This window comes from Caulobacter sp. SRI_008 (genome assembly GCF_057586355.1).
Genome location: NZ_JBYCZS010000016.1, coordinates 1 through 56,535, shown reverse-complemented (window position 1 = coordinate 56,535; position 56,535 = coordinate 1). Strand labels below are relative to the sequence as shown.

At 63.4% G+C, this 56,535-nt stretch carries 51 protein-coding genes and 2 pseudogenes (1 of these 53 only partly in view); 27 read left to right on the top strand and 26 right to left on the bottom strand.

The window, feature by feature from the left end; genetic code table 11:
• The 4 genes in view from hemW to AC2YHT_RS15330 are tightly spaced (at most 57 nt apart) and all read left to right on the top strand, a layout consistent with a single transcriptional unit that may run on beyond the window.
• Positions 1-707: the 3' portion of a radical SAM family heme chaperone HemW gene (hemW, locus tag AC2YHT_RS15345; protein WP_487290731.1), read on the top strand. 445 nt of this gene lie to the left of the window's left edge; the window shows 707 of its 1,152 coding nt (coding positions 446-1,152); its start codon lies beyond the left edge, outside the window; its stop codon occupies positions 705-707.
• Positions 708-764: 57 nt separating this feature from the next.
• On the top strand, positions 765-1,637 hold the full coding sequence (gene rsmI / locus AC2YHT_RS15340; RefSeq protein WP_487290655.1) for a 16S rRNA (cytidine(1402)-2'-O)-methyltransferase: 873 nt from the start codon (positions 765-767) through the stop codon (positions 1,635-1,637).
• Entirely contained in the window at positions 1,634-2,038 is a 405-nt protein-coding gene (locus tag AC2YHT_RS15335; RefSeq protein WP_110133211.1) for a YraN family protein, read from the top strand. The genes rsmI and AC2YHT_RS15335 overlap by 4 nt, the downstream gene beginning before the upstream one ends.
• Positions 2,035-2,850: a SirB1 family protein gene (locus AC2YHT_RS15330; protein WP_487290654.1), complete on the top strand. Its 816-nt coding sequence runs from the start codon at positions 2,035-2,037 to the stop codon at positions 2,848-2,850. Before AC2YHT_RS15335 ends, AC2YHT_RS15330 begins: the two co-directional genes overlap by 4 nt.
• A gap of 37 nt (positions 2,851-2,887) precedes the next feature.
• On the opposite strand, the gene AC2YHT_RS15325 is transcribed toward AC2YHT_RS15330, so the two are convergent.
• Positions 2,888-3,382, bottom strand: a complete 495-nt coding sequence (locus tag AC2YHT_RS15325) for a hypothetical protein (RefSeq protein WP_487290653.1) — start codon at positions 3,380-3,382, stop codon at positions 2,888-2,890.
• Between the two features lie 151 nt (positions 3,383-3,533).
• Between AC2YHT_RS15325 and gshB the strand changes: the two genes are divergently transcribed.
• Positions 3,534-4,487, top strand: coding sequence for a glutathione synthase (gene gshB, locus AC2YHT_RS15320; protein ID WP_487290652.1), 954 nt, complete (start codon positions 3,534-3,536; stop codon positions 4,485-4,487).
• 121 nt (positions 4,488-4,608) lie between these two features.
• A pseudogene (locus tag AC2YHT_RS15315) lies at positions 4,609-5,679 on the top strand (YifB family Mg chelatase-like AAA ATPase); the annotation flags it as partial.
• Here AC2YHT_RS15315 and AC2YHT_RS15310 read toward each other — a convergent pair.
• Both AC2YHT_RS15310 and AC2YHT_RS15305 read right to left on the bottom strand, forming a co-directional pair.
• Entirely contained in the window at positions 5,605-7,020 is a 1,416-nt protein-coding gene (locus AC2YHT_RS15310; RefSeq protein ID WP_487290651.1) for a recombinase family protein, read from the bottom strand. The pseudogene AC2YHT_RS15315 and the gene AC2YHT_RS15310 overlap by 75 nt on opposite strands.
• Positions 7,021-7,889: 869 nt before the next feature.
• A complete protein-coding gene (locus AC2YHT_RS15305) occupies positions 7,890-8,933 on the bottom strand; it encodes an IS1595 family transposase (RefSeq protein WP_487290650.1) in 1,044 nt (347 codons plus the stop codon).
• Positions 8,934-9,047: 114 nt separating this feature from the next.
• On the opposite strand from AC2YHT_RS15305, the gene AC2YHT_RS15300 reads away from it, so the two are divergent.
• Positions 9,048-9,365 carry a DUF6471 domain-containing protein gene (locus AC2YHT_RS15300; RefSeq protein ID WP_487290649.1) on the top strand — a complete coding sequence of 106 codons (318 nt, stop codon included), beginning with the start codon at positions 9,048-9,050 and terminating at the stop codon, positions 9,363-9,365.
• A gap of 61 nt (positions 9,366-9,426) precedes the next feature.
• The gene (locus AC2YHT_RS15295; RefSeq protein WP_487290648.1) at positions 9,427-9,642 is read left to right on the top strand and encodes a hypothetical protein; all 216 of its coding nucleotides are present in this window, start codon (positions 9,427-9,429) and stop codon (positions 9,640-9,642) included.
• On the opposite strand, the gene AC2YHT_RS15290 is transcribed toward AC2YHT_RS15295, so the two are convergent.
• Positions 9,633-9,815, bottom strand: a complete 183-nt coding sequence (locus AC2YHT_RS15290; RefSeq protein WP_487290647.1) for a helix-turn-helix domain-containing protein — start codon at positions 9,813-9,815, stop codon at positions 9,633-9,635. The genes AC2YHT_RS15295 and AC2YHT_RS15290 overlap by 10 nt on opposite strands.
• Positions 9,816-9,915: 100 nt before the next feature.
• On the opposite strand from AC2YHT_RS15290, the gene AC2YHT_RS15285 reads away from it, so the two are divergent.
• Complete coding sequence (locus tag AC2YHT_RS15285; RefSeq protein WP_487290646.1) at positions 9,916-10,302, top strand: hypothetical protein; 387 nt, start codon at positions 9,916-9,918, stop codon at positions 10,300-10,302.
• A gap of 30 nt (positions 10,303-10,332) precedes the next feature.
• On the opposite strand, the gene AC2YHT_RS15280 is transcribed toward AC2YHT_RS15285, so the two are convergent.
• From AC2YHT_RS15280 to AC2YHT_RS15270, 3 genes are all read right to left on the bottom strand, one after another.
• Positions 10,333-10,758 carry a hypothetical protein gene (locus AC2YHT_RS15280; protein WP_487290645.1) on the bottom strand — a complete coding sequence of 142 codons (426 nt, stop codon included), beginning with the start codon at positions 10,756-10,758 and terminating at the stop codon, positions 10,333-10,335.
• Positions 10,759-10,977: 219 nt separating this feature from the next.
• A complete protein-coding gene (locus AC2YHT_RS15275) occupies positions 10,978-11,232 on the bottom strand; it encodes a hypothetical protein (RefSeq protein ID WP_487290644.1) in 255 nt (84 codons plus the stop codon).
• Between the two features lie 431 nt (positions 11,233-11,663).
• Positions 11,664-12,125, bottom strand: coding sequence for a hypothetical protein (locus AC2YHT_RS15270; RefSeq protein WP_487290643.1), 462 nt, complete (start codon positions 12,123-12,125; stop codon positions 11,664-11,666).
• A gap of 61 nt (positions 12,126-12,186) precedes the next feature.
• Here AC2YHT_RS15270 and AC2YHT_RS15265 point away from each other — a divergent pair.
• Positions 12,187-12,318: pseudogene (locus AC2YHT_RS15265) on the top strand (ATP-binding protein); the annotation flags it as partial.
• Here the strand turns inward: AC2YHT_RS15265 and AC2YHT_RS15260 are convergent.
• The 3 genes from AC2YHT_RS15260 to AC2YHT_RS15250 form a co-directional block, all read right to left on the bottom strand.
• Positions 12,279-13,796, bottom strand: coding sequence for a recombinase family protein (locus AC2YHT_RS15260; protein ID WP_487290642.1), 1,518 nt, complete (start codon positions 13,794-13,796; stop codon positions 12,279-12,281). The pseudogene AC2YHT_RS15265 and the gene AC2YHT_RS15260 sit on opposite strands and share 40 nt — an antisense overlap.
• 134 nt (positions 13,797-13,930) lie before the next feature.
• Positions 13,931-14,977 carry an adenylosuccinate synthetase gene (locus tag AC2YHT_RS15255; RefSeq protein ID WP_487290641.1) on the bottom strand — a complete coding sequence of 349 codons (1,047 nt, stop codon included), beginning with the start codon at positions 14,975-14,977 and terminating at the stop codon, positions 13,931-13,933.
• A complete protein-coding gene (locus tag AC2YHT_RS15250) occupies positions 14,974-16,854 on the bottom strand; it encodes an HD domain-containing protein (protein WP_487290640.1) in 1,881 nt (626 codons plus the stop codon). The genes AC2YHT_RS15255 and AC2YHT_RS15250 overlap by 4 nt, the downstream gene beginning before the upstream one ends.
• Positions 16,855-17,035: 181 nt before the next feature.
• Between AC2YHT_RS15250 and AC2YHT_RS15245 the strand changes: the two genes are divergently transcribed.
• The 3 genes from AC2YHT_RS15245 to AC2YHT_RS15235 all read left to right on the top strand — a co-directional run bounded on the left by AC2YHT_RS15245 (position 17,036) and on the right by AC2YHT_RS15235 (position 21,969).
• Positions 17,036-17,416, top strand: a complete 381-nt coding sequence (locus tag AC2YHT_RS15245) for a hypothetical protein (protein WP_487290639.1) — start codon at positions 17,036-17,038, stop codon at positions 17,414-17,416.
• 3 nt (positions 17,417-17,419) lie between these two features.
• On the top strand, positions 17,420-20,173 hold the full coding sequence (locus AC2YHT_RS15240; protein WP_487290638.1) for a type IV secretion system DNA-binding domain-containing protein: 2,754 nt from the start codon (positions 17,420-17,422) through the stop codon (positions 20,171-20,173).
• Positions 20,174-20,274: 101 nt separating this feature from the next.
• Positions 20,275-21,969 carry a recombinase family protein gene (locus AC2YHT_RS15235; RefSeq protein WP_487290637.1) on the top strand — a complete coding sequence of 565 codons (1,695 nt, stop codon included), beginning with the start codon at positions 20,275-20,277 and terminating at the stop codon, positions 21,967-21,969.
• Here AC2YHT_RS15235 and AC2YHT_RS15230 read toward each other — a convergent pair.
• Both AC2YHT_RS15230 and AC2YHT_RS15225 read right to left on the bottom strand, forming a co-directional pair.
• Positions 21,955-22,521 carry a hypothetical protein gene (locus AC2YHT_RS15230; protein WP_487290636.1) on the bottom strand — a complete coding sequence of 189 codons (567 nt, stop codon included), beginning with the start codon at positions 22,519-22,521 and terminating at the stop codon, positions 21,955-21,957. The genes AC2YHT_RS15235 and AC2YHT_RS15230 overlap by 15 nt on opposite strands.
• 29 nt (positions 22,522-22,550) lie before the next feature.
• On the bottom strand, positions 22,551-22,898 hold the full coding sequence (locus AC2YHT_RS15225) for a helix-turn-helix transcriptional regulator (protein WP_487290635.1): 348 nt from the start codon (positions 22,896-22,898) through the stop codon (positions 22,551-22,553).
• A 351-nt stretch (positions 22,899-23,249) separates the two neighbouring features.
• On the opposite strand from AC2YHT_RS15225, the gene AC2YHT_RS15220 reads away from it, so the two are divergent.
• Complete coding sequence (locus tag AC2YHT_RS15220; RefSeq protein WP_487290634.1) at positions 23,250-24,479, top strand: hypothetical protein; 1,230 nt, start codon at positions 23,250-23,252, stop codon at positions 24,477-24,479.
• A gap of 18 nt (positions 24,480-24,497) precedes the next feature.
• Here the strand turns inward: AC2YHT_RS15220 and AC2YHT_RS15215 are convergent, their stop codons facing one another.
• Positions 24,498-25,457, bottom strand: coding sequence for a glucokinase (locus AC2YHT_RS15215; RefSeq protein WP_487290633.1), 960 nt, complete (start codon positions 25,455-25,457; stop codon positions 24,498-24,500).
• A gap of 369 nt (positions 25,458-25,826) precedes the next feature.
• Between AC2YHT_RS15215 and AC2YHT_RS15210 the strand changes: the two genes are divergently transcribed.
• Entirely contained in the window at positions 25,827-26,357 is a 531-nt protein-coding gene (locus AC2YHT_RS15210) for a TOL_0243 family YfiR-like periplasmic protein (protein WP_487290632.1), read from the top strand.
• Positions 26,354-28,102 (top strand): ATP-binding protein, encoded by a 1,749-nt coding sequence (locus AC2YHT_RS15205; RefSeq protein ID WP_487290631.1) that lies wholly within the window; start codon positions 26,354-26,356, stop codon positions 28,100-28,102. The genes AC2YHT_RS15210 and AC2YHT_RS15205 overlap by 4 nt, the downstream gene beginning before the upstream one ends.
• 12 nt (positions 28,103-28,114) lie before the next feature.
• On the opposite strand, the gene AC2YHT_RS15200 is transcribed toward AC2YHT_RS15205, so the two are convergent.
• From AC2YHT_RS15200 to AC2YHT_RS15180, 5 genes are all read right to left on the bottom strand, one after another.
• Positions 28,115-30,019: a TOL_0244 family TonB-dependent receptor gene (locus AC2YHT_RS15200; RefSeq protein ID WP_487290630.1), complete on the bottom strand. Its 1,905-nt coding sequence runs from the start codon at positions 30,017-30,019 to the stop codon at positions 28,115-28,117.
• Positions 30,020-30,156: 137 nt separating this feature from the next.
• On the bottom strand, positions 30,157-32,769 hold the full coding sequence (locus AC2YHT_RS15195) for an ATP-binding protein (RefSeq protein WP_487290629.1): 2,613 nt from the start codon (positions 32,767-32,769) through the stop codon (positions 30,157-30,159).
• Positions 32,770-32,929: 160 nt separating this feature from the next.
• Positions 32,930-33,721 carry a response regulator gene (locus AC2YHT_RS15190; RefSeq protein WP_487290628.1) on the bottom strand — a complete coding sequence of 264 codons (792 nt, stop codon included), beginning with the start codon at positions 33,719-33,721 and terminating at the stop codon, positions 32,930-32,932.
• A gap of 3 nt (positions 33,722-33,724) precedes the next feature.
• Complete coding sequence (locus AC2YHT_RS15185) at positions 33,725-35,839, bottom strand: putative bifunctional diguanylate cyclase/phosphodiesterase (protein WP_487290627.1); 2,115 nt, start codon at positions 35,837-35,839, stop codon at positions 33,725-33,727.
• A 307-nt stretch (positions 35,840-36,146) separates the two neighbouring features.
• On the bottom strand, positions 36,147-37,445 hold the full coding sequence (locus AC2YHT_RS15180; RefSeq protein WP_487290626.1) for a hypothetical protein: 1,299 nt from the start codon (positions 37,443-37,445) through the stop codon (positions 36,147-36,149).
• Between the two features lie 167 nt (positions 37,446-37,612).
• On the opposite strand from AC2YHT_RS15180, the gene AC2YHT_RS15175 reads away from it, so the two are divergent.
• Both AC2YHT_RS15175 and AC2YHT_RS15170 read left to right on the top strand, forming a co-directional pair.
• On the top strand, positions 37,613-39,370 hold the full coding sequence (locus AC2YHT_RS15175; protein WP_487290625.1) for a recombinase family protein: 1,758 nt from the start codon (positions 37,613-37,615) through the stop codon (positions 39,368-39,370).
• 288 nt (positions 39,371-39,658) lie between these two features.
• Entirely contained in the window at positions 39,659-40,762 is a 1,104-nt protein-coding gene (locus tag AC2YHT_RS15170) for a hypothetical protein (RefSeq protein WP_487290624.1), read from the top strand.
• Between the two features lie 78 nt (positions 40,763-40,840).
• Here the strand turns inward: AC2YHT_RS15170 and AC2YHT_RS15165 are convergent, their stop codons facing one another.
• The 6 genes from AC2YHT_RS15165 to AC2YHT_RS15140 form a co-directional block, all read right to left on the bottom strand.
• The gene (locus AC2YHT_RS15165; protein WP_487290623.1) at positions 40,841-41,092 is read right to left on the bottom strand and encodes a hypothetical protein; all 252 of its coding nucleotides are present in this window, start codon (positions 41,090-41,092) and stop codon (positions 40,841-40,843) included.
• A 117-nt stretch (positions 41,093-41,209) separates the two neighbouring features.
• Positions 41,210-43,351, bottom strand: coding sequence for a TonB-dependent receptor domain-containing protein (locus AC2YHT_RS15160; protein WP_487290622.1), 2,142 nt, complete (start codon positions 43,349-43,351; stop codon positions 41,210-41,212).
• 129 nt (positions 43,352-43,480) lie between these two features.
• On the bottom strand, positions 43,481-44,296 hold the full coding sequence (locus AC2YHT_RS15155; RefSeq protein ID WP_487290621.1) for a TauD/TfdA dioxygenase family protein: 816 nt from the start codon (positions 44,294-44,296) through the stop codon (positions 43,481-43,483).
• 46 nt (positions 44,297-44,342) lie between these two features.
• A complete protein-coding gene (locus AC2YHT_RS15150) occupies positions 44,343-45,176 on the bottom strand; it encodes a phytanoyl-CoA dioxygenase family protein (RefSeq protein WP_487290620.1) in 834 nt (277 codons plus the stop codon).
• A 52-nt stretch (positions 45,177-45,228) separates the two neighbouring features.
• Positions 45,229-46,389: an aromatic ring-hydroxylating oxygenase subunit alpha gene (locus AC2YHT_RS15145; RefSeq protein ID WP_487290619.1), complete on the bottom strand. Its 1,161-nt coding sequence runs from the start codon at positions 46,387-46,389 to the stop codon at positions 45,229-45,231.
• A 47-nt stretch (positions 46,390-46,436) separates the two neighbouring features.
• Entirely contained in the window at positions 46,437-48,251 is a 1,815-nt protein-coding gene (locus tag AC2YHT_RS15140; protein ID WP_487290618.1) for an ABC transporter ATP-binding protein, read from the bottom strand.
• A gap of 191 nt (positions 48,252-48,442) precedes the next feature.
• Here AC2YHT_RS15140 and AC2YHT_RS15135 point away from each other — a divergent pair, with 191 nt between their 5' ends.
• The 8 genes from AC2YHT_RS15135 (at position 48,443) to AC2YHT_RS15100 (ending at position 54,988) form a co-directional block, all read left to right on the top strand.
• A complete protein-coding gene (locus AC2YHT_RS15135) occupies positions 48,443-49,840 on the top strand; it encodes a radical SAM protein (RefSeq protein WP_487290617.1) in 1,398 nt (465 codons plus the stop codon).
• Between the two features lie 2 nt (positions 49,841-49,842).
• Entirely contained in the window at positions 49,843-50,004 is a 162-nt protein-coding gene (locus AC2YHT_RS15130; RefSeq protein ID WP_487290616.1) for a hypothetical protein, read from the top strand.
• Between the two features lie 60 nt (positions 50,005-50,064).
• A complete protein-coding gene (locus tag AC2YHT_RS15125; protein WP_487290615.1) occupies positions 50,065-51,111 on the top strand; it encodes a hypothetical protein in 1,047 nt (348 codons plus the stop codon).
• A gap of 181 nt (positions 51,112-51,292) precedes the next feature.
• A complete protein-coding gene (locus AC2YHT_RS15120) occupies positions 51,293-51,961 on the top strand; it encodes a hypothetical protein (protein ID WP_487290614.1) in 669 nt (222 codons plus the stop codon).
• Positions 51,962-52,023: 62 nt separating this feature from the next.
• The gene (locus AC2YHT_RS15115; protein ID WP_487290613.1) at positions 52,024-52,797 is read left to right on the top strand and encodes a hypothetical protein; all 774 of its coding nucleotides are present in this window, start codon (positions 52,024-52,026) and stop codon (positions 52,795-52,797) included.
• 160 nt (positions 52,798-52,957) lie between these two features.
• Positions 52,958-53,539: a hypothetical protein gene (locus AC2YHT_RS15110; RefSeq protein WP_487290612.1), complete on the top strand. Its 582-nt coding sequence runs from the start codon at positions 52,958-52,960 to the stop codon at positions 53,537-53,539.
• Complete coding sequence (locus tag AC2YHT_RS15105) at positions 53,523-54,647, top strand: ImmA/IrrE family metallo-endopeptidase (protein ID WP_487290611.1); 1,125 nt, start codon at positions 53,523-53,525, stop codon at positions 54,645-54,647. Before AC2YHT_RS15110 ends, AC2YHT_RS15105 begins: the two co-directional genes overlap by 17 nt.
• 158 nt (positions 54,648-54,805) lie before the next feature.
• Positions 54,806-54,988, top strand: a complete 183-nt coding sequence (locus AC2YHT_RS15100; RefSeq protein ID WP_487290610.1) for a hypothetical protein — start codon at positions 54,806-54,808, stop codon at positions 54,986-54,988.
• A 111-nt stretch (positions 54,989-55,099) separates the two neighbouring features.
• Here the strand turns inward: AC2YHT_RS15100 and AC2YHT_RS15095 are convergent, their stop codons facing one another.
• Together AC2YHT_RS15095 and AC2YHT_RS15090 are read right to left on the bottom strand one after the other, a co-directional pair.
• A complete protein-coding gene (locus tag AC2YHT_RS15095; RefSeq protein ID WP_487290609.1) occupies positions 55,100-55,360 on the bottom strand; it encodes a hypothetical protein in 261 nt (86 codons plus the stop codon).
• 37 nt (positions 55,361-55,397) lie between these two features.
• The gene (locus AC2YHT_RS15090; protein ID WP_487290608.1) at positions 55,398-55,556 is read right to left on the bottom strand and encodes a hypothetical protein; all 159 of its coding nucleotides are present in this window, start codon (positions 55,554-55,556) and stop codon (positions 55,398-55,400) included.
• A 594-nt stretch (positions 55,557-56,150) separates the two neighbouring features.
• Here AC2YHT_RS15090 and AC2YHT_RS15085 point away from each other — a divergent pair.
• On the top strand, positions 56,151-56,501 hold the full coding sequence (locus AC2YHT_RS15085) for a DUF3768 domain-containing protein (protein ID WP_487290607.1): 351 nt from the start codon (positions 56,151-56,153) through the stop codon (positions 56,499-56,501).
• Positions 56,502-56,535 lie beyond the last annotated feature (34 nt).

Below are 56,535 nucleotides of genomic sequence, written 5' to 3'. Positions count from 1 at the left end.
GCGCCGTCGCCACGGCCGCGCGCCTCTTCCCGCGCCTGTCGGTCGATTTGATCTACGCCCGTCCCGGCCAGACCGACGCCGCCTGGCGCGAGGAACTCGCCGAGATGCTGGCCTACGGTCCCGAGCACGTCTCGCCCTACCAGCTGACCATCGAGGCCGGCACCGCCTTCGACCGCGCCGTCGGCCGCGGCAAGATCGTCCCGCCCGACGAGGACCTGGCCGCCCAGCTGTTCGAAACGACGCAAGAGGTGCTGGAGGCCGCCGGCTTCGACGCCTACGAGGTCTCCAACCACGCCCGGGGCCCGGCCGCCCGCTCGCGCCACAACCTCGTCTACTGGCGCGGCGTCGACTATGTCGGCGTCGGCCCCGGCGCCCACGGCCGCCTCACCCTGCCTTCGGGCAAGCTCGCCACCACCGCCCAGGCGAAGATCAGCGACTACATCGCCGCCGTCGCCCGCGACGGGACCGGCTTCGAGCGCGAAGACCTTACCGCCGTCGAGGCCGCCGAGGAGCGCCTGCTGCTGGGCCTGCGCATCGACGACGGCGTAGCCTTTGCCGAGATGGCCGCCCTCGACCTTTCGGCGGACACGCCCAAGGTGAAATCGCTGGTCGAGTCCGGGCTTCTGGTCGATGACCCTGATCGTCTGCGCGCCACGCGTCAGGGCAGGCTCGTGCTCGACCGGCTTACGGGCATGCTGGCGACCTGATAACTGTTCGCGACACCTTCTCCGGGGCAGCGCCCCACACAAGGATAGTTCCGCGTCTTGAGCCGTCTGCTTCCCCCGCCCGTCCTGTCCGACGCCCCCCTCGCGCCCGGCCTCTATCTCGTGGCCACGCCGATCGGGAACCTGCGCGACATCACCCTGCGGGCGCTCGACGTGTTGGCCGCCTGCGACCTGCTGCTGGCCGAGGACACCCGCGTCACCGGCAAGCTGCTGTCGGCCTATTCCATCAAGACCAAACTCGAACGCCACGACGAGCACGTGGCCGAGCGCGCCATCCCCGCCATCCTGGAGCGGCTGGAGGCCGGCGAGCGCGTGGCCCTGGTCTCGGACGCCGGCACGCCGATGGTCTCCGACCCCGGCTACCGCCTGGCCCGCGAGGCGATCGCGGCCGGTCATCCGGTGTTCCCGATCCCCGGCGCTTCCGCCGCCCTTGCGGCGCTCACCCTGGCCGGCCTGCCCACCGACCGCTTCCTGTTCGCCGGCTTCCCGCCGCCCAAGAGCGGCGCGCGCAAGACCTTCCTCGAGGAATTCGCCAACGTCCGCGCCACCCTGATCTTCTTCGAAGGCGCCTCGCGGGTGGACGACACCCTGGCCGACATGGCCGCCGTGTTCGGCGCCGATCGTCCGGGCGCGGTGTGCCGTGAACTGACCAAGCTCTACGAGACCTGCGTGCGCGGCCCGCTGGGCGAGCTGGCCGTCGACCCCCGCTTCGAGGCCCCCAAGGGCGAGATCGTCATCCTGGTGGGTCCCGGCGAGGAGAAGGCCGCCAGCGCTGACGACGCCGAGGCCGCCCTGCGCGAGGCCATGACCCGCCTGCCTCTGGGCGAAGCCGCCTCCGAGGTCGCCAAGGCGCTGGGCCTGTCGCGCAAGGATCTCTACCGCCAGGCCCTGGCCCTGAAGGAGGCTGGATGACGGCCGGTCCCTTCCGCGACATCCGCAGCGCACGCGGCGCGGCCGCCCGACGCTCCGGCCGCCGGGCCGAAGCCATCGCCGCCGCCTGGCTGATGCTGAAGGGCTACCGCATTCTCGGCTTCCGCCTGGCCACCCGCGCGGGCGAGATCGACATCCTGGCGCAACGCGGACGCGTCTTGATCGTTGTCGAGGTCAAGAGCCGGACGAGCCTGGAGGCGGCGCTGGAGGCGGTGAGCTTCGAACAACGGATGCGCCTGCGTCGCGCGGGCGCGCTGGCCGCGGCCTCGCGCGCCGGGCTGAAGGGCATGGCCGTGCGCCTGGACCTGCTGGCGATGTCGCCCGGCCGCCCGCCTCGCCACGTCCCCGACGCCTGGCCCGATGACGGGAGGGGCTGGGCATGACGCGCGACGAAGCCGAGGAAATCCTCACCCGCGCCGGCGAGCACGACGACGACGGCTTCCCGCTGTTCGAGGCGGCCACGGCCTGCGCCGTGCACGACGATCCCGACCGCGACGAGCAGCCGGCCCTCGACCTGGCCCGCTCGGCCGTCGAGCGCCTGAAGAGCCGCCTGAAATCGGAGTCGCCCGAGGAGGCCATCGCCGAGACCATGGCCGGCGACCTGCGCCTGACCGGCGACCTGCTGACCTACGACCACCCCGACAACGCCGACGTCATCGCCATCGCCGAGCGCCGCAAGGGCCTGCCGGTGGCACTGGGCGTGTTCTACATCCACGCCGCCCGCGAGGCCGGGCTGGAGGTGTTCGGCGTCGACTTCCCCGGCCACTTCCTGCTGCGCATCGAGACCGACGAGGGGCCGCTGGCGCTGGATCCGTTCAGCGAGGGCCGGGTGGTGCTGCCGTCGGAACTGTCGCGCCGGGCCCTGCGCACCGGCCTGATGCCCGACGTCGCGGCAAGGCTCGACCAGCTGATGGCCCCGATCTCCGACCGCGCCGTGCTGATCCGCCTGCAGAACAACATCTTCGCCCGCGCCCAGCAGGCCCGCGACTGGGCCCGCGCCGAGCGCTCGGCCCTGCGCCGCGCCCTGCTCGACCCCACCGACCACCACCCCTGGCTCGACGTCGCCGCCGCCCGCGAAGGCCAGGGCGCCCTGGCCGGGGCGCTGCAGGCGCTATCGCGCGCCCAGACGCTGGATGGGGGAGCAACCATCGCGGCCAGAGCCGCACGCGAACGCGTGCGGCTCAGACTTAACTGAGAGAGGCGGCGCGGGAACGCGTGCGGCTGCGGCTCAGCTAATCGCCGGGCCTGTCGTACCAGGCATTGAGAGAGCGCCTCAGCTTGGCGGCGTTCCGGAGGCCGGGATAGGGCCAGATCGGCCGCTGCCCGTTGGAGCCGGGATAGTAGCGCCAGCCGGTCAGGCGCGGCGCCGGCCCCATCGAACGGATTTCGTCGCGACCGACGCTGCGCGGCACGATGACTTCGTATCCGGACGGATCCTCCGACGATCGGAAGAAGGCGTGCGCCTGAGCCGCCGTCATCTCGGTCAGTTCGTGGTTGTAGTGTCCGAGCAGCACCGCCTCGCCGTCGTCGATGACGAAGAACACGGCCGTGCAGGCCTTGCTGTTGCGGCGCAGCTCGCGCGCCCACTGGAAGGTGCGGGCGTGGTCGGGAACCACCGGCACGCAGAACACCCCGCGCGGTCCATGCCAGGATTGCGACGCCTTCAGGCCCGACCGCCGGATGGCGGCGACAGTCCGGCTGTCGGCGATGTGTACGAAACGGGCCACGGCGCCTCCGGTTGATCGCTCCGCCGCGCCTGTAGCCACTCCTGCGCGCCGAGGAAAGCTTCGACGCCCCGGGTTCTCCCCCTCGCATTCGTCGCCGGGCGGCCCTAACTAGGCAGTCGCCGGCCAGGGCCGCGCCAACACCGGAGTCGTCATGTCGCTGAGAGTCGCCGTCCAGATGGATCCCGTCCTGGGGATCAACATCGACACCGACACCACCTTCCTGATGATGATGGAGGCCAAGATCCGCGGCCATAAGCTGTGGTTCTACACGCCCGACAAGCTTTCCCTGGAGGACGGCCGCGTCTTCGCCCGCGCCCAGCCGCTGGAGGTGTTCGCCGATAAGGGCGCGCACGCCAAGCTCGGCGAGACCGTCGTGCTCGACATGAAGGACGACGTCGACGTGGTGCTGATGCGCCAGGATCCGCCGTTCGACATGGCCTACATCACCGCGACCTACTTCCTCGAGAAGGTCCACCCCCACACCCTGGTGGTGAACAACCCGGCCGAGGTGCGCAACGCGCCCGAAAAGCTGTTCGTCACCGACTTCCCCGGCGTGCAGCCGCCGACCCTGATCACCTCCGACCACGAGGCGATCTACGACTTCCGCGCCCGTCACGGCGACATCGTCCTGAAGCCCCTCTACGGCGGCGGCGGCTCGGGCGTGGCCCGTCTGCTGGCGGACGATCCCAATCTCGACGCCCTGCTCGAACTGCACGCCATGATCAGCCGCGAGCAGGTCATCGCCCAGAAGTTCGTCCCGGCCGTCAGCAAGGGCGACAAGCGCGTGCTGCTGGTCGACGGCGAGCCGGTCGGCGCCATCAACCGCGTGCCGGCCGCCGGCCAGGTGCGCTCGAACCTGCGCGTCGGCGGCCGCGCCGAGGCCGTCGAGCTGACCGCCCGCGACAAGGAACTGTGCGCCATCATCGGCCCAGAACTGAAGAAGCGCGGCCTGCTGTTCGTCGGCATCGACGTGATCGGCGACTACCTGACCGAGATCAACGTCACCTCGCCCACCGGCGCGCAGCAGTTGAAGCGGTTCAGCGGAATCGACGCCGCCGCGATCCTCTGGGATCGGATCGAAGTCATCCGATCAACCTCTGCTTGAACAAGTGTCGCTAGTATACTGAATCGTCACACTTTCTCAAAACGTTCGATTTTTGTTCTTGCTCCGAACCGGTCCCCATGCTGGACTTGTGGATAACTAGGACAAAAACCGGGGGATCGGGATGGCGGCCAAGGTCGTCACGGTGGCGTTCGAGGGCGTCGAGGCGCGTCGCGTCGACGTCGAGGTGCAGCTGACCGGCGGTCAGGTCGCCTTCGCCGTCGTCGGCCTGGCCGACAAGGCCGTGGCCGAAAGCCGCGAGCGCGTGCGGGGCGCCTTCGCCGGTCTCGGGCTGTCGATGCCGGGCAAGCGCATCGTCGCCAACCTGGCCCCCGCCGACCTGCCCAAGGAGGGCACGCACTACGACCTGCCGATCGCCCTGGCGGTGCTGGCGGTGATGGGCGTGGTCCCGGCCGACGCGCTGGACGGCTGGGCGGCCATGGGCGAGCTGTCGCTGGACGGCCGCATCGTCGCCTGCGCCGGCGCCCTGCCCGCGGCCATGGCGGCCGGAGCCATGGATCTGGGCCTCATCTGCCCCGAGGCCTGCGGGCCGGAAGCCGCCTGGGCCGGCGGCACGCGGATCCTGGCGCCGCGCTCTCTGGTGGCCTTGATCAACCACTTCCGGGGCAGCCAGATCCTCGGCGCGCCCTCCCCCGGCCCGGTGGTCGAGGGCGAGCGCGCGAAAGACCTGCGCGACGTCAAAGGCCAGGAGCAGGGCAAGCGGGCGCTGGAGATCGCCGCGGCCGGCGGCCACAATCTGCTGTTCGTCGGCCCGCCCGGCTCGGGCAAGTCGATGCTGGCCCAGCGCCTGCCAGGCCTGTTGCCGCCGCTGACCTCGGGCGAGCTGCTGGAGACCTCGATGGTCCATTCGGTGGCCGGGCTGATCGCCAAGGGCACGCTCACCCGCGCCCGCCCCTTCCGCAGCCCCCACCACAGCGCCAGCATGGCCGCCCTCACCGGCGGCGGGCTGAAGGCCAAGCCGGGCGAGGTCTCGCTGGCCCATAACGGCGTGCTGTTCCTCGATGAACTGCCCGAATTCGGCGCGATTATGGAGCAAACGCACCTAGCCAGAGGTTGCCCCTTTCCCGCTTTGCGCAGCAGGAAAGGAGCGGCAGAATCTTTAGCTGTCGCTCTCCGCTATAGTGTTCGCACGCCTCTCAGCGAGGGCTCGTTCCCTTCCTTTTGCGGCGCTGGTGATACGATCGGTGTAAGGGATGCCGGCGAGGCGATACGCGTCCGAGAGGCGCCCGAATATCTTCGTGTAGGTGTGTTCCGACGGGATGCAGGGGTCAGCATCGACAAGCTTGGCGCTGATCCGTCCGTTCGTTTCGTAGCAGTGGCGCAGGCCTGCAAGCAGCGTGCTCCGCTTTATGTGGATCGCAGGGCGCCGGATTCGAGTCCATTCCTCGCGGTTTAATCCGACCAAGCGATATGCAGCATCCAGGCTGCCAAAGTGCTTTCTGTAGGTATTCGGGTGAGCCATGTACGGCTCCCTCTTGATCAGGGCATACGTGATCCTGCCATGCTTTTCCTTGAGCCGGCGAAGGTCCCGGAGAAGCTTACGGTCATCCAGGATTGCCGCTTGGCCGTGCGGGCTGGTCGCACGCGCCGCCTTTACAATCTCCGGGTCGACGAGCGGCGGGAAGACCTGGACCTGAACCCACTCTTCGCGGGGGTTCTGCACCCAACGCTCCTTCAAACGCGTGGAGGTGCGATTGAAGGTCACCATTCCCAGGACCCAGTCGCGGTAGATCACCCCGTAGACGAGACCATAGGTCCAAGCCTTTCCGCGCACCGCCGGAATGCCCTCCCGGTTCAGCACGTCTGCAATCCGTTGGCAGCTTCGTTTCCGCAGATACAGGCGGAAGATGCGGTTGATGACGTCGATCTCATGCTTTGGACCCGGTACTGGCAGGATGCGGTCCGACCGCATTGGCTTCCATTGCCCTTGCTCCAAGATGCCCTTGGGATTTCCGGCCTCGTCCACCAGCATGCGGCGGACGCCATAAGGCACGATGCCGCCCTGGAGGAAGCCCATTGAGGCGTAGCGCATTTGCGCCGCTGCCACCTTCACTGATAGCTCGCGGCTGTACTCGGCCGCCATCACCCGTTTGAGCTGCTTGATGATGCTCGCCGTCGCGCTTCCATCCTGTTCGAATGGCTCCTGGACGTAGTGGACGGTGACGCCGGCAGACTTACAAAGCCACTCGTAGTGACTGCTCTGGTCGGTATCCTGGAACCGTCCCCATCGGCTGATGTCGAGAACCAAGATGGCGTTGAAGTTCGCGGTGCCCGACACAGCGTCTGCGAGCAGCCTTTTCAGGCCGTCACGACCCTTGAGCGTCAGGCCACTCTTGCCCGCGTCCACATAGGTCTCGACGATCTCGTAACCTCGCTCAGCGGCATATCGAGCAATAGCGTGGCGCTGGTTGTCGGGCGAGTAGCGCTGATGCTCGGTCGACATTCGAAGGTACTGCGCCGCGCGGAGGTATTGCGCCGCGCGGATAGGCGGGCTCGCTTTAGACGTCGATGACATGGGAACTCCGTCAAAAACGGAGGGTACGATCAGACCCGCGTCCAAATGGGAAGGTCGTGAAAAGTCATGTTTTTCGAAAACATATCTTCTGAAGATGTATCGACGATCAACTTGGCGTGAGAGAGTATGCGAGTTGTCTCGCGTGCCCATGGACGTCCACGCTGATTACGACCTGCTTGCAATTTCGTTTTCGACGGCGCGGAGATTTTCAGCCAGCAAATCGATTAGCTTCGCCCACTGGGGGCTCGGGTTGCTCCGGCTCTGCTGACCCACGAAGGCCTCCAAATCCTCAATATGTTGCTTTGCGCGCATCAAATCGGGGAGATCATAATTCGAGAGTTTCATTGAAAAGCTCACTAACCTTAGGGTGTGTGAACCATAGATTCTCGCTAAAGATTAAGTCTTCATTCTCATCATCGGTAGGATGAAGCACGCGCAATTCCTCCTTGCCGCCGAGCGCAAGTACGCCCTCGCCTTGGGGCATTATGAGATAGCCGAGCAAGCAGCCGAAGTGGTGGTGGGGCTGCGAGCGCTGGAGGCGGCCGATCACCGGATCACTGCCAAGAAGGCGAAACTCAAGGCCGAGATGGAGCGGATCGCTGGCTCGATCCGCCGGCTATGTGATCCCGAGTGGACCCCGTACCATATTCGCCCGCTCCGGCTTCGGAATAGGACGCGGCGTGTCGGCGATATTTCGAAGCGGGCTTACGCCGTGTTGCGTGAGGCGACCGCTCCGCTCAGTAGCCGGGAGATGGCGGATATCGTTGCGGAAGGGTTGGGCCTAATTGCTCCGCCGTTTCGGGAGGTCAATAAGCTCCAAGTCTCGATCCTGAACGCCATGCACGCACGGGAGAAGGCCGGGATGGTGATCAAGCACCCTGGGAAGCCGATGCGGTGGAGCGTTTCGCCCGCCTGGGCGGCGCGTCGGGGGCGCGGCGCCGCTGCCAGTAACCCTTCCAGTTCCGCGAGATCGGACAGCGCCCCGCCTGCCCGAGGATCATTCGGAATTGCTGGCCATTGCTGACCCGTCGAAAGTCGTCGCGCCACCCGAACTCGTTCGCATAGCTCTGGAGGTATCGGCCGACGATGTGGTGGTAGACCCCGCGCTCACCGCGCCGGATGCGCGAGTGATAGTTCTCCACGCCGTTGATGTGAACGCCATCAATTACGCTCCCCACGCTGTGGTTCACCTGCTTGGTGTCGCGGTAGCGGAGGAGGAGTTGGTTCCAATGCGCACCGGCGTCGGTGATGATCTCTGCCTCAGGGGCGACGTTCTCGAACACCGTGCGGATCGCATGAGCCTCTTGCCGGAAGACGTATGAGCGCGACCGACCGCCTAGACGGCGTTCGCGCATCGTCACTATCGAGACGCGCGTCTCCGAGTTCATCAGCCGCAGATCGTCTTTTTTGATCTTCTTGCGGTTCTCATCGAGCTTGATGTTCGGCGGGCGCACGTGGCCACCGATCCAGATGCCATCGATTTCTACCTCGCCCGTCAGGGGCTCGTCCGAACGCATCGACCCCATCACCTCGCGCAGTTTGTGCTGGAGGACGAACGCGGTCTTGTAGGAGACGTTGAGATCGCGTCCGAGACGGAGCGCGGCATGTCCCTGCACGCCGTTCACGAACAGTGCGATCGCCACGAGGATGTCGCGCAGCGAGAGCTTGCGGCTGGCGAAGATCGTTCCCGAGGTAAGCGAGAACTGACGCTCACACGCTTTGCACTTGAAAAGTCGTCGCGCGGTGTAGGTGTAGACGGCGTTGCAGCCGCAGTAAGGGCAATAGGCCTCTCCTCCGTTGTCCGCAAAACGGACCGCCTTGAACGCGGCGTAAGCGTCGGCGTCGCTCATTCGAGCGACCTCGATCACGCTTAGCGATCGCGCTTCGGCGCTGAGGAGGAAGTGTTGCTTCAAAGGCCTTTCGGGGTGTAAGTGTCATCGAATTCGATGACACTTGCCACGTCGCGCCCCGCCGAGTCAATGCGATATCATCGAATTCGATGACATATGACGCCCATGGAGGTGCGAATGCCGCGCTGGCCCGCCGAAGTTATCGACGACAAGGACGCCTCCGAGGTCGCGAAAAACCTACTCAAGGGGGAGATGGCGAAGCGCAATCTCACCTATGCCGGGCTCGTCGACGTACTGGGTCGCTACGGGATCGAGGAGAATGAGCGGAACCTTAGAAATAAAATCTCGAAAGGGGCTTTCTCCGCCTCCTTCTTCTTTCAGTGCGTACTCGCTATGGGGGCTCGAAGTCTTGAGCTAGAGACCTATTACGAGACTCTTGAGGAGAAGCTTGAAAATCTCAAAATAGTTATCAAGCAAATGGATGAAATGAAATAGCTTTAACAAAATACAAATTTATAGTAACCGCTTGAATGGCCCGTCGGCCTGGAGAGTTGTTATGATAACGCAGTATATGTTGAAGGAGTGGATATCACCCTCCGAAGCGCATGATCTCGCAGAGCTTCTGGCCGTCACGCCAGCGGCAGAAATCCCCGAAGGAAGTCGCGACGCCGTACTCGAATATCTTCGAGCCGCCATTCCGAACCAAGAGATGTACGCGGCAACGCGCGCGAAGCTCGAAGAGCTTGCCATTCAGCTTCGGGATTACGCTTGATGGGTGAGCAGGTGGAGCGGATCGACGCCGAGCACTTCGGCGAACCGCTCCACCACATCTAGGGTGGGATTCCTGAGCCCGCGCTCGATCTGGCCGACATAGGTCGGGGCGAGGCTGACCTCATCGGCGAGCGCCTCCTGGCTGAGCCCGCGCTCCTTGCGCAGCCTCCGCACGTTTCTCCCGAAAATTTGCCCCAAACGCATAGGGGCAGCGGCAATGAATCCTCAACCTCTAGCCAGTCACTATAGTGACGATTTTGAGGTGGAGGGCATCATGCGCTTGATGACGTCGTTCGTTCTTGGGGCGCTCTTCGTGGCGCCCGCAGTCGCCGCGCCGACCGGCAATCGCTTCGATCTAGCGTGCCGGATCGACACCATCGGCACGGCGCCGGTGCCGCAATTCAACCGCAGCGGCCCGGTGGCGCTCAAGGTGCGGGCCGACCTCACGTCGAAGAGTTTCTGCTTCGACGCATGCGACGATCTCCAGACACTCACTGAGGTGAGGCCGGAATACATCGAGGGGAAGATCGGAGATCAGCGCTTCCGCGTCATGCGCGGGGACGGGAAAATCCAGTACGAACGCTTAGGGCTCTACAGCGCGATCGGCGTCGGGACGTGCGACACGCGGCCGTTCTCGGGATTTCCGAAACGGGGTTTCTGACAGCGCTCCGCCGCGAGGGCTTGCCCTCTGTTAGGCGCTCGCTCCTTCACGCATTACCCCGGCCATCACTTCCAGATGATCGGCAATGTCGTCACCAGAAACTTCGAGATCAATGAAGCGGTGGCATACTTCTCGGATGACGGCTTTCATAATGGCGTCCCGGAAATAGGCATCTTCACTAAGTATAGCGAGTTGATCCATGGCGGTTTTGACGATCGTATCGACCTGCTTTTCCATAGGCACCTCATTTGCGGAGAGATTATCGCTATCCGTCCATTGCACGGTTGAAATTGCCCGCTCCAAATCATGACGAGAGACGACTAGAGACGCCAGTTTCCTGGAGTCACCCAATTCCCGCGTGTCATCAAAGCTCAATTTCATTACGTCGACGGCGACATACTCGCCGTCAGGAAGGCGGTCGGCTTTGTCGGCAAATCGCAGCCACCGATCGCTCACAAGGCATAGTACTCCTCGGGGGGCGAGGCGATTTTCGAGTCTCTTGCCGTAGCTTATCGGCAGGCGCCGTACATCCCCCACTAGACGCTCCTCAGCCTGGGTTCCGAAATCGAACTGCCGCCAAGGTCTAGCACGCGAACAGAGTTATGCGAGCGGGACGATAAAAGTGACTCACATCTGTCGCTCATCCTGTGGATGAAGCGCACCTTTCATTGGGGTTCAGTCGTCAAGCACCGGTGCGCGGTGAAACGCAAATGCGGGAAGGGTGATTTCGTCGATCTCGCCATCCCTGTTTTTGAATGCAGCTGTAATGACGCCATGCGCATCGACGTCCACGACGAGCATGCGAACGCCACCCCGATCCAACCTCACAACATCGCCCATACCCAACGGCGGCTCGCGCGGGTCGTGAAACTCTCCCTGGGGATTAATCTCCCAGAAATCGTCTTCGTTGTCTTTTTGGCGATCAGACACTTAAGGTTGCCTCATGGAAACAGCAAAATTCGCACAGGGGACAGCGGTTCACCTGAAATCGACCCCCGATGTAAAGATGAACATCGAGCATATTTTCCCAATGGATGCCGGAGATGTTGAATATATTTGCGTTTGGGTTGCGGGTCGGAAAGTACATAGAGAAAGGTACGCAGAGAATTTGCTTGAGGAACATAAAAGCAAGCGGCCGAGATTCGTCAAAATAGTCCGTTGATAGGCGGCTCATGCGTGATTAGAAATTGAAAATTCGTTCTTGTATTATTACGCATGCCTCTCAATTAGCGCTCGGACGATTTCGATACGGTCAGTGCATCGCACCACAATTCTTCCGTCGCGATACCCGACGTATCCCTCGCCATCCCGCGCGGGCGCGACGACGTAAGCGTGGCGCCCGCGCGTGAAGTGAAGCGGGCTCATCGCACCGCCTCCCACCGCTGGAGGCCGCCGTCGACCAGGGTGCTCCGCACGAGACCCTTCTGCCTCTGCACCCGGAGGCACGCACACACCCGCTTCACCATGATCACGGAGAGTTCGTGATCCCCCGGATCGAGCCCGCGCTCGCGCATCAGCCGCTCGGCGATGTCGCGGGAGGTGATCGGCTCGCTCGCCTCGCGGAGCATCTTGAAGACGATCCGCGTGACCTCGCCCTTGAACGCCGCGTGCCTCGGAGGGACCGGCTTCGAGCGGATCGCTCCGATATCGATCGCAGGGTTGAAGATGCGGATCGTCGCGTCGACGTGGTCGAGTTCCGCGATCAGATGCCGAAGGGTGAGTTGGTTATGCTCGATCTGCCCGGCGATCTCCGCACGCTTCCTCGTAAGGGCGTGCAAGACGTTCGGTTGGTCGGCGTCCCAGGGGATGATCTCGTTTGCCATGAGGAAAACGTAACGAGAACAACGATGTAGTCACTATAGTGATTGGTGTGTTTGCTCCATAATCGCGGAATTCGGCGTCCAGGCCTTGGACAGCCTGCGCGCGCCGCTGGAGACCGGCGAGGTGATGGTCGCCCGCGCCAACGCCCACATCCGCTATCCGGCCAGGGTGCAGCTGGTGGCGGCGATGAACCCCTGAGGCCGTGTTGCCCTTTGGTCTTCATTTCCGCGAAGCGGAAGATGGAGCAGGGCGATCTCGACGTCTTCGGTGCCGATGGTGATGCGGTCGGTTATGGCCTCGACCATCTGCCGCTTCTCGTCCTGGGGAAGGTCGTTCCAGCGAGCGGTTAGGTCTCTCGCTTCTATGGCAGCCTCTTCTCGGGAGAGGCTGCTGATGCGCAGCACATCGAGCGAGGCCTGAAGGCGCGGAAGCTCGTCCTCAAGCTGGGCGCGGCGCTCAGAGAGCGGGCGGTGCCTGCGGCCGAAGTCCTCCTTGGAGAGCTCCCTATTTTGATAGAGCTCGAAGAGGCCGTCCTCTTGGGTGCCGAGGCGCTTCAGCTCTGCTTCAGCGGCCAGGATGAGGCGTTCTTTGTCCGCGATGGCGTCGATAGCCGCTTGGGCGTGCGCGGCGATCTCGTCGGGCGAGACGAGGAAGTGCCGAAGCTGCTCGCGGAAGACGGCTTCGAGATCGTCCACGGGGATCTTGTTGCGGCAGCCCTCGCAGACGTACTTGGGGCTCTTCGCGCGGACGTACATCTTCTGCCCGCAGGCGCAGTACGCGAAGCCGGCGAACAGATGCGTGGCGCGCTTCGTGGGAGGGGCTGCGCGCGCCTTCTGCGCCTCCAGGATGCGCGCGCAGGCGTCCCATAGTTCCTCGGTGAGGATGGGCTCTACGGCGGTGTACACCCACTCGCTCTCGGGCTTGAGCGTCCACGCCTTCGAGCTGTCGGAGGTCCGCGTGTAGTTGGCGCGATGGAGGCCTTTGCTCGTCGGGTCTTCGAGGAGGCGGGAGACCGTGGTGTCGGAGAAGGGCGAGCCGTTGCGGGTCCGATAGCCGCGATCGTTCAGGATGCGAGCCACGGTCTTCTTGCGCTGATGCTCTACGAAGAGCTCGTGCAGCAGGACGCGGATGGGCGCTTCGGCCTGGTCCGGGACCAACTGCTTGTCCTTCCACTGGTACCCGAAGGGGGCTGCGCCGCCGATGGGCTTGCCAAGCTGTGCGCGGATCGGGACCGACGCGGCAACTCGTGAGGCTATTTCCTCTCGCTCCCATTGGGCCATAGCCGCGATCATCGTGAAGAAGAGACGGCCGGCGGGGCTTGAGGTGTCGATGGCCTCTTGGAGCGAAACGAGGTCCGCGCCGAGGGCTCTGAAGATCTCGGCGAATTCGAGCAGCTCGCGGGTGTTACGCGCCAGGCGCGCGAGCTTCGAGAACACCAAACCGGAGATATGGCCACGCCGCACATCGGCGAGCATCCGCTGCGCTTCCGGGTGCCCCATGACGGCCTTCCCGCTCACGGCGTCGAGGCGATACACCTCGGCGACGTGCCAGCCCTTGGCCTCGGCATAGGCGCGGGCGCGTTTCTCGTGATGCTCAGGGCTTTCGCCGCGTACCTGGTCTTCGGTTGAGACCCGTATCCAGATGCCGACTTCTTTGAGGGACTGTTCGCGCACGCGATGCCTCCAAGCTAGGATGCCTACAGTACACGGTCTTGAGCTACTTTGAATCCCTCCCCGGGGGAGTTCAGACCTCTCCAGAAGTGCGCATCGACAATAGAATGATGAAGGGCCCTGTTTGGCGCGCTACCCTAGGCTGTCGCGCTTCGATGAATGATTGCGGAGCCATTCATATTGAAATCTACGGTGCTCTCGACTTCCGGCCCTGTCGATACGATGCCAACTCGAACGCCTAACGACTCCTCAAGGTCCCTAATATAACGATGAACATGAAGGGGGAGGGTAGTTGCTTCGCAAGCGCCCCTAATTTCAGGGAATATGTAATCCAAACCAGTGAGGGCGACGTAGTCCGGTGTGTTTAGCATTATCGCACGAGCAACGTCTTCAGCATTGAACGTTCCCACACGCCTGACTTTGTCGGGAATGCCACTTGATCCCCCCCCTTTTTCCAAAATTCCTAGTGCGGACGACTCTTCCAAGGTCAACTCTCCAGGAAGTTTTCCTGCGTGATTTCGCGTTGGATATACTTTAACCGCGAGAATTATTTCCGTGTCCCAGCGTGGGCCAACACCAAGTTCAGAAAGTAGAGCGGTAGCAATGCAGTCTCTACTGGATACAAACGGGTAATCCCCGTGATAATTTGAAAGGCCTGCACCTTGGTGACCTTCAACAAGTATGTCTTCGCGAGAAGCGGCGGCGGCATACAATAAGGAAACCACGTCCGTTAGATAAGGCTGTAGTGCTGGAACGTCTTGGGCGAGCCTTAACTCCCGGCGACATCGCTTGGCGCTGCCATATCCCGTGCCGGTTAGGGTGGAGCCGATCTCGCGATAGCGTGGGTCTGCGCGCTGCTCCGCGACGGTATCGGGGGTAATGATCCCCGCGCGGGGATCAATAAGAATCTGTTCGGGCTCGACGCCGAGCTGTCGAGCTTCCTCAAACAAAATTTCAAGGTCGAGTAAGCTGCCTGCTCCATACACAAAGCGTGATCGCTGAACCACCGCTGAAGCGGGCATCATGCGAAGCCGGTGTGTGCGCCCCGCATGCGAGACAGAGTGGGATGAGTTGACACCACCAGTGCGGCAGACAAGCCTAAAGGCCCGCACACTGCCAAGGTAGGAGCAAATCTTGCCCTTTCCCTCGCCTCCGTACTGAGCGCCCACGACGATAGAAATCATGAGTTATGGCCTAGGAATTTTCTCAGTCCATCTCGGACAGATTCTCTAAGCATAGCATACGCCGATGTTTGCCGCTTTTCATCAAGGCGAGCCCCCACAGGGTGGGTATAAAAGAGGAGAAGTTGTGGACTGTAGGCCCAGGCCTCCTGCAGCATCGCCAGGGTAGGCGAGACGCTTCGTACCGAAATGCGCGTCTGGTCATCTGACGGGGTCGAAAAGAAGAGCTCCCCACCCCCGCCCTGTTGAGCCGTAATCGGTTTGTCGGGGCCGGCCTGAAATGTTCCGATGTAATAAGCATAAACCCGGAGATCGCGGATCTGATCTCGACCATTTATCGCTTCCCGTATAAACCCTTCCAGTTCTTCGGCGAATTTACCCTTAGCGACGTTTTCTGAATTCTCGGCAACAATAGATTGGAATTTCTCTGTAAGCATTGCATTAAATTGCTTGACGTTATCAAGCGAACCCGCCGCATCGCCGTCCAGCTTCTTGCCAACTATCCCAAGAGAGCTCACCCACTCCGCGTATCCGTCTGGCCTTTTTAGGAATGTCCTGAGTAGATCATTTCGACGAGAAAGCACTATATCCAGAAAGAATCTTAAATCTCCCTGTGTGGATCCCGGTGTTGACGTACTATCTTCCAGATTTTCATATATTATCCAAAGCTTATCGAGCATATACGAGTCTGTAAATCTTCTATAGCCCTTTGGGCTCCCAATGGCGAGCTCGCAGAACTCTGCTCCTATGCTTTTTATTGTCTCAGATACCATTGAATCTTGATCTACTATTATCTTCACGGCTCTTTGTATCGCCAAGTTCCGGCGAGCGACGTCGTGATGATAGATCATCCATCTGTATAGATCGTACCGAGCTACAAAAAAATTCTCAAAGGCGCTGAGGCAGTTCGGTTGATATCCAATTTCAATACGATCAATACCTGGTTTATTTGCTATATTCGAGTTGTGCCGGAGGAAAGCTGCATCCACAAGTCGCCTGATGTCGTATGTTGGGACGAGTCCGGCAGAGTAGGCATCCCTTCTGACATAGTCGAGACGATCAGCATCTATAGGTCCATCGAGGAGAGACTTTTTTATCCCAAAAAATGGCGAATTTTTTTCATTTTCCAGGATGTATCGGCACAAATAGAGGCTGACGCGCGAGAAAATTGGATAGGAAATGAATGCCTTTCTAACGTTCAATTCTTCGCTTCCAATTATCGCATCCACGAGGTCTAGTCCTCGCGGTTCATGTCCGCGATACCTCCCCCTCATGGTGTCTAGGAGCGCATATTCGACAATATGACTGAATGGAGGATGCCCGATATCGTGAAGAAGGGCGGCGAGTCTTGTCGCTTGGTACAGAAGAACCAGCGGAACAACCACATTGGCATCTTCGAGCGCGCTTTTTGCGCCTTTAGTTGACGGCTCGAAGCGTGGTCGGCCGCTAATTGCGTAGATCGGATCTGAAAGCAAATCGGTCGAAAGCGCCTCATCAACGACCGCATGGAACAATGCATCAATATCATTTCCAATGTTAGAGAATTTCTTAGCAATTTCCTTTGTCGGCTTATCGCTTGCGGCTAGCGCAGCAAAATCTTTATCAAACTTTTTAATTGTATCCTGTACGGTTTGCGCCAATTCCAGTGCGATTTCTGACTTACTATTACGAAACGCAGCAGATAATATCTCTCCAGCAACGTGCATTACTCCCAATGAATGCGGATACCGCGTGCTATGCGCATTCGGGTATGTGAGGTATGTAAAGCTCGTTTGATGCACGTGGTGGAGTCTAAGAAACAGGGGGTGCTGCGACACAGCTTCTTCGATCTTAGTCACGTAAATATATCCGTGGATCGTATCTCGAATTTTCTTTCCCATGAGCCCCCCTGCTTATTGTTAGTGACAGCATGACGCCAATGAACGTCATCGGTCAATTGCGACTCTCGCGCGAGCATGTGCGGGTATGCAGCCCTGTTGACGTCATGGAAATATCGCATAAGTTGCATCGCGCGCAAAGCACTCCTGGCGAGCGTCAGGACTTGGCCTTCCGGGGGATGAGATGAAGTTATTGCTTCGCCGCGACCAACGGCCCGGCATGCTGGGCGGCAAGCCCGTGTTCAGCATCGACGTGCGCGCGGAAATCTCCGACGACGAGCGCGCCGCTATCAGGAAATACAAGCTCGGCGAGACCGAGCTGTACAGCAGCCACGTGCTGGCAGATCGAGGCTCCGGCCTTTTGGGCGTAGCATCGCGCTTCGCCTACAAGGCCATCATGACCACGGTCTCCGTCAAAGACCTCGAAGGTGGCAAGCACATCGAGTGCAAGGACATCGTCGAGATGCTCGCCGTCGAGGACCAGCTCAAGGAAGCCGCGAAGACCTTCAGGGCCATTCTCGACGCCGCCAAGCACTTCGGCGGCGAGGAGGTCGTAGAGCTGTAGCCCATGGAGTGGGGCAACCTGTTCAACTGGCTCTCGGGCGGGACCAGGGACAGCGAGCAGGCCCAGATGCGCGACGCCTGGGCCGACGTGGACGGCCTGTGGCAGCGCTCGCCGCTGGCGGAGCGGGACGTCTCATTCCTCGTCATGGACGCGATGACCGACTACCTGCGCCGGGCCGAGCGCGCGCCGGCGATCCCGCTCGTCATAGCGCTCTGCGAGGCCTCCGAGGCCATCCTGCGCCAGGAGCAGATCGGCGAGGTGTCGCCGGTCTGGGCGGTGCTCGACAACGACGTCGCCGAAGCCGTCTATTTCCGGAAGTACCTCAACCGCCGCCGTCGCTGGGCCGCCGACTACGACGCCATGCTCGCGGCCGTGCGCGAGCGCCTCTTCGAGCTCTTCGACGCGGTGTTCGCGGCGCTCCCCGAGATCTGCTTCGAGGGCGACGAGGACCGGAAGGGCGGCCTCGAGGTCCCGCTGATCGAGCTCCTGGAGCGGCCGGCGGAAGTGATCGAACAGCTGTGCGTCTTCGCCTACAGCGACGACACCATACGCCGGGAACTGTTCCTGCCGCTGCGCGAGCAGATCGTCTCGAACATCATGGTGGCGTCGGGATTCCAGCCGGACGCGGACCTCGCGCTCGTCCAGCACCGCCTCAAGCACGCGCCGGAACTCAAGGGCAAGACCGCCGCCGAGCTCGCGGACCTCTATCTCCGCCACACGCCGCTGCGGGCCATCCTCGAATTCCCGGTGCCGTTTTCCGTCCCGGAGACCTCCCGCTTCGAGCACACCCACATCGTCGGCGGCACGGGCCACGGCAAGACCCAGTTCCTCCAGCGGCTCATCCATGCGGACCTGGTGGCAGCCCAGGAGGACGGGCGATCGGTCGTGGTGATCGACAGCCAGGGCGACCTCATCAACAAGCTGATCCGGCTCGACCTGTTCGACCCGGACATGCCCGGCAGTCTCGCGGACCGCCTCGTGCTCATCGACCCGGCCGACGTCGAGTTCCCGGCAGCGCTGAACCTCTTCGACGCGCACCTCGACCGCCTCGCCGAATACCGGCCCGTCGATCGCGAGCGGGTGCTCAACGGCGTCGTGGAGCTCTACGAGGTGTTCTTCGGCGCGCTCCTTGGCGCGGAGCTCACCCAGAAGCAGGGCGTCGTCTTCCGCTATCTCGCCCGGCTCATGGTCTCCATGGACGGGGCTACGATCCACACCCTCATGCGGCTCATGGAGGACGGAAAACCGTTCAAGCCGCACATGGAGAAGCTGGACGGCTCGGCCCGCTACTTCTTCGAGACCGAGTTCTTCCATCCTTCGTTCGCCGCCACGAAGAAGCAGATCCTCCGGCGGCTCTGGGGCGTGCTCTCGACGCCGGCCTTCGAGCGGATGTTCGCGCAGCCCCGGAACAAGCTCGACCTGTTCGAGGCACTCCAGGGCGGGAAGATCATCCTCGTCTCGACAGCCAAGGACCTCCTCAAGGAGGAAGGCAGCTCCCTCTTCGGCCGCTTCTTCATCGCCATGCTGGCGCAGGCCACCCTTGAGCGCTCCACGGTCTTGGAATGGGACCGCACGCCCACCTACGTCTACGTGGACGAGGCCCAGGAGTACTTCGACGACCGCATCGAGACCCTGCTCACCCAGGCGCGCAAGATGCGGGTGGCGATCCACGGCGCGCACCAGGCCCTCGACCAGCTGTCTCCGCGCCTGCGAGCGGCCTTCAACAGCAACACCAGCTTCAAGTGCGTGGGCGGGGTGTCGGCCAAGGACGCCCGCGCGCTCGCCGACGAGCTCCACACCTCTACCGACTACATCGACGGCATGAAGCGACGGAAGGACCGCACGGAGTTCGCCGCCTGGCTGAAGCACCAGACGCCCCAAGCGATCCGCCTCACGGTCCCGCTCGGGTTCCTCGAACGCCAGCCCACCCTCACCGACGAGCAGTTCGACGCGCTCATAGACCGCAACCGGGCGCGGTATTGCGGGACGCTCGCGGACGTCCCGGTGCTCTCGCCGGTCCAGGCGCCCATAGAGGACGCGCCGGCCAAGCCGCCGCGCCCGGCGCGGCACGCCCCGCCTCCCGCGCCTGAGAACCTGCCAGCAGCGGACATGCCGGTGCCGGCCGTCCCGCCCGCGCCGCCCATACAGGAAGAGGCGGCCGACGCCGTCCCCCTATCGCACCGAACGGAACAGCCCGCCGCCCGGCCTGTCCGCCCGCTACCAAAGCCCGCGGCTAACCAGGAGCCCGGCAAGGGCGGCAAGAAGCACCGCTACCTCCAGAACCTCGTGAAGGAGCTCGGCGAGCAGCAGGGGTTCCGGGCGACGGTTGAGGCCCAACTGCCTGAGGGCGGCCAGGCGGACGTGCTGCTTGTCCGCGACGGCGTCCGCGCCGCCTTCGAGGTCTCCGTCACGACGCCGGCAGCCTGGGAGCAAGAGAACGTCCGCAAGTGCCTCTCCGCCGGCTTCGAGCGCGTGGCGCTCGTGCTCGCGAAGTCATCCCGCACGCAGAACAGCTTCCGCGCCGCCATAACCGAAGGCCTGTCTGGCGAGGAGCGCGAGCGGGTCTCGTTCCTCGTCCCCGAAGACCTGCCCGACTACATCGCGGGCCTGGCCCCGCCGCCTGAGCCCACGGAGAGCGTCGTGAAGGGGTACAGGGTGAAGGTGTCGCGCACGACGGTGTCGCCCGAGGAGGCGAAGGTGCGGCGGGAGAGGCTGGCGGCGGTCATCGCGCGGTCGCTGGATCGGCAGGGTACATGACGTCAGATGATATGTTTTGGCGAAATCCATCTTTTGAAGATCTGTTGGGCGACCTAACCCGCCGGTATTCTCGCGAGAGGGGGGACCTGCGGAGGTTCGCCATGCCAGACGGCTCCACGCCCGTGTTGATCCCGGCGGCGCAGTACCTGCGGATGTCGAAGGATCATCAGGACTATTCGATCCGCAACCAAGCGCGCGCAATCGCCGCCTATGCGGCAGAACACGGCTTTCGCATCGTCAAAACCTATGTCGATCCTGGCGAGAGCGGCCTGACCCTCAGGGAACGCCCTGGCCTTCAAGCACTGCTGGCCGATGTGATCAGGCCGGACAGGACATTTGAGCGATTGCTTGTGTTCGACGTCAGCCGCTGGGGACGCTTCCAGTATTTGGACGAGAGCGCCCACTACGAGTTCATCTGCCACGCGGCGGGCGTGCCCGTCGTCTACTGCGCCGAGATGTTTGAGAATGACGGCTCGCCGATCATGGCCCTGCTCAAGCAGTTCAAGCGCTATCAGGCAGCGGAGTTCAGCCGCGATCTATCCAACAAGGTGCTGTACGCCCAACTGCTACAGGCCAAGATCGGCCACAAGCTCGGCGGGCACCGACGCTACGGGTTCGAGCGCATTCTCGTCGATGAGCACAACAGACCCGTCCAGAAGCTTGAGCGCGGCCAAACCAAGGCGCTCAACAACCAGCGCGTCGTTTGGGCGGTCGGCTCGGGCGAGGAGATCGCCGTCATCCGTGACATCTTCCGCTGGTACGGCACGGACTGCATGAGCATGGTCGCCATCGCTCGACGTCTCGACGACATGGGCGTGCCTCCATCGGACGGCCCGCGCTGGAGCGCGCTCCGCGTGCGAAACATTCTCTCCAACGAGCTTTTGGTCGGCATCTACGTGTTCAACCGCACGAGCCAGCCACTCAAACGCCCGCGACGAACAAACCCGCCTCAGGCCTGGGTTCGGACGAAGGTGCTGGAACCCGCGATTAGCAAGGCGCTGTTCGAGAGCGCCGCGCGGCGCATGCGGATCTGCCGCCGTCGCGTGCCGTCTGACGAAGCTATCGCGGCCGTGGCGCGCCTGCTCAAGGCAAAGGGCTACCTGACAAACGAGCTGATTGACCGCTGCCCCTACACACCGAGCACGCAGACCCTGCGCCGGCAGTTCGGATCGCTTCAGGCGGTCTACGACCATCTCGGCTACCGCAATCGCTGGTATCGGCCGCCGAAGGAGGATCGGCCGAGGACCAAGGACGAGATGCTCGGCGTATTGCGTACCATCTACGAGCGGGAGGGCCATGTCAGCGAGGCGATCCTGAACGGCGACCCTTCATTGCCGAATACGACCCTCTATCGATACCACTTCGGCAAGCTCACCAACGCGTACCGGCTCGCCGGCATCCCGTACGAGTATGTCGACTTCAAGCGGCGCGGCGTTGAACTGGGTAAGGCGCGGCGTGCGGGACTGCCGCCCCGCAGGATAACGGTCCCCAAGTGGCCCACGCTCGACGGTCTATATACCGACGAGCAGTTGCTCGACTGCCTGCGGCGGCTGCACGACGGCCACGGCTATGTCACGGAACGTCTCATCCGTTCCGACGCCGACACCCCGCCGCCCGCGCTATTCATTCATCGGTTCGGCTCCCTGACCGAAGCATATTGGCAAGCAGGCATCAGAAGAAGCCGTGCCAACGCATGGAGCAGGGAAGCCCGTATGCAGCAGGCGATAGCGATGAGGAAGAACGGGCAGGTCAGTCCTCCTGACGGGGACTACAGGGTGACATCACGAGCCTATTGAGCGTGTGCCATACGTGGTCCGTCTTGGGTCCCTCTGACCTTGTGTCCGTAGACTATCCGTCGCGCAGTTGGTCAAGAAGCCGATCCGATCCGAACGGAAGTGCGTGAAAACGAGCGCAGCGGCCGAGAACAACGCCATTCTCCGATCTTCCGCATCCCATGGCCGCCTCCTACGTGGGAGCTGATGCCGGAATGCGTCTATGTGGCGCGCGACGGCCTCGGCGATCTCCTGCCGTGTCCGCGCCCCCACCGTCTCGAAGCAGCTCTGGATATCCGCGCGCGTATAGACCGCGACATCGACGCCGCGATCCGCCGCCAGCGCCGTCACGGCCTTCGATAGGCGGTCGATCCGGGCGCTGCGTACCGATGCCCTTCGGCTCGACGCTTCAAGCACCAACGTCTCGGGCTCCAGGCGCGCGAGCAGCTTCTCCATGGCGCGCAGACAGACCGCGTTCTTGTCGCCTTTGGCGGAGACGAGACCCCAGTCATAGGGCGCGAACGGCCCCTCGAACGCCACCCAGCCGAACCCGCGCGATGTCGGATGGAAGGCCATGGTGAGCGGCCAGCGGTGACGGGCTGGGCTCATACGGCGGGGGTCTGTGTCGCCCGCTGCATCATGGCGTCGAGAAGCGCGACCTTCCGCCGAGACCCATCGTCCAACTGCCCCTCCAGCCCCTCCCGGAGCATGGCGGCCTCCCCCATGACGGCCTCCTCTACGCGCTCGTAGAGCGCCGGGAAGAGATGGCCCGGCGTCTTGCCGAAGATGATCTCCAGGCGCAGCGCGATCTCGAAGCTGGGGAGCATCAACTGCTGCTCGTAGTGCGAAATGGCCTGGCGCGTGAGTCCCATGAGCTTGCCGAGCTCGTCCTGCGTGAGCGCCCAGAGTCTGCGATGCGTCTTCAAATACTGGCGGTTGGACCGTTTTGGCATGAAAGGAACGAGTTATGGATAGCGCCGATCGCACGATTGGCCTGGCTATCGTCCCGCGTTCCGTCGGCTTACTGGAGGCGCTAAAACGCTAGTGTCACTAGCACCGGCTCTCGCCCCATTTTGCCAAATCGCAGATCAAGAGAAGCTGGATTTTTGTTAAAATTAAACATGATTTTCGACTATGACCTCTACCGGTAGACTGAAACCACAACTGAAGTCGCGCTACACGCCGCAGGCACCCTGAACGCGGCAACGGCGCGGACTCGGAAGGAGGTCTTGCGACCCCTAGTCGCGCCAGCGGTGCTGCAACTCGCAATGGATTTCCTCGACTAAAATCGCCATCTTGGGTGGATGACAGCGATCGCCTGCCTGAAGATTTTCATCGGCGCAGATCTACGCTTCGCCGACTCCGACACCATGGCCGCGCTCGTCGCCAAGGTTGGAGGCGCTTACCTGGAAACGGCATGGACCTGGCCCAGGCGTTATGGGCTGGTTGCGCCCTATTCCTTCGTGTTGGCCGATCCACGCGCCACGGCTCTGGACGCCCGTGAACTGCAATCGCTGGCCCAGGACCTGCAGCTAAAACTGTTTGGCGAAAAGGGTGATGGCGATGTCGCCCTGCTGATGTTCGAGGGTGACCAGACCGATGTCATGCGGTTCGCTAGCACCCACGGCGACGTGCTCAAGGCGTTGCTGGCCGGCGAAGACGATGGTGAGTTCGCTGGACGAGTATGCAAGATTACACCTGACGCCGTCACCAGCATCAAGCCGCCGGACGGACCGATCGAAGGCGCACCGCCGGCTGAGGAGCTTGCCGCGATCGAACCCGAACCGCCCCCGGGTGGGATCGACGACCTCCTAAACGTCGCAGAACCGAGCACCGGTTGGTGGGGCATCTACTACCTTCACAAGGAACGCTTCGTCGGGAGCGGGGTGGATTGGCGCATGGCTTGGGATGACCTGGCCTTCGGCGCTATGGAAGACGCCGACGTGGCGGCGCGCGACAGGGCTTGCCTCGACGCCGCGCACGCGCAGTTGATCCGCCCGCAGGCTGGCTACATGTTCCTGCCCTTCTGCTTTTCGTCGCTGATCAAGCCCTCGGTCCGAGAGAGCTACCGGTCTCACGTCGAACAATTTCCGCGCGTCCTGCGCCCCCGCATGGCCGCCAGCGTCTATGACGTGCCCCGCGAGCCCTCTTACGGCGCGATCGGCCAGATCCGTGCGTTCCTGACGCCGTACTTCTCGTTGATTGACCTGCATGTGAAGGATCCTGGCTTTCGGATCGAGAGCCTTCCGGCCGGCGCGGTGAACAGCGTCACCCTGGTGCTGGATGGCTCGGACGAGCGCGCGCGCCTAGCGGCGATCACGCGCTTCCTCAAGGACGCCGCCATCTATCGCGCCAAACGCGTCTGGCAAGGCGTAGCGATGGTCAACAGCTTGAAGGAGCTGGATCTCTGCCGACGTCTGAAGGCGCCATTCCTCAGCGGTCCGATGGTCGCCCCGCTGACCAACGTCCCAACTGGCGAGGTGGCCTGTCCAGCCCTCAACCTGCCTTATCGGAATTGGGTCGATGTAGTCTGAAGGCTCAAGCGCCTCTCATTAGAAGAGGGTCGTAAGACCCAGCAGACCGCAGTTGGGATCGTTGACCAGATAGAGCGGCACGTCCCGCATGTAGGCGCTCATCCGTCCTTTGGCCTCGAAGCGCTGGCGCATGATCGCCCGGTCGAGCAGGTCGCTGAAGGACTGCACCGTGATGCTGATGATGTAGACTCCGCTGCGGGCTCCGGCGGTCAGCACCAAATTGCCCGACACCGCGCCTAGCCATGCTGACACTAGATCGAAGGTCTCGCGGGCGATGGCGTCGCCGCGCCGGGCCGCCACCAGCAGCGCAGGGAGGTCGACCGGACGGACCGGCGTCCCGGCCAGGGTAGACAAGGCCAAGGCCACGTCGAGCACGCCCTGACCCGACAAAACCTGTTCGGCCGAGACATAGCCGTGCATGCCCCGTAGCACGCGAATCACATCGGCCTCACGGTCGTTTGCTGCCGCTAGTTCCACGTGGCCGCCCTCAGCGGCGGCGGCCACCCAGCCCACGAAGCCGTCGGGATTGAGGATCGACATACCAACGCCGCCATCAGAGGGGCCAATCGCGCCCGCCGGCGCATCGCGGTGGGGAGCGCCGCCGCCGATCTGTTCGATGGCGGACGGCTCTAGGAGGGGAACAGCCAAGGCCCTCGCCGTGAAATTGTTGACCAGATGCAAGTGGTTCACGCCGAGCCGCTCGGCGATCACCTCCGCTTCCAACCGCATGCTTGAATGGGTTAGTTGGAGGACACCGCCTAGATTGGGGCCGGGCGCGGCAATCGCAGCTCCCAAAACCGGCCCTTCGCTCGCATTCCGCGCCGCCGTCAGAAGCTCGATCAGCTGCTCCTGGCCGGTGCATTCGACAGTCGTCACGTCCATCGGCGGACGACCTCGTCCAACCATCGCGATACTGGCGCTCAGGCCGTTCACATCCGCCAACAGAACATGCGGGACCGGGTCGTGCGGCGCGTTCATGCGACGATCTCCTCGAACGGTGCGGCGAGCATTCCCGGAGTCGAATGAACGGCCAATGCGCGACAGCGTCGCAGCCATACACCCGCCCGCCCGAAAACTACCATGCGGCCTGAACATGCGTCATACGGCCGCAGCTCGCATCTCGCCGAATTGGTGATCCAAGACGACGGTTTCACTATAGCGTGCGTGACGACGAACCCACGTCAAAGTGGTGTCAACTATCGGCGAAAAGGGCCGAGCGATCGGAAGATGTCCATCACGCGACGTCCACGACCTAGTGATTATCGGGCGCCGGCTTCGGCCGTATGTACCCGAAAGCGGTCGCCGCGCATCGGCGGGCGGGGGTCCAGGTTCGCCGGGCGCATCGGCATGGCGCTGGTGCTGAGCGCCACGCTGACCCTAACTCCCCATACCCTAAGCGCGCAGCCCAGGCCGCCGCTCGAATATCAGGTCCGAGCCGCCTATCTCTTCAAGTTCCTGCCCTTCATCGAATGGCCGGCCTCGCAAACTGGCGCGGATGAAGCCTTCGGCGTTTGCATCATCGGCGACGCGCCTTTCGGGGCGGAGCTGGACCAACTGGCGGCCGGACGGCAGATCAACGGCCGCCCCCTGGTGATCCGCCGCCTCAACCGCGTCTCCCGAAGCTCGGGCTGCCGGGTCCTCTATCTGGCGGAGACGGCCGAGCAGTCGACGAGCGAAGTCCTGCGCAGCGTCAGAGGGACGCCATGCCTGACGATCACCGAAGACGACGCGGCCAACGACAGCGTCATCCAGTTTCGCGTGCGCGACAGCCGGGTGCGCTTCTCCGTCAATCTGGACGCCGCGGGCCGTAACGGCCTGATCCTGAGTTCAAAACTGCTGAGCTTGGCGCTCTCGGTCCGCAAGGGGTCCACGCCATGACACGGATCAAGACCGTCTTCCAACGGTTCAGACTACGGTTCGCCTTGACGCTGGCGCTGCTGGGCGCTGCGGCGTTGCTAATCGTGGGCCTCCTGATGGGTGTCTACAACGAACGCCTCTATCGCGCCCAGAAGGCGCGCGAAGTCGCTGTCCAGGCTCAGATCCTCGGCGCGAGCGTCGCCGCAGCCCTCGTGTTCGAGGACAAGACCGCGGCTCAGGAATATGTCGACGCCCTGCAACTCAATCCCGAGGTCGAGGCCGCCGGAGTCTATGATAGCGGCGGCGGTCTCCTGGCCGCCTATACGAGAACCGGCGCAGCGCCGCCTCCCGCCGCCGCCGGTCCACTCCCCTTCGACCCAGAACGCTTCGCCGTCTTAATTCCGGTGCAGCAGCAGACCTTGCGCGCGGGATCGGTCTATTTGCGTACGCTGGCCGAGCCCCTGCCTCGCCGCCTAACGCGCTACGCCGGCGTTGCGATTCTCATGCTGATGGCCGCCCTGCTGCTGGGCGTACTTGGCCTTGGCCACGCGCTGCTAGGCCGCGCCAACGCCAAGCTGGCCGAACGTGCCCAGGCCCTGGCCGACGCCAACAACGCCTTGCAGATCCATATCCAGGAGCGCGACCGCGCCGAGGAGGCGCTGCGCCAGGCGCAGAAGATGGAAGCCATCGGCAAGTTGACCGGCGGCATCGCCCACGACTTCAACAACCTCTTGATGGTCGCCTCCGGTGGGCTCGACGTGCTGGACCGCACCGAGGACGCCGCCAAGCGCGCCCGCTTCGCCGCCGCCGTCCGTCAGGCCCTCGATCGCGGCGCGGAACTGACCGCCAAGCTCCTGGCCTTCTCGCGGCGCTCGCCGCTGAAGCCGGAGTCCGTCGACCTGCTCGAGCGCATGCCCGACCTGGCCATGCTTCTGGATCGATCCCTGCGCGAGGACATCGTCGTGGCTCTGCGTCTGCCTGCGGACCTATGGCCCGTCGAGGTCGATCCCGCGCAGTTGGAGGTCGCGCTGCTGAACATCGCGGTCAACGCCCGTGACGCCATGCCCAGCGGCGGAGCCCTGTCCATCGTCGGCGAGAACCTGCCCGATTTCGCGGACGGGGAACTGAACGGTGATTTCGTGCGCCTGGACGTGGTCGACGAAGGCTCGGGAATGAGCCCCGAGCAGTTGGCGCGGGCCTTCGAGCCCTTCTTCACGACCAAGGAGGTGGGACGAGGCACCGGCCTTGGCCTCAGCCAGGTCTATGGGTTCGCCCGGGCTTCGGAGGGCGACGTCCGACTGCGCAGCGCGCCTGGTCAAGGAACGACGGTCAGCCTCTATTTCCCGCGATCGGAGCGTGCGCCCTCCATCGCACGCCCGCCCGCGGCCGCGGCGCCGAGCGCGGTGTCGCCGGGCCGCGTGCTCCTCGTCGAGGACGACGATCAGGTCGCCGAGGTCGTGATCGAGATGCTGCAGCGGCTGTCCTACAGTCCCACCCGCGTCGCCAGCGCCAGGGCGGCGCTGACCCTGCTGGCGCAGGACCGCGCCTTCGATCTGATGTTCTCCGACATGGTCATGCCCGGCGGCATGGGCGGCATGGACCTGGCCCGCACGGTCAGCCAGCGCTGCCCGGACCTGCCCATCGTGCTGACGACGGGTTTCAGCGAGGCGGCCGCTAGCGCGGCCCGCGCGGGATTTCGGGTGCTGCCTAAGCCCTATTCGATCGAGGCGCTGGCCTCCGAGCTGGGCGCGGCCCGCGCCGCCTGAGGGCGCGGCGGCCTAGAACCGCCAACGCAGATCCGCGTAGACGCGCCTGGGGATGGCCGCGCCGTTGGGGAATTCCTGAACGCGCTCGTGCAACAGATTGGACCCGGACACCGACAGCTGCACCCTGTCGGAAACGTTCCAGGCCAGCCTCGCGCCAAGTTCGAGATAGGAGGGCAAGCTCGGATCCGGCAGCGCATCGACATAACGCAGCGCCGCGTCCAGCGTGACCGCGCGGCCAAGATCCATCGACGACTTCAACGACGCCTGGTGCTCGGGATCATCCCCCGCCGCCTTGACGCCCAGCACGCCACTGGAGCCCGGCTTGAACTTCAGGCGCTTCTCGAGGCGACTGTAACCGCCCGATAACCGCCACCACGGCGTGACCCGGTATTCGCCCCAGGCCTCCAGCCCATAGGCGTGGCCCTCCATGCCGTTCCCCCAGTGAAGGGGCAGGAAGGTGGCCGGATCGAACTCGATGGTGCGTAGGTCGTCGTAGCGGTTGTAGTAGGTCGAGACCGAGAAGGAGACCCTGGCGGAAGGCTGGACGCGCGCGCCCACCTCGTAGGCCGTGAGCTTTTCCGACTGGAAGGACCCGCCGCCGGTCAGAAAGCGCATTCCGCCCAGGATCTCGACCACGTCGCGGTCGAAGGGCGTGGCCGAACGCACCGCCTTCGAGGCCGCCGCCCAGACCATGGCCTTGTCGCTGGGGGTCCAGGAAAATCGCGCGTTTGGCAGGGCCTCCGGGTCGAGATAGGGGTCGTCCTCGACCTTCAAGCCCAGGGTCAGCCGCGTGGTCGGGGTCAGCGTCAAGGTGTCCTGGACGAACAGATTGTAGAGATTGAGTTCGCCGCGGGACGGCTCGTAGAACAGCGTCGGCGAACTGCCGATTTCGTAGCGGCTGTGGCGGGCGCCGCCGCCCCAGACCAGCGTCTGGCGCGCCCCAAGGGCAAGGCTGTGCCGGAGGTCCAGGTCATAGGTGTCGACCTGGAAGACGCCGCCGCGTTCGGCGCGGTCGTAATAGGCCTGGACCTGGAGCTCGCCGCCTCGGCGTCCGGCGCGGGTCCAGCGCGCAAGCAGGTTGCGACCGGACAGATCATTGTCCGACGCGCCGTCATAGACGTCGCCCTGCAGAGTCAGGAGCTCGCCCGAGGCCCGCGTCCAGTCGAGCCGGAAGCCGCCCTGCTTTCGCGACCAGCCGTCATCGACCGAAGCTCCGGCGAGGGTTTCGGTGTCGCCGATCTTCAGGCCTCGGGCATAGAGGCGATAGGTCAGCCCCTCCGCCAACCGGCCGCCATAGCGCAGGCTGATCGACCGTTCGCGGCTCCCCCCTCCGACCTCCAGCAGCCCTCCCTGGGTCTGGCTGGACTTGCGCGTGGTGATGTTGATGACGCCGTTGACCGCATTGGCCCCCCAAAGGGTGGCGCCCGGCCCGCTGATCACCTCGATGCGGTCGATGTCGGCGGGCAGAACGTCCTGCATGTCCCAGTAGACGCCGGAAAACAGCGGTGTGTAGACGCTTCGCCCGTCGATCAACACCAGAAGCTTGTTGGAGAAGTTCTGCGCCTCGGCGTTGCCGCTAAAGCCGCGGGCCGTGATCACGTATCGACTGGCGCTGTCCTGCTGCACTTGCAGATTGGGGGCCAGGCGCAAGATTTCCGGAACCGTGAGCGCACCGGATCGGACGATGTCGTCATGGGTGATCACATAGATCGCCGAGGGCGCCTCGCGCACCGGTTCGGCGCGCTTGGAGACGCTGGTCACCTGGATCTGGCCGAGTTCCTCAATCGACAGTTGGGCAAGGTCCTGCGCCGATGGCGCGGTCGTATCGGCCCAGGCCGAGCCCCCGGCGCTCAGGCCGGCCAGAACCCAGGTGGCCGTTGCGCACCAGGAGCGCTGAACGCGAAGCAAGGCCGGCATGATCGCCCTCCCCAACACATCGCCAACAACCAGTAAGGGAGATTTCTCATCCCTTGCCTCAGACGATCTCACGCCTTCCGTTCCGTCAAGCCAGGAAGCGCTGCATTTGCTCCCAACAGCCCGCCAGGCCGATCCGTTCAGCCCGCCGGCAACGGAGCGGCGATTTCGCGACGGCGCCAAGCCTGATCCGCAACGACGGGACGGGCCACCAAGGCCCGGCTGATGGTGGTGACCAGGGCGACCATGTCCACCGGCTTGACGACGAAGTCGTCCATGCCAGCGGCGCGACAGGCCTCGATCTGGGCCTCCATCACGTCGGCGGTCAGGCCGACCACGGGCAGGCTCGCCCAACGGGCGTCGGCGCGGATGCGGCGAGTGGCCTCCAACCCGTCCATGACCGGCATGTTGACGTCCATCAGGACGAGATCGAACACGCCGGCCTGGAGGGCGTCGAGCGCGGCCTGGCCGTGCTCGGCTTCGGTGATGGCGCATTCGAACGGCGCCAGCAGCAGGCCCACGACCTTCCGATTGATCGGATGATCCTCGACCAGCAGCACCCGCAGGCCCTCGAGGCAGGAAAGATCGTCCGACGCCGCGCCCGCCTGGCGGACCAGGCCGCCCTCCTGCGTCACCGGCCGGCAGCGGAAGCTCAGGGTGAAGGTCGAGCCGACGCCTTCACGGCTGGTCGCCGAGACCTCGCCCCCCATCATCTCGGCCAGACGACGGGTGATGTTGAGACCAAGGCCCGTGCCGCCGAACCGGCGCGTGGTCGAGGCGTCGGCCTGGACGAAGGCGCCGAATAGCTTGGCCAGGGTCTCGGGTCCCATGCCGATGCCGGTGTCGGAGATCTTCATCACCGCGAGCACTTCACCATCGTCGAGCGGCTGGCAGTGCAGGCGCACCTCGACCCGGCCCTTGTCGGTGAACTTCACGGCGTTGGAGACTAGGTTTGACAAGCACTGGCGCACCCTGACCGGATCGAACGACAGTTGGTCGGCGACGTCGCCAGCGACGCTCAGGGCGATGTCGACGCCCTTTTCCCGCGCCAGAGGCGCATGGATCTGGACCACCCGTTCGCAGACATGGGCCAGATCGCCCGGGATCGGCGCGATCTCCAGCTTACCGGCCTCGATCTTGGCCAGGTCGAGCACATCGTTGAGCAGGGTCAGCAGGGTTCGGCCCGAATCCTCAAGGATTTCCACCTGCTCGCGCTCGCCGGGCTCCAGCGGTTCGAGCTTCAGCGCCTGGGCCATGCCCAGCATACCGTTCAGCGGCGTGCGCAGTTCGTGGCTCATGGTCGCCAGGAAGGTCGACTTGGCCGCGCTGGCCGCCTCGGCGCGCTGGCGCGCCTCGCTAAGGTCGCGCGAGACACGCCGCTGGTGAACGATCCAGGCCAGCCCCCCCAGCACCAGCACAGTCATCAGGCCGGCCACCAGCCCCCAGGCCCCGTTTAGCCGGCGATGAAGCTCGGCCTCCCGTTCGAGCCGCAGGCCGCGCTCGCGCTGCGCGCCCAGCTCGACCTGAAGAGCCGAGGAGATGTCGGCGATCCGCCGCTGGTGGTCATCGTCCAGCGCCTTCATCGCCTTGCGGCGCCATTGGTCGTAAAGGTCGAAACCCTCCTCGCCTCGCCCCTGGGCCCGCAGGATGTAAGCCTGGTTGAAGAGGTCGTGCAGCGGATCCTCAGCCCCCAGGCCGTCCGGCGCGGCGCGCAGACGCCTGAAGTCGGCCTGGGCGCCGGTGGCGTCGCCCAGGCGCGCCTTGGCCTCCAGCCGCAGACGCAGGGCCGAGACCGCCCAGCCGTCCTGGGCCTTGTCGATGATCGGCGCGATGCCCTGAAGACAGGCCAAGGTCTCGCGCCACTTGGCCTGGGCGTCGGCGATCGAGGCGCAGAGAAAGCGATTGAAGAAGGTCGCATTGGGACCGCCCGAGGTGCGGATGACCTCGCCATGCAACGCCGCCAGGCGTTCGGCCGAGCGGTATTCACCGGCCAGCATGGCTGTGTAGGCGAGGTTGTAGACGCGCTCGGCGTCCTGGGTGTTCGCGCCGATCTTACGGTCGATCGCCGTCGCGGCGGTGAGGTGATCCAGCGCACCGAGATAGTCGCCCAGATCGCTCAGTGAATCTGACAACGCGACATGGGTTTCGGAGGCCATCGGCCACAACCGCCGATCCTGGCCCTCCAACTCCGGGATCAGCCTCGCGCCAATCGACGAGGCCTCGGCCCAGTGCTGGTAGAACGAGGCGATGCGCAGCTGTTCCAGTCGCGCCGCCCGCCGGACGTGCGGCCCCGATTGCTCTGTGAATCGCCGCCAGGCGGCCGGCGGCGGCGGCGGGCTGGCGCGCCCGTCGAGCACGGGCCGCGACAGCGACAGCACATCGACCAGGGCCTCCAGCTGCGGCTCGGCGTCCGATCCCGCCTTCTCGCGGACCAGGACGGCCCAACGGTCGAAGTCCGGCGCGGCGGCGTTGGCCTTGTAATAGCTGAGCACGCGCCAGAGCCCGTAGAACCGCGTCTCGCCACGGGCGTCCAGGGCCTCGCGCCCCATCTGCTCCACGACCGAGGGCGTCAGCCGGCCGTGATGGCGTTGGATCTCGACGCTCAGGGCTTCGAGACGTTCGGCCCGGGTCGGGCTGACGCTCGGCTGAGCGCGGGCGTTGATCGCGAGAAGGACGGCCGCGATCACCAGGACGGCGCTGGCCAGCCGCCAGCGCACGCGCCGCGCCGCCCATGTCGAACGCCTCTCGGCCATCTTCAGGCTTCCCCCCGGATCGCGTTATCGATGGCCTTCATCCTGCTGTGAAGAGGTTGAGCGCACCTTTGCGCGAGCCCGCGACCTATTGTCCCGCTGAGGGAAGACGACCCGACCCAATTGGGTCACGATCGCCACCCGCGCTGGTATCGGCCTTGGACTAGGCGGCCCGATCCTCGGCCGGCGTGAACCGCATGATCGCGGCGATACGCTGCAGCAGTTCGCCGCGGTCGACCTCGCCGCCGGCCACGCCCGCCGCCAAGGCTTCCGCCGCTTGGCCCAACCGCGGGTCGCCCAGGGCGGCGGCGATGCGCGCCAGGTCAGCCGCCTGGGCGGCCAGGGCGCGTCGCGCCTGGGCCGGATCGGCGTCCAGGTGCTGAGCGGCGGATTTGACGATCCGCAGCGCCTGGGACAGCCGGGCCGTTCCGCCATCCCCCTTGGGGTCGGAACGCCGCTTGCGGGGTCCCTTGTAGTCGGCCGAATTGAACCGCCTGCGGTCGGGGCCGACGTACTGCACCGCCTCGATCCAGTCGCGAGGCTTGAGGGTCACCGCCGCTAGCCGCTTTTCGAGATCGCCCAGGGTGAAAGGCTTGCGAAGGAATTCATGGACGCCGGCGTCGCGCGCCCCGGTGATGGCCGCGGCCGTCGCCTCCGCCGTGCACATGATCACCGGCGCCTCGCGGCATTCCAGCCCGCTCCGGCGCAGCTTCCGTGTGAAGACAAGCCCATCGGATCCGGCGCTGGCATGTTCAGCGAAGATCAGATCCGGACGCAGGCTCCGGGCGATCGCCAGCGCCTCCTCCACGGTCCCGGCCGCCTGGACCTGCACGTGGCCCAGTTGCCGGACCTGGTCGGCCAACAGGCGGACCGCGTTGGGATTGGGATCAAGGATCAGGATCCGCCGCAGTTTCGCCGCGACGACCTTCAAGGTCTTGGGATCTCTCGCGAACATGCCCTAGTCCCGCGTCGAAAAGGCCTCGATGAACCCGGCCACGTCGGCGGCGGGCATCGGCTTGGCGAAGTGGTAGCCCTGCACCTGGTCGCAGCCATACTGGGTCAGGATCTCCAGTTGGTCGGGCCGCTCGACGCCTTCGGCCACCACCTTCATGCCCATGCTGGAGCCCAGGTTGATCACCGCGCGGACGATGGCGTCATCCTGGCTGTTCTGAACGAAGGACTTGTCGATCTTCAGGCGATCGACCGGAAACTGCCTCAGATTGGCCAGCGAGGCGTAGCCGGTGCCAAAATCGTCGAGGGCGATCAGGACGCCCGCGTCGTGCAACTGGCGCACCGTGTCGCTGACTACGTCGGAGCCCCAGCCCATATAGACGTTCTCCGTGACCTCGATGGTCAAACGGTCGGCCGGCACACGCCAATGAGCCAGCCGCTCGGCAATCTCGCTGGCCAACCGGCCGGTGCGGAACTGGCCCGATGAGACATTGATCGCCACGCGGCCGAAGGCGACGCCCTGGTCCATCCAAGCGCGCATCTGGGCCATGGCCCGCTCGAACGCCACCGCGCCCAGTTGCAGCGACAGGTCATTGTCCTCGAAGGCGGCCATGAACGCGCCGGGCGGCAAGACACCCTGCTCAGGATGATTCCAGCGCATCAGGGCCTCGAACCCGGCCACGCTGTTGGCGGCCAGATCGACGACGGGCTGGTAGTAGAGATCAAACTCGCCCTGGCTGATGCCCAGGCGCACCTCGCGCAGCATTTCGACGCGCTGTTCGACCTCGGTGCGCATCGAGGGCCTGAAGACCACGCTGCGATTTCGGCCGTCGTACTTGGCCTGGTAGAGGGCCACGTCGGCGTTCTTGAGCAAATGGGTGGGATCGGCGTCGGGATCGTCATAGACGGCCGCGCCGATGCTGGCGCAGATCGTGAAGCTCTGCCCCGCGTGCTCGATCGGGGTACGCAGCAGGCCTTGCAGCACCTCGATCGGGCGCGTCAGATCCCGCTCGGCCTTGAGGCCGCGCAGGACGATGGCGAATTCGTCGCCGCCGAGGCGCGCGACGGTGTCGGTCGCGCGGAACGCCCGCTTGAGCTGACCGGCCAGGGCCTTGAGCAAAGCGTCACCCGCGTCATGGCCCAGGGTGTCGTTGATGTCCTTGAAGTGGTCGACGTCGAGCATGATCAGGCCGAACATCTCGCCGGTCTGCTCGGCGGCGGTCACGGCGTCGTCATAGGCGCGCTGGAAGCCCGCTCGATTGGGCAGGCTGGTCAGAGGATCGCGGAAGGCCAGGAACTCGATCTGAGCGGTGGCCGCCAGCGCCTCCGTGACATCCTCGTGTGTGGCGACATAGCCGCCCGTGGCGATCGGATTGTGGGTAATGCGGATCGTGCGTCCGTCCACCAGTTCGACGTCGCGCGCCGCGGCCCCGCCGCTGAGGCCCGCCTCGACGGTGGCGGCGTAGAAGGCCGCCAGACTTTTGGCGCTGCTCCCAGCCGTACGGCGATGATCGAGGATGGCGTCCAGCGGGGTGCCAGACTCGCAGAGCGCGTCAGGCAGAGCGTAGAGGCGGCGATAGGCGGCGTTGCACAGGATCAGACGCTTTTCAGCGTCGAACATGCACAGGCCATGGGGCATGTTGCTCAAGGCTGCGTCGAAGCGCGCGTTCTGTTCAGCCTGACTCAGACGCGCCGCCTCAGTCTCGCGCGCCGCCAGCACCGCTTCGGTCACCTCTCGCCCCACCGCGATCAGTCGACTTTGGGCCGAGCCATCGCGCGGCCAGGGGCTGATCTCGAAATTGAACCAACGCGCTCCCTTTCCGCTGTCGGTCAGGATCTCGACGCGGCAGGTTTCCAAGGCGCCGGTTTGCCGGCAGCGCCGGGCGGTCTCCACGAAGTCTTCCCCCAGTGGCAAAGGGGGCGACGGATCCCGTGGCCATTCGTCGGAGGCCAACGATTGGTCTAACCAGCCTTGGCTGAAGAGCAAGGGTCGCAAATCCAAATCCAAGAGCGCAATCGGCATGGGCGCATCGCTTAACGTCGAGCGAAGCGCCGCTTCGGCGGCCGACATGACGGCGGAGCGCCGTTCAACGACGTCCAGAATGACAACCTTGGAGCCCATGGCAAAAACTCTCATTTCGCGACAGACCCACGCTCGGCCATCATCGCTAATAAGTTGCTGAAAAGCCGACTCACCCGCCTGTGGTGCGGTGTCGCATGCAAGTTGCCCCTTTGCAGTTGCGCCGCGGAGGCCCCGCGATTTCACCCGGATGGCCAGGGCTTTACATCGATACGGCGATCAACCCGAGCAAGTGAATCAGCCTGCACCGGTATGTAAATATAGCTTATATACTGGCCGATTCAGTGTCCCTCAGCGCGACCTGCATCAGCATTGTATTCGAAATCAATGATCATAAAGCGAAGCACCTTCAATTCGAACTCCAACCATTTACATACCTAGCGGCCATCGTTGCTATCCGAGGCCACTCCTCTGCCGGCACGACGTAAACGCCCTGCGTCTTCATGGTCTTCAACCGCAGGCGGCTGCGCACGAACGCCCCTACCCACCGATTATTCACAGCCCGTCCAAGGCTCTCAGCCGCCAGCGCGTTGAAGCGCGCCGTCACATCGGCGATCGGCGCGTTGGGTCCCGCCCCTTCGCGAAAGGCAGCCTCCAGCGCCGTCGCCATCGCCGCTTCGTAGGACGAGGACCGCTCGTCCCGGCGCTCGGCGTCGATGCCGATGAGTTCCGCCTCAACACGCCGGCGCACCTCCGCATCGTCGATCAAAGAAAGGAGCGCCAAGGCAGTCTGGTTGACGCGCGGCTCGACGCCGTGGACGAGACGGGCGGCGTCTGGCCCCACACGGTTGCGCGCATGGAAGCGCCAGGCCAGAAGTCGGTTCCGTAGCAGCGTGGCTTCGAGGGCCAGGCTGTCGGGCGTGTGGATGGGCACGCCCGCCGGCATCGGCCGGCCCGTATTCTCCGTAAGGAAGCGGCTTTCGAGGGCCTTGTCCGCGAAGCTCTCGCGCATGGCGATGAGCTTTGGGCCATAGACCTTGAAGGCCTGCGGGTTCAGTTCCTTGTGCCGGTTGGTCATGGTCCGAAGGACCGGCATGCCGCGCGCGTTTCCGTTGTTCAGGATCTTCGTGAGCTCGGCGGTGGCGTCGGAGAACCGGAAGTCGGCCTCGTCGAGGATGAGCGTGCCGCCGAACGCGTCGAGGATGTGGAAGATGGGCGAGACGGTGGACGCGCCGGACGCGAAGAACGGCTTGTAGCACAGCGACCCAACGGCCAGGAGCGCCCGGGTCTTGCCGGTGCCGTAGTCCCCTCGGAATCTGAGGTACGGCAGTTCGTTGAAGGCGTCGTACACCCAGGACAGGAGGACATAGTACGCGGCGATGTCCTCGAAGACGGGCGACAGCGCGACGTACCGGCGCAGGAACCCCTGGATGCCCTCCACCAAGTCCCCAACGTCCCTGAACTCCCCGATGTCCGAGGGCAGCTTCACGCAGCCGGAGGCGATGAGGTTGTTCGCGGCCGAATACGGCACCAAGTGCTCGCCGGTGGCGAGGTCGATGGACTGCTCGACGGAGACCCGGCCGTCCGGCCAGCGGACGGCGAGCGACGTCGCGGCCTTCTCTGGATCGTAGACGAGTTCGACGAGCATGCCGTCAGGACAGACGCGAGAAATGGTGGGGGTGTCGCTGGCCTTCCGGTCTTCGTGCATCACTCCAGCGTAGGGCGCGAGCGCGGATCACAAGAGGGGCCGAAACGCCAGTGCGGATATCGGATGCTCCCCCTGCGGGAAGGGCGTGTTCGGTCCAGAGTTGGGTGACGCCTGGGGATTCGACAGAACGAAGCCGGCGCCCCAGTATTTGAGTCCGCTTCGCGCGTATGCCTGCACACCTTCCCTCCCCCTCCCAGTCCGCGATTGGCGCAAGCGACGAACTCGCGGCTGCGGTGCGTCGCCGAGCGAAACGGGGACGTCAGGGAGGACAGGGACGTCAGGGAGTTCACCCAGGACCGTCTCGCTACTTCGCCTACTGCCGAAAATCGAGCGAGAGCGAGGACCGCCAGGTGATGTCCATCGCCTCGCAGGAGGCGGAGCTCGCGCGCCGCTTCGGCGGCGACGATGGCATCTTGATCGTCCACACCTACACCGAAGCCAAAAGCGCCAAGACGCCTTCCCGACCAGTATTCGGCGAAATGCTGGCGCGGATCGAGGCCGGAGAAGCTGACGGCATCATATCTTGGGCCCCTGACCGCTTGGCCCGCAATTCCATCGACGGCGGTCGGATCATATACATGCTCGACCAGGGCCAGCTGATCGACCTCAAGTTCGCGACCTATACGTTCGAGAACAACACTCAAGGCAAGTTCATGCTTCAGATCGCGTTCGCGCAGTCGAAGCACTACTCCGACAATCTCTCCGACGTGATCAAACGCGGGAACCGCACAAAGGTGGAGGCGGGCTGGTGGCCCAACAAGCCGCCCATCGGCTACCTGAACGACCCGGCGACGCACACGATCGTACCCGACCCAGCGCGCTTTGCGCTGGTGCGGCGGGTCTTCGAGATTGCCATGTCCGGCACGCGCGTCTCCCAAATCGCCCGTATCGCCCGCGACGATCTCAACCTTCGCACGCCTCAGCATGCGCGGAGCGGCGGCAAGCCGGTGACCGTAAGCGCGCTCTACGCATTGCTTCGCAATCCCTTCTACGCGGGCGTGCTGGTGTGGAACGGCCAACACCATATCGGCAAGCACCAGCCCATGATCACGATGCGCGAGTTCGAGCTGACCTCGGCGCTGTTCAGGCGGGAACACCGCGAGCGGCCCAAGGCTCACTCATTCCCCTATACGGGCGCGATACGGTGCGGAGCATGCGGCCTGGGCATTACAGCCGAGCACACCACCAACCGCTTTGGCCAGCGATACACCTACTATCACTGCACGCGCCGCAGGATCGGCAGCCGTTGCAGAGAGCCGGCGATCCGCGCCGAAGACCTCGAACGCCAGATCGGCGAGTTCCTCCAGTCCCTGACCATCGAGCCCGCTATGGAGGCGCTCGTCCTGGACATTCTGAGACAAGGCGAGAAGGAGGCAACGGCGCTGCGGAAAAAGCAGCGCACGGGTCTACAAGCCCTCCGTGACCAGAAAGCCATAGAGCTCTCCGAGCTCACCGCCCTTCGGGTCCGAGCGCTGATCAGCGACGCTGAGTTTGTCGCGGGTCGTCGGAAACTGGAGCAGGAGCGCGGGCAAATCGAAGCGCAACTCGCTCACCTCCAAACGGACGAGCCAACAATCAAACCCTTCCAGGAAATCCAAAAGTTCAGGAAATACGCCGCGCAATGGCTCTCGGACGCCGATGACGACGGAAAGCGCCAAATCCTCAAAACCGTTGCATCAAACCCTACTCTGAGAGGGAAAATCCTCAGCATCGAGGCGGTGAAACCGCTCCGGGCGGTGTCAGATTTGGCGGAGTTTCCAGAACTGCTGTCGGTGATGAAGGACGATAGCACCTCGCCGCGCGCTCGACGTGTCCAGGCAAACCTTCTCATGAAGGCTGCAGCCCTTATCGGAGATCTTGAAAGTGAGAACTTCGTGCGGGAGATTGAACGGCTTCAGACGCGGTTTTCATCGAAAGCCACATAGACCATACTGCCCTATAATTATCGGGACCGCATGGGGCAGAATGCTCGCGAGACTATACCTGTCTCCGAAGCGGAGCCCCATGTTCGCATGTGGCATTTTCGCGCCCTAGCTGTTGTTTACGGGGGCAATAATGTGCCCACCCTTGCTCCTGTACGTTGCGACATACGATGTCATATAGCCTTGGTTCGAAGGCGCTCCATCAATCAAACAACTCGCCTTCCTATTCGAGCGCCGACCTGGAACACTAATCGCGGCCAAAAGCTCGGACGGAATAGGAGGGGGGCAAAGTTGGGATACAAAGAACCGGGTTCCCTGCCGGCTTTGCGGATGATCCACATCAGTGGCGGCTTGCGCGCGTTCGATTACGGTGACAGCCCGATTTGCATCCAGGCCGGCGAAGAGATTACGGTCGCAAAAATCGAGCGACCGCCTTACGCCCGGCTCTATATGTCGCTCGCCAAGGCCGGCTTCAGACCAGTCGGCGTGGACTTCTTCAAACACCACCTTGAAGCTGAGGGCTTAAATCCTCCCGACTGGCGCGTCTTCGACATCGAAAAGGGATTTGCAGCGTATGAGGTAGAGCATTCATGGGCCAATGTCCGTAACGCTCCGGGTCAAGACACCGAGGAGATCGTCGATCTCGCCGGTCGCTGCAGAACCTACCTCCGGCTTCTGAACTTTCGGGTCAGAGAACTCAGCGAAGCCTACAATCTTGCGCTTCGCTCCAAACTTCTTGGGGCTGCGCAATATGGCGAGCCTGTAAAGCCCGGCCTCTACGCCGGAGGCTATTTGACCTACGTTGAGGCGGCGATCCACGCCTTCTTGGCCGACGCGGCCGCGTTGCGAGATCTCATCGCCGAGGCAACATGGAAGCTGGTGCTTCGCCGGCCGGAAAAAGATGTCGCCACGCAATCGACATTTCTCAAACGCACGCGAGACGTCGACCATCCGATTGTCGCTGAAATCCAAGAAGGAGGCGCTGACGGTGGATGGATTCGAAACCTTACTGAACTGCGCAATGCCGTAATCCACATTGCACCCATGGCCGAGGCGCACGAACTTCACATGCTGGACCTGCGCCTTGGCGAAGAAGCAATCGGACGCCCACCCTACCTTCATTACGCGCTAACCACGAAGGAAGGTGGTGCCCGAGCACGACCGGGTCGCTTTCGAGGAAGGGACCCAAACGTGCTCGCAGCGAAGTTGCGGGATTACGCCGCCTTCGTCGCTGAGAGCGGCGACGCATTAGCCTATGCGTCGGCGACATTTCAACGGCTCGCCCACCTTGCTGAGAATGTACGGCTCGCCGCCGGCCTATCGAGCGAAATGAAAGTATTCGATGCATCAAACATCATTGGCCCCGTCGTTGTCCGGCGGCCGGCCAGGCGCTAATCGCAGGACTGGCTAGCCGGGCTTATGCAGCGCCATTTTGACCTTCCGCCATTTTAGACACGCCCTGTCCCGAGGCCCTCAGGCCGCTGGTAGATCGGTATCTTGAGCAGCTCCTCCTCGGCCTCGATGCCGAGGAGGAGCTGCGGGATCGGCTTCAGAAGTTTCGGGAGCGGTTCCCTCACCTTTTTGAGAAAGGGGCCTCAGGACCAGTTGATACAGCTCAAGCAGTTGCTTTACGTGAACCTCGACTTCGCCGCGCGTAAGGGTTTCGCCGAAAGCCTTCTCCCAAGAGGCAATGAAATCGTCGAGCATTTGGCCGGATAGTTTCATGTAGAGATTTTCCGCCGAGCCAGACCGCAGGTCATGGCGGAAAAATGCCAGCGCAACTGGCGAGCGAATGACCCTGCGACGCGCTCAACTGAAACCCGCGGGTGACTTTGTTCCCTTTCATTCGCCCCCGTTCGCACCGCCGGGGCTGAAGTCGAACCCTTGATCCTTCGACTTTCCGCCGCCAAACGTGTAGGTGAGGCCGAATGTCATCGTGCGCATTCTCGCCCGACGCCGAAAGCGATCGTAGAGCTGCGGGGTGTCAATAATGGTGGTGTCTGAGAACGAATTGCCAGCATCAACGATGCTGACAACGAAGTTGATCTTGTCGTCGACCTTCCGTCGGTAGCCGATATTCATCATCTGAACGGGACGAGAGAAACCCTGGGCACTGAGACGCCGCCCCGAACTGCCCGCCATCACCTGGATGAAGTCCTTGCCGCTGACTTGCCAGCCCAGTATGGCCCGCCCGCTCAACGACGTCCCCGAACGATCGTCGCCACCGTCGAACGCCAGGCTGGTTTCCGCAAGATTGAGGCTCAGATTGTAGCTAAGCTTGGCGCTCGCCTTGCCTGCGGCGATCCACTCTATCCCGTAAGCGTCGCTGCGCCCGAGGTTTTCCCGAGTACTAACGACAACGCCGTCGCCGAAATCTTCGGCACGGTCGGCGAACTGGCCGCGAATTTTGCGATAGTAAAGCGTCGCCGAGAGCATCGAGGGACCCGACTGCCGCTGCCAGCCCGCTTCTATCCCATCCGTGCGCTGCGGCTTCAGCCCGATATTGCCGCGCGTGTAGTTGTAGGGATCGACATAGGCCAGACCGGGGTCGAGATCCTGGACGCCAGGCCGCTGGATACGCCGGCTTGCGCTAGCCACGAGGCTTTGGGAGTCGCTCAGCGCATAACGCAGATGGACGCTGGGATAGGCGCGCAGATAGTTGTCGCGCCGGGCCTCGGCGTCGCCGACCACCATCTCCAGGCTGGCCTGCTCAACACGTACGCCGCCCTCCACTGTGAGCTTGCCTAGAGGCCGCTCAACGGTGGCATAGGCCGCCCACACATCCTGGCGAAGGCGAAAGGCGTTCGTTCGCCCGAGATCGGCCTGAAGATCGTCGGCTTCGTCGCCGCTTCGGGCGAAATTCACATACCCGTGCCGCAATGCCTCGAAATCTAAGCCCGTCTTAATGGTAGACCGTCCTGAAAGCGGCCTGACATAATCGAGCTTGAAGTTCGTCGTTTCCTGCTCGCTGCGCCACCCGAAGGCCTCGTAGGCCGGAACTGAGTTACTTCCGCTCGTGACGGCCCGCGTTTTTTGCGAGGCGTCGTTGATCTCGTGGGACAGGCGCGCGGACAGCTCGCGACCGTCCGGCTGCAGGCGCCTGCGCCAATCCGCCGCCAAGGAATACTGATCCCGCTCCAGTTCCTCGGTGGTCAGCCGGCCGTAGGCGGCGGTCTGGGCGCCGTCGGACCCGTAATCGGCGTGGGTTTCGCGCCCGTCGGTGTCGTAGGCGATGTTCCTGTAGCCCAGGTCCAGTCCGAAGTTATCGCGACCGGCCTCGAATTGCGCGCCGGATCGAAGGTTCAGGGAACCGCCATCGGTCTCGAAGTCGCCCCGCTGCTGCGAGCGTGCCTGGAGGGTGCCTCCATCGGCAAATTGGGCCCGCTCGTCGCTCTGGTCATAGGGCTGCCGGTCGTTGCGATAGCTGGCGTCTCCCGAGAGGGTCAGGCGCCCCGTTTTGCGCCTGGCGCCAAGCCCCAGGTTTACCCGGGAGGCGCCGACATTGGCCCGCATGGATCCCGTGAGCCCCTGGCGATCGTTCGGACGCGAGACCAGATTGATGATGCCCGCGTCGCCATCGACGCGGTTCGCGGCAGAAGGATTGGTCATCACCTCGATCCGGTCGATCTGACTGCCAGGGATGGCGCCCAAAGCGTCACCGCGCCCTTCGCCGTTGAGCAAGCTCGACGGCTTACCGTCGATCAGGATCGTCACGCGCGGATTGCCCCTGAGACTTACATTCCCCTGGGCATCGACATCGACGGACGGAATGTTGCGCAGCAGATCGACAGCCGACCCGCTCTTTCCCACCACATCATTTGCGGTGCTGTACGTCTTGCGGTCGATGGAGGCAGCAGCCTGCGCCTTCTCAGCGGTGACGACCACAGCATCCACTGCCGGTTCCCGCGGATCGGGGCTCGCAGCTTGTCCGGCCGCGAGGGCGCAAGTCGGAACTGCGATCAGCGTGACCGCGGTGGAAATCATCGTCCGCATATTTTCCCCAAGCGAAGCCCTTCGCGCCTTCACACGCGCCAGAATACAGCCTTGGATTTACTGAATGTCATTCTCGCGGCGGAGATGAGTCCGAACCGCAACGAACCGGGCCGAAAGATTTCAGCCATTTTCGCTTTCATCGCAGGTTCGGTCGCGCCTCGGCTGGCGGATCACCATGCGCCGAAGCGTCCGCGATTGCGCCGGGTCGAAGGCCTCGCGGCCGTGAAGCAGCAGATGGTTGTTCCATATGATGGTGTCCCCCTGCCGCCAACGATGGGTGTAGCGCGACGGCGACCTAGCGATCGCCAGGCAAAGCTCGGCCGCCATGGTGAGGCCCGCCTCCATGTCGCCAAGCCCGAGAAGAGGAGCCGGGGAAACCCAGAGCGCGAGCCGGCCTCCGCTACATCGATGGACGACGCCGTGTTCGGCGGTGTGGACGAAAGATGGCGCGTCGACGCCCTGATCGTCGCCATAGTCGTGGCGATGACGCTGCCGGAGGCCCGCCAGAGCGTCGAATGTTGCCCGGGGCATCGCCTCGATGATGGGACGGCTATCGATGAAAACCGTGTCACCGCCGTGGGTCGGGACCTCGAGCGCATGCAGGACGAGATACATACAGGGCTCTTCGAGGAAAAACTCGTCGGCATGGAGGGCGAGTTCCGCTGCTCCGAGCACTCCGCCCTCTGCGGCATTGGATACATAGACTGATCCGTGGCCATCGCATTCCGGCAGCCCCTGCGGGAGGACAGTGCTGCCGAACAGGTTCGCGAACCGCCTCTGCTGCGCGGCGGAGAGCATGGGTCCTCGCAGCAGGATCAGACTTTGGGTACTCAGAACCCTCCGCAGGGCGGCGGCATCGTCTCGCTTGATAGAACGCGTCAGGTCGAGGCCAGCCACTTCGACACCAAAATCCGCCAGTCGTCGCGAGACTTCCATCGGGTTTCCAGGCAGTGAGTGATAGCGGCCAGCGACTTCGGCGTTACTAGAGGACCGCCAAATCCTTGACGCTGACGTGCGGGAAATAGGTTCCGCTAGGCTTGCCATCGATAAGGTTGCCGTCGTTGATCGACTGATCGAGGACGCTGTACTCGTCAGGCGCCCACCGCGCGTCCGCGCCCAGCCAGCGAGTCACGAACGCCATGCGGGGCCGGAGGCCCTGGTTGGGGTACGAGCCGTGCACGGTGAAGGGGTGGAACATGATAGCGTCGCCTGGCTCTACGAGCCACGTCACCAGATCCACGTCGCCCCGCTCGCCCAAGACGTCGAAGTCGGGCGGATCGGCATAGCCGGCGATCGGCGGCAATGTGAGGTCGCGCGTCGGCGGCCTGAAGCGGACCGTCGCGTCCCGGTGGCTGCCCGTCACGGTCCGCAGCGGCGCATCCGTCAGTCCGATGTCGGTCAGCGCCACCCAGATCGTTAGGACGTCTTCACCGACGAATGGGAACGACCCGGCACCATGATGCCAGGGCGTGGCGTTCTTGGGTACGCCGCCGAATTTGTAGTGGATTTCATCCCGCCATAGGGTGACGTTCTCAACGCCGAGCATGGTCGAGGCTAGCCGGGGCAGGTTCGAGGCGAGGATGAGGTCGCGGATCTTAGAGAACTTGCGCGATAGGCATTCGAAATAGGCACCGCCGTCGTAGCGAACGATCACGGCATCGTCGCCGAGCGGCCGAGTCTCTTCGTGTCGCGACAGTAGGTCCTCAACCGTTCCCTGAAGCGCGCGGGCCTCCGCCGCCGATAGCGCGGCCTTGGCCAGGGCCACGCCGTCACTGCGATAGGCGGTTTTCAGAACATCGTACTGCGGCTGGATCACTTCGGTCTCCTGCTCTTGAAATCGTTGGACGAGAAAGCGTCGAGGCGCGCTCCTAGCGGGCTAGCTCGACCCTGTTGGCGGCCATGTGCCTCGACATCGCACCGGCCCACCAGCGCTGGAAATGCCAGGTCCCCTCCTCGTACTGGGCGAAGGAGCCAGGCAAGGCGCCAGGCTGCACTTGGCCCTCGTAGGACAGATGGAAGGCGCGTTGGTCCTCCATCTCGATGTCGCGGATCGAGGTACGCATGCCGTCTTCGATCTCCTTCCAGGCGGGATGGTTCAGGGCTTCGGGCGCGCCGAGCACGACCAGGTCCATCACCAAATTCGACGCGCCCCTGACGTCGAGGCGCTGCCAGACGACGAAGTCTTCCACGAGACCGAAAACGTGCGTGGGATAGATGTTGTAGGTCCAGGTCCCTGAGAACGCCTCGACTGAACTGGAGAGACTGGGGCCGACAAAGCCTTGCGGCCTGCGCTGGTAGCCGGGCACGTCAGAGCGGCACCAGAGCTCGCCGTCGGTACGCCATCGGCTGGCTTCGACATCGGCGTAGGGCAGGATCGAGACGGGATGGGTCCCGGCCACGTGGTAGCTCTCGCCGACATTGTCGCACAGGGTCTTCCAGTTGAAGGCCCCATCGAACCGCAGAGGCTCGAACATCGGGACCAGCTCGGAGACCCGCCACGGTCGGGCCACCTCCTCGATGTCCGCGAGGCGCGGACCCATGGGCAGCGCGTTGGAGTCGAAATTGACGAATGCCCAGCCCAACCACTCCTCACAGGCATAGGCGTGAAGCTGCCTTTGCTCTGGGGCCATGTCGGCGAGGTTGAGATAGGGCGCGCCGCGCAACTGACCGTTCAGATCGTAGGTCCATTTGTGATAGGGGCAGACCAGCGTCGCGCTGTGGCCGCAGCCTTCCGCCACCAGCGCCCACTTGTGCCGGCAGGCGGGGGAGAACGCCCTCAGCACGCGATCGCGGCCGCGCACCAGAAGCACTTTTTGGTTCATGATTTCGACGACTTTCCAGTCGCCGGGCTCAGGCACCTCTGAGCTGCGGGCCACACTCAGCCAGTTGCGCCGGAAGAGGGCTTCCATCTCGACCGCGTAGACGTCTTCACCCGTGTAGAGGCGGGGGTGAAGAGACCGCGCCGACAGCAGCGGCAGACTCAGGTCCCGCTCGGCGGCCTCGACGTCCAATTTCAACTGCTCGTTCATCAGCCCTCCGACTTATTTGACCTTGCCCGTTGCGCTTGGCGGCGCGCCTAGACGCTGACTGAGGCCGCAAGCCCCCCGGCACGCTCCGGCGCGGGCCGACTTTCGTCGACGGGCTTCGGATCCGAGATCGCGGCCAACTGGGAGCGGGCTAGGCGCTCGTAGAGCTCGCATCGCGCCATCAGTTCCTGATGGCTGCCCGCGTCGACCACCCGCCCTGCGTCGAGGACATAGATCCTGTCGCTATCGATCACGGTCGAGAGGCGGTGCGCGATGGTGATGCTGGTGCGGCCGTGACGCAGGCGCGCGAGCGCCTCCAGCACCAGCGCCTCGGACTCGGCGTCCAGCGCCGAAGTCGCCTCGTCCAGCAAGAGGATGGGCGCATCGCGCAGGGCCGCCCGCGCGATGGCCACCCTTTGCCGTTGTCCGCCCGAAAGCTTGATGCCGCGCGGGCCAAGCTCGGTGTCGTAGCCGCTTGGCAGCTTCCGGATGAACTCGTCAGCGTGGGCGGCCACCGCCGCCTCGACAACGGCCTCGTCTTCGGCACCCGGCACGGCGAACCTGATATTGGCCATTACGGTATCGGCGAAGATCGCCACGTCCTGCGGGACGACGGCCAGGTGCTCGCGCATGTCGTCGCAGGCCACGATCCGGTCCCGCTCGTCGATCGCGGCCAAGATACCCCGGCATGGAGCGTAGAGGCCCAGCATCAGTTTGAATAAGGTCGACTTGCCTGCGCCAGAGGGACCCACGATCGCCACGCGTTCACCAGGCTCAACCCTGATCGAGACGTCGCTCAGCGCCAGTTCGTCTCTCCGCGAGGGATAGCAGAAGGTCAGCCCCTCGATCTTCAGGCCGAGGTGGCGGTCGCCCGCGGCCGAGCTCGCTGCAGGCCGAGCGCGCGGCGCGTAGATGAGGGCCGCCACACGGTCGGCGGCGCCGAGGGTCCGCTGCCAGTTCCCGTACATGTCGCCCAAGGCGGCAGCGGCAGTGGCGACCCCGACGGCGAGCGCCACGAAGGAGGCCATCTCGGCCTGGAGCATGGCGCCCTTCTGAGCCTGCAGGGAGGCCGCCAGGACCACGAGCCCCAGGCCTCCGAACAGCAGCCCGATAAGCATGGCGTTCATGATCGCCCGATAGCGGATCTGGCGGAAGGACGCCTGCTGGGCTTCCGAAACCAACCGGGCGAACCGGGCGTGCTCGGCAGTCTGCTGACCGAAGACCTTGACCGTTTCGATGTTCATGACCGCTTCGGTGAAGCGACCGATCGCCTGGTTGAGTATTTCCTGTGCATCCCTGGCCGCGCCACGGACCTTGGCGCCCCAGATGTGCAGAGGCGCGATCGCAGCGCCGGCCACGATCACCACCACGAGGACCAGTAGGGGATAGCGCCAGAGCAGCAGGCCCAGCCCGCCGGCCAGCATCACGACGTTCCGCGCAGCCACCGAGACCGTCGATCCCAGAGACGACTGGAGCACCGCGAGGTCGCCGCTGATCTGTCCGGCGAACTCGCCGGGTTTCTGCTCCTCGAAGGTCTGGAAATCGCACGCCAAGACCGCCGCGCTGAGGTCGCGGCGTATGGCGTTCGTGGTCAGTTCGCCAAAACGGGTGACCAGCCAGAAGCGTAGCGCCGAAAGGCCCGCCACGGCGGCTACCCCACCAAGATAAAGCGCGGCGGCGGCGTAGATATCCCCTGCGGAAGGGCTGAGCAGATTGCTCACGAACCAGCCGGCGGTCGACAGCAGGACCAGGGTGGCCATCGCCGTGATCGCCAATATTATTGCAGCACCGAATGCCGAGATTAAGTAGCGCGAGGAGTATTCAAAAACCAGGCGCAACCCCAACCCGCGTGTCTCGGATTTCATAGGCGCACTCACAAAGTAAATGTCCAAACGGTAGGCGATTTTTACTGAACTCTGGGCCTTTGAGAAACGCGCTTGACCCCCGTTCGACGAACACCTAGCGTGCAACCTCATCTTGCGTCAATGGGTATTGCTATTTCAGATTGTTTCCACTTGTTGCGCCGACAAGTGCAGTACATTTCACGGGGAGATCAATGCATACCACGCGGACTTTTGACTCTATTGTCGAAATGGAACGCTATGCATTGCAGCTCAGCCGCGCTGTCGCGACATTTACATCTAACATGTCAGCAATAGAGCGTGTAGATGCGACCCGTGAGGCTCTTCCATTTAGGCGTAAGATCGCCCAGCAATGGAAATCCCTCCTAGACGCCGAACAAATACTTACGAGAAAAGAAATAGACGACCTCTCGGTGCTGGACCAACAGCCCATCCGCACAGTCGCTCCGCGCGCAGATCGCGTGGTTATCGTGCTCAAGGCGACCCGCCTTTGCAACCTTAGATGCATCTACTGCAATGCCTGGGCTGAAGGCGCCGGGCAGGTCATGCCCTTCTCTATACTTGCCAAGGTAGTTCGCGAACTCTTACTTGCCCCCGGCGTGAAGCAAGTCGATTTCGTCTGGCACGGTGGCGAAGTCATGCTTCTGAAACCGAAGTTCTTTCGCAAGATGATCTATCTGCAGGAGAGGTATCGGTCGAAAAATCAGTCAGTCACCAACTCTCTGCAGACCAACGCAACCCGTATCTCCGAGGAGTGGCTCAGCCTTCTGGCGGCGTTAAATCTCGGCGTGGGCGTCAGCATCGACGGCCCTCCCGCCCTCCAGAACCGCAGGCGGCCTACCGTTCGGGGCGAAGGCAGTGCAGCCTTGGTCGAGGAGGGCCTGAAACGCTTGAGGGAAGCGGGAATCCAGCACGCCGCACTCGTGGTGATTGATAGGGAGATGCTCGCGCAGCCGATCGAGGAAATGCTCTCCTACTTCGCTTCCGTGGGCCTGCATGACGTCGATTTCCTCAACTATGTTCCCAGCAATGAGAATGTCATCTCTGGAGAGCGCGACGCGGATTTCGTCAGCTATGCGGAATTCTGCCAGTGGATGCGAGACGTCTACTTGATCTGGTCGAGCGGATTTAGAAACAGCCTGCGCATCCGCTTTTTGGACGACCTTATTTCAGCGCTGAGAAACGCCTCCAGACCCAACAATTGCTATTTCTCTGGAGACTGCCTGGATCGGATATTCACCGTCGAGGCGGCCGGCAACTTGGCGCCCTGCGACAAGTTCATCGGCCTTCCCGGATCCGACTACGGCTCCGCCCCGGACATGCTCGCGGGCCCGTCGGCGCGGTTCGCAGCGGAGAACGCCCGGCACGTCCGAAACGAAGAAATGTCGTCCTGCCGCTGGAACAAGCTGTGCCTTGGCGGCTGTCCGCATGATCGCCTCGCCGCGCTGCGCCTGGACAGCACGCCCCTCGCGGGGTGCTGCGGGATGGCCGATCTGCTCGATGACATCTGGAACGAGGAATGCGGCGCCCTACCTGCCCCGGCGCCCAAAGGAGCTGAACTCGCATGTGGCGAGCAGCAGAAAGGGAACTAAAGATGACCGACATGTCGATGACCGGTTTTGACCGGAGCGAGGCCGCCAGCATCGCCGACTATCTGAGCGCCCAAGAGCTTCTGGCTCTCGACGAAGGCCAAAGCGAGGAGATCAAGCCGGACTCGGGTCTGCCCGCGCGCTGGGTCTGGGCCTGGCCGTTCTAATCGAGCTGGTGACCGCCGCCGCACGGCGGCGGTCATTCCGTGGATCTTGCGGCAAACGAGGTGAAGCTGGTGTGGCCCAACAGTAGCGGCGTTCAGCGTATCATCGACGCCACGAACGACCCGATGTCGATCGCCGTGACCGAAGCGCTCTTCGCCGACCGGCGCCTCCTGGCGACCCGGTTCGCCCGGCATGGCGTCAGCGAAGCCGCAGGCGCGGATCTGCTGCGGAAGGTCGCCGGCCGGGTGTCGTCTCCCAGATTGCGGGCCGACTTGGAGCGGCACGCGAACGACGAGGCGCGCCACGCACGGATGTTCAATGCCCAGGCCAGACTCACTGACCTCGCGTCCGCAAAATGCGCGATGCGCACCCTCCCCCAGTCCGACCACAGCGGCGAGACGTTCGACGGCAACATCCCACGGTTCATGGCCTCGACCCACGTGGCCGAGCTCCGCAATCAGCACCTGCTCGGCCTCTACGCCGATCGCGGTCTGCCCATGCTTGGCGGGCGGTCGGCGACAAGGACGAGCGCGGCCCTGTCAAAGGTCGCCGCTGACGAAGATCGCCACGTCGCCTACACCTACAGATATGTGACGACGTTCATGCGCGCAGGCGCGCTCGATGTGGACTATCTAGAAGACTGCGCGGAGCAGTACGCCCGGCTGGTCTGGTGGGAGATCGCATCAATAGCGTGCGACGCGGCCCAGTTGCCTGCGGAAATACGCGATCGGTCGCGCTGCGCGAACGACCTGCATGACGCCTTCGTGACGATGGTTCGCGAGAACGGTCGAGAGCTTTCGAATGGCGAATACCTGTTCCTGGAAACCCTGACGTCGCTACTGCCGGAGTCGCTACTACGCGCCTATTGGGCGAAGTCGCCCGCCCCGCCCGTGGAAGCAAACGCTGATATCGGATGCCTGGCAGCCCTACGGACGTTCGCGGTCGCCACTCTGTCGGGCGAGCCGCCCGCCTGTTGCCTGGCCGAGCTCGACGCCGCCCCTCCCAATAGCCCGGTGATCGGCGAGGAAGAGGCTAGCGCACTCGCGCTTCAGGCCGCCCGGCGCTTCTGGCTGGGAGTCGCCCATGAGGCCGAACGGCGCTGCGCATGACGGCAATGCCTCCCGCCGGCCTCACCGACGCGAGCGCACGACCGCGGCACCCGGCGCGGTTCCCTCGGAACTGGACGTCCGCGCGCGAAGGGATCAGGCTCGGGTCGATCCCCTCCTCTCGATCGCAGGCCGCGAACAGGGCGCGTTTCGAGGACGCGGCCCACTGTGAATAGGTCGCTTCGTGAACAATCCCCAAGTGCTCAACGACACCGACGCCCAGACCATCGCATTGGCGAAGGCGCGGACCCGGGCGGGTGGCGCGAAAGCACTGCGGACCCGGCGCGAAGCTTTGGCCTGGCTCGCCGCCTTGTCCGTCAATGGCGCGCTTCTGAGCGCGCTCGTCAATGTCAGCAGCGCCCCGCCCATGGCGGAAGACCATGCGATCGTGCTGGACCTCGTCCCGCCGCAACCCGCCCGACTCGACAGCCGGCCCTCGCCCGACCGCCAGCGCCCGTCGCCCAGAGCTCAGCACCGGCTCGCGGATCGCTTTTCCCCGCCCCCGCTCAGTATCCCGCCGACGCCAGCGGCACCCGCACCGCCCCAGCCCCCGCCCAACGCCGCCGTCCGGCCGGTGCCCGGCCTGGCGCTGCGCCCCCGCGATCCGTGCCTGAAGCCGGAGGCCCTTCGAACCCGCGAGGAAAACGAAACCTGCTACGCGAGGCTTGCCGCGACCGGGCCGAGCGCAGCCCCCGAACGGTCAGCGCCCCTCAACCTCGCCAAGCAGGCCGTGTTCGATGCGGAAGCCAAGGCCCAGAGGGAGCAGCGCTACCGCCCGATGCTGAAGCCCTTCGAGCCCTGCAAAGGCGTCGGAAGCAACTTTGGCACCGGCTGCCAGAGCAACCATCAATGACGCGTAGCAACACCCCTGGCTGACGAGATCCGATCACAAGCCCATTCGACCTGGAGAACCCGATGCACGCCGAGTACAGATTTGAGCGGGACGACATCGTCGGCGCGGCCAAGGAACTGGTCCTGGCGGCAACAGCCATCGACGGATCGCCCTCCGGTCCATACGCCGTCGCCATAGCGCCCTTCATCGAGTCCTGCGCAAGCGGCCTGGAGACCGTTCTCGACGGGTACCGGGGCCTCCTCGGCCAGCCGGACGCCTTGGCCGCGCGATTGCATTTCGTGGCGGTCGAGGAAGCCTGCGGCGCAGGCATCCTGACGGAAATGGCCGGCCATGCCCCAGCCGAATTGCGTGCAGCCGTGCTCGTGCACGCCGAAGACGAAAAGCGGCACATGCGCATGCTGCTCAACAGTGCCCGCCGGCTCGCCGTGAGCTTCCCGGTGGCAGAAACCGTCGTCGTGGACGGCAAGGAAGAACTCGCGGGCGCGGAGGGGGCTTTCGACAGCTTCTTCGTGTCAGTGCACCTCTCGGAAATCCGCGGCGCGATGTCCTTCGTCGCCCTTCGCAGTTTGATTGGACAGGGACGGCACCCGGGCGAACGCTACGCGAGCCAAGTCCTGGAGGCGATTATCAAGGACGAACTCGACCACGTCGCCTACACCGGACGCGCCGTCCGCAAAGCGGCCCAGACCAACGCGATCACAACTGCGGAAATCAGCTCATACGGCACACATGTGGACCGCTTCTGGGAGAACGACGCCGCCCACTTGGCCGAATGCCTCGTATCGCCCGCCAAGGTCATCATGCACGAGCGCTTCGGCTCGCCGCCCCGTAACTGACGGGCACCTAGGATGGCCCCCTCCCAATCACCGCACCCGAAGCCCTAAGTTGAGCTGTCATTAATTTTGTGCAAGGGTTGCACGTAAGCTTAAGCGCGTGGCGTCCTAAGGGTGGCGAACGCTTTGCAACCACCGACAGGCGTCGCCTACGGGGCGATTCATGATTTCCGACACGGCCCAGATCGACCTGGCGATTGTCCTGTCGCGTGCGCTCGTACTGACGATCGCAGCCCTGGCGGGGGCCCTTTCCATCTATCTGGGCTATCGCCTCTATATCCGAGGCGTTGAGTCCGAAACGAGCGGCTCAGTGGAGCGCGCCAAGCTATCGGCGAAGCTTTCTGCAGGAGGACCCGGCGTATTCTTCGCCCTCTTCGGGATGGGAATTTTGATTTACTTGGTACTACACTCTGCGGAGATCGAGACGATTGAGAGCCCAGCCTCGACACCGATCACCTATACTTCACCAGATGCCGACGACTTGCGCTTGATAAAGCTCCCTAACGCCAAGCCTGCCCCCGCACCTCCCCAATGCATAGTCTATCGCCGCAAACTTCGCTTCGGAAACGCTGGTCAGATAGCCAAAGCAGAAGCCGGCGAGGCGATGCGACGCGGTAAATCCTGCCTCTCCAAGCTAGACTTTGAGTCCATGAGCGAGCTCGAAGCCAAAGCGTTTAATCGATCGATCACCGTCTTGGATGAAATGTCCGAAAGTCTGGATCCGGATGATGCACCGAAGCCGTAACCCCGGTGCCCTCTTAACAGCAATCGGGCTCGCGCTCATCGCGCCCTCCGGACTCTCCACTGCGCAGGACCTGTCTCGCAACACAAGCGCCTGGGCCGACTACTCCGAGCAATACCTAAGATCGGATGTGCTTCCTGACCTCATCGCATCCAAATATATCCGCAAGAATTATCCGGACGCTGCTCCCAAGCTCGCGGCCCTACAGGTCAAAATCGAACGACGCTCGGCAGGGCTTCCGGAAGGCTGCACCTACCCTGGTACCTTCGCCTTCTCCGATGTTACCAAAACGCAGATCACTATCTGCTCGAACAATTTTGCCCCGTTCTCGGATTTCTTGCAGGAAATATTCGCCATTTCTAAATACGACAACAAATACCTCAACGATGATATTATTCAGGATTTTTTTACCTACAAGGCGGGCCGCTATTTAAGAAATCAGAGATTAATGAGGGAAAAAATCACCCTCATTTATTATGGCTGTCACTACCAGGAGTTCTACTACCTCAAGGATACCGGCCAAAGCATATCGATTTGCGATACACCGCACAAATACTCACCAGATTATATAACATGGAAGCAAGCTCACCTCGACTTCGAAAGCGCAGCCAAGAAACAGTCCCAAGCCAAAATCTATGAAATTGCCAAGAAGAACGGATACAAAGGCAAAACGCTCAGCAACATTCTCCTGCGAGAAGGCACCGAGAAGCTAATGCGTTTGCTGCTAGCCCATGAGATCGGCCACATTATCTCACGGGACGAGACGGACACCTTCGACACCTGCACGATCGTCGCCCAAGAAATGGCGGCCGATAAATTTGCCAGAACACTGCTCATTGAGGAGGATTTCGACTACAAGGGTGAGGCAGCCTGGACGCTGATGCTCTGGGCAACGTACTCCGAGCTACTTAACATTCCTGATATTGAGACGAGCCAGATCGCAACGGTCAACTCCGCACGCGCCGAGATCTTCCTTTCGATAATAAGCAGCGAGATGGCGGCAGATCCATCGGGCCGGAAACAGCTGGAGAGCTTTCTTGGCACGGGTCTTCTCGACAATCTCAAGACCGCAAGACAGAACCTAATAAACGACTGCGCGCAGCACCGGTAACATGCCGCCGTTACCAACCGCCGCTCTGATTGCGGGGCCGACAATGCCCTCGTGACGCCGGCCCAGAAATCGCCGGCGACAGGAATTCGCAACAAATACACCCTTAAGTAATAGTCCCCGAGAATCCTTGCCTGGCTCAGCCCATAGGAGAGTCAGACTTGTCCGACCTAACCCCGGAACAACGCGCCTTGATCGACGGGATTTGGGCCAAGGCCGCGGATGAAGGCCATCTCCTTCCCGATGGTCGAATTTACGTTACGCATGCATGGATGATCGAGACGAGCGACCGTGTTCTCGACGAGCTTCGCGAGAAGGAACAGGCCGGCGAGGGCGATGTATAGAGGCCTCGCCCCCATCTCGACCGCGCATCGTAACGCCCCTTATGTCGGAATATAGGCTCAGAATTCGACGGCCTATTTTGACATAGCACGCCCACCCATCCTTGATGGACACTAACCGGCGAGCTCCAGTTCTCCGCCCGAGCCGCGTATGAGACTAATCGGCCTTTCTTCCGGAATCGCTCCACCGACAAGCACATATAGCGGGCCGCTGTAACCGGGACCGTCGCTTCGGTAGTCAAAGCAGGCTCCGTAGACGATGTTGGAGAGATCTTCTTCAGTCTCGTCGTCATCCAGCGGCCAAAGGCCCTGCACGGTGCCGCTGCTCGCAATCTCGACCCACTCTCCCGGCTTTATTGGTCTCGGCTGGTTCATATATTGGAATTTTACGACACCTTCGGCATATCGCAACTCAGAGCGTATGCCCCCCGTGTTCCCGCTCCATCAGGTTTCGATACATCCATAGCAGCCCGCTCAAGCGCGCATGCGCATCGGCAAGACCGATCTCTTCCCCGAAGGAATGGCGGTAGAGGCGTTGAAACTCGGCGATATGGGCGTCGGTAATGTGCATGCCAAAGTCTAGGCCCAGCCGGCGACGCCAGAGAGAGGACCATGCGCCATCCATGCTAGCGGAGAATGGGTTGCGGACCAGAACAGCAGGCGCGCGCCTGCCCCTTCACAGCACCGCTAAGGGAGATCGTCGGCTTCAAAGATCGTCAGATCGCCTCGCTCGTTCTGAACGACGCAGAACGGCTCGAAGCTAGCATCGTTGGGACACCGAAGCAGAAACGCCGCACCCGCCGGACACGCAGGTATGGCGAACCGCCACCCTTGCACAGGACGGACCCGCATTGCGCCCACGCGCGGACCGAACACTCTCCGTCTGATGGCGGTGTGAGAAAACAGCCTTTTCCATTCGGCCGAAGACATCGGCCTTGGATTGCTCATGCCGAAATTCTACAGGCACCGCCAACTTCCGGCAAAGGAGCGCAAGCAGGGCTAGCGTTTGAGCCCCTTCGCCAGGGCCAGCATCGCCGGCATCATCCAGACCAGACCGCTCCCCCGCACCGGGAAGCGCCGGAATAGGTCGGGCGCTTCCGCAGTGACGGGAGAGACGGATGAACGGTTCTTTGCGAGAGCGCGGCCGCTCTGACAGGAGGCCGCGATGAGGTGGGTACCGAGGCAGCAGAACGACACCCAGCGGCTCAACGACGAGTTCCGCCAGGCCGGCGCGGTCCACACCGACGGCGGCCGCTGGGTGACCACCAAGGGCATCATTGCGCTAGGGCCGATCATGGTCCTCGAAGCGGTGCGGCAAGTGCAGCGGTTCGACCGCTTCACCGAAGACAACGATCCATACGGGGTGCACGACTTCGGCGCGTTCGACCTGGCCGGCGAGCGGCTGTTCTGGAAGATCGACTGCTACAACCGGACGCTCGACGCCGCCTCGCCTGACGAGACCGATCCAACGGTCACCTGCCGGGTGCTCACCATCATGTTGGCGTTGGAATACTAGTAGAGGGGCGGCGATCCTGGATCGTCGCCCCTTC

What these genes read in the sequence shown, in the direction of transcription:
- AC2YHT_RS15335 (WP_110133211.1), top strand. Translation starts at nt 1,634, where the DNA reads ATGACGGCCGGTCCCTTCCGCGACATCCGCAGCGCACGCGGCGCGGCC.
- AC2YHT_RS15330 (WP_487290654.1), top strand. Translation starts at nt 2,035, where the DNA reads ATGACGCGCGACGAAGCCGAGGAAATCCTCACCCGCGCCGGCGAGCAC.
- gshB (WP_487290652.1), top strand. Translation starts at nt 3,534, where the DNA reads ATGTCGCTGAGAGTCGCCGTCCAGATGGATCCCGTCCTGGGGATCAAC.
- AC2YHT_RS15310 (WP_487290651.1), bottom strand. Translation starts at nt 7,020, where the DNA reads ATGTCATCGACGTCTAAAGCGAGCCCGCCTATCCGCGCGGCGCAATAC.
- AC2YHT_RS15300 (WP_487290649.1), top strand. Translation starts at nt 9,048, where the DNA reads ATGCCGCGCTGGCCCGCCGAAGTTATCGACGACAAGGACGCCTCCGAG.
- AC2YHT_RS15295 (WP_487290648.1), top strand. Translation starts at nt 9,427, where the DNA reads ATGATAACGCAGTATATGTTGAAGGAGTGGATATCACCCTCCGAAGCG.
- AC2YHT_RS15285 (WP_487290646.1), top strand. Translation starts at nt 9,916, where the DNA reads ATGCGCTTGATGACGTCGTTCGTTCTTGGGGCGCTCTTCGTGGCGCCC.
- AC2YHT_RS15270 (WP_487290643.1), bottom strand. Translation starts at nt 12,125, where the DNA reads ATGGCAAACGAGATCATCCCCTGGGACGCCGACCAACCGAACGTCTTG.
- AC2YHT_RS15255 (WP_487290641.1), bottom strand. Translation starts at nt 14,977, where the DNA reads ATGATTTCTATCGTCGTGGGCGCTCAGTACGGAGGCGAGGGAAAGGGC.
- AC2YHT_RS15250 (WP_487290640.1), bottom strand. Translation starts at nt 16,854, where the DNA reads ATGGGAAAGAAAATTCGAGATACGATCCACGGATATATTTACGTGACT.
- AC2YHT_RS15245 (WP_487290639.1), top strand. Translation starts at nt 17,036, where the DNA reads ATGAAGTTATTGCTTCGCCGCGACCAACGGCCCGGCATGCTGGGCGGC.
- AC2YHT_RS15240 (WP_487290638.1), top strand. Translation starts at nt 17,420, where the DNA reads ATGGAGTGGGGCAACCTGTTCAACTGGCTCTCGGGCGGGACCAGGGAC.
- AC2YHT_RS15235 (WP_487290637.1), top strand. Translation starts at nt 20,275, where the DNA reads ATGCCAGACGGCTCCACGCCCGTGTTGATCCCGGCGGCGCAGTACCTG.
- AC2YHT_RS15230 (WP_487290636.1), bottom strand. Translation starts at nt 22,521, where the DNA reads ATGGCCTTCCATCCGACATCGCGCGGGTTCGGCTGGGTGGCGTTCGAG.
- AC2YHT_RS15225 (WP_487290635.1), bottom strand. Translation starts at nt 22,898, where the DNA reads ATGCCAAAACGGTCCAACCGCCAGTATTTGAAGACGCATCGCAGACTC.
- AC2YHT_RS15220 (WP_487290634.1), top strand. Translation starts at nt 23,250, where the DNA reads ATGACAGCGATCGCCTGCCTGAAGATTTTCATCGGCGCAGATCTACGC.
- AC2YHT_RS15215 (WP_487290633.1), bottom strand. Translation starts at nt 25,457, where the DNA reads ATGAACGCGCCGCACGACCCGGTCCCGCATGTTCTGTTGGCGGATGTG.
- AC2YHT_RS15210 (WP_487290632.1), top strand. Translation starts at nt 25,827, where the DNA reads ATGGCGCTGGTGCTGAGCGCCACGCTGACCCTAACTCCCCATACCCTA.
- AC2YHT_RS15205 (WP_487290631.1), top strand. Translation starts at nt 26,354, where the DNA reads ATGACACGGATCAAGACCGTCTTCCAACGGTTCAGACTACGGTTCGCC.
- AC2YHT_RS15200 (WP_487290630.1), bottom strand. Translation starts at nt 30,019, where the DNA reads ATGCCGGCCTTGCTTCGCGTTCAGCGCTCCTGGTGCGCAACGGCCACC.
- AC2YHT_RS15195 (WP_487290629.1), bottom strand. Translation starts at nt 32,769, where the DNA reads ATGGCCGAGAGGCGTTCGACATGGGCGGCGCGGCGCGTGCGCTGGCGG.
- AC2YHT_RS15190 (WP_487290628.1), bottom strand. Translation starts at nt 33,721, where the DNA reads ATGTTCGCGAGAGATCCCAAGACCTTGAAGGTCGTCGCGGCGAAACTG.
- AC2YHT_RS15185 (WP_487290627.1), bottom strand. Translation starts at nt 35,839, where the DNA reads ATGGGCTCCAAGGTTGTCATTCTGGACGTCGTTGAACGGCGCTCCGCC.
- AC2YHT_RS15180 (WP_487290626.1), bottom strand. Translation starts at nt 37,445, where the DNA reads ATGCACGAAGACCGGAAGGCCAGCGACACCCCCACCATTTCTCGCGTC.
- AC2YHT_RS15175 (WP_487290625.1), top strand. Translation starts at nt 37,613, where the DNA reads ATGCCTGCACACCTTCCCTCCCCCTCCCAGTCCGCGATTGGCGCAAGC.
- AC2YHT_RS15165 (WP_487290623.1), bottom strand. Translation starts at nt 41,092, where the DNA reads ATGAAACTATCCGGCCAAATGCTCGACGATTTCATTGCCTCTTGGGAG.
- AC2YHT_RS15160 (WP_487290622.1), bottom strand. Translation starts at nt 43,351, where the DNA reads ATGATTTCCACCGCGGTCACGCTGATCGCAGTTCCGACTTGCGCCCTC.
- AC2YHT_RS15155 (WP_487290621.1), bottom strand. Translation starts at nt 44,296, where the DNA reads ATGGAAGTCTCGCGACGACTGGCGGATTTTGGTGTCGAAGTGGCTGGC.
- AC2YHT_RS15145 (WP_487290619.1), bottom strand. Translation starts at nt 46,389, where the DNA reads ATGAACGAGCAGTTGAAATTGGACGTCGAGGCCGCCGAGCGGGACCTG.
- AC2YHT_RS15140 (WP_487290618.1), bottom strand. Translation starts at nt 48,251, where the DNA reads ATGAAATCCGAGACACGCGGGTTGGGGTTGCGCCTGGTTTTTGAATAC.
- AC2YHT_RS15135 (WP_487290617.1), top strand. Translation starts at nt 48,443, where the DNA reads ATGCATACCACGCGGACTTTTGACTCTATTGTCGAAATGGAACGCTAT.
- AC2YHT_RS15130 (WP_487290616.1), top strand. Translation starts at nt 49,843, where the DNA reads ATGACCGACATGTCGATGACCGGTTTTGACCGGAGCGAGGCCGCCAGC.
- AC2YHT_RS15115 (WP_487290613.1), top strand. Translation starts at nt 52,024, where the DNA reads ATGCACGCCGAGTACAGATTTGAGCGGGACGACATCGTCGGCGCGGCC.
- AC2YHT_RS15110 (WP_487290612.1), top strand. Translation starts at nt 52,958, where the DNA reads ATGATTTCCGACACGGCCCAGATCGACCTGGCGATTGTCCTGTCGCGT.
- AC2YHT_RS15105 (WP_487290611.1), top strand. Translation starts at nt 53,523, where the DNA reads ATGCACCGAAGCCGTAACCCCGGTGCCCTCTTAACAGCAATCGGGCTC.
- AC2YHT_RS15095 (WP_487290609.1), bottom strand. Translation starts at nt 55,360, where the DNA reads ATGAACCAGCCGAGACCAATAAAGCCGGGAGAGTGGGTCGAGATTGCG.
- AC2YHT_RS15090 (WP_487290608.1), bottom strand. Translation starts at nt 55,556, where the DNA reads ATGCACATTACCGACGCCCATATCGCCGAGTTTCAACGCCTCTACCGC.
- AC2YHT_RS15085 (WP_487290607.1), top strand. Translation starts at nt 56,151, where the DNA reads ATGAGGTGGGTACCGAGGCAGCAGAACGACACCCAGCGGCTCAACGAC.